This is a genomic window from Pseudomonas sp. Q1-7 (assembly GCF_028010285.1).
GTDB lineage: Bacteria > Pseudomonadota > Gammaproteobacteria > Pseudomonadales > Pseudomonadaceae > Metapseudomonas.
On record NZ_CP116304.1, the window covers coordinates 4447731 to 4502910 of the forward strand.

At 63.4% G+C, this 55180-nt stretch carries 57 protein-coding genes, 1 tRNA gene and 4 pseudogenes (2 of these 62 only partly in view); 25 read left to right on the forward strand and 37 right to left on the reverse strand.

Annotation, left to right across the window (positions count from 1 at the left end):
- A protein-coding gene (locus tag PJW05_RS20595) for an AI-2E family transporter (RefSeq protein WP_271408814.1) crosses the window boundary here: on the reverse strand, positions 1-605 show its 5' portion. It extends 463 nt beyond the left edge of the window; only the first 605 of its 1068 coding nucleotides appear in the window; it begins with the start codon at positions 603-605; its stop codon lies beyond the left edge, outside the window.
- Between the two features lie 36 nt (positions 606-641).
- On the reverse strand, positions 642-893 hold the full coding sequence (locus PJW05_RS20600) for a sulfurtransferase TusA family protein (RefSeq protein WP_271408815.1): 252 nt from the start codon (positions 891-893) through the stop codon (positions 642-644).
- A 155-nt stretch (positions 894-1048) separates the two neighbouring features.
- On the opposite strand from PJW05_RS20600, the gene PJW05_RS20605 reads away from it, so the two are divergent.
- Complete coding sequence (locus PJW05_RS20605; protein ID WP_271408816.1) at positions 1049-2482, forward strand: M48 family metalloprotease; 1434 nt, start codon at positions 1049-1051, stop codon at positions 2480-2482.
- 93 nt (positions 2483-2575) lie between these two features.
- Here the strand turns inward: PJW05_RS20605 and nadA are convergent, their stop codons facing one another.
- The 3 genes from nadA to PJW05_RS20620 form a co-directional block, all read right to left on the reverse strand.
- Entirely contained in the window at positions 2576-3634 is a 1059-nt protein-coding gene (nadA, locus tag PJW05_RS20610) for a quinolinate synthase NadA (protein WP_271408817.1), read from the reverse strand.
- Positions 3635-3851: 217 nt separating this feature from the next.
- On the reverse strand, positions 3852-5231 hold the full coding sequence (locus PJW05_RS20615; RefSeq protein WP_271408818.1) for an MFS transporter: 1380 nt from the start codon (positions 5229-5231) through the stop codon (positions 3852-3854).
- A 179-nt stretch (positions 5232-5410) separates the two neighbouring features.
- Complete coding sequence (locus tag PJW05_RS20620) at positions 5411-6370, reverse strand: LysR family transcriptional regulator (protein WP_271408819.1); 960 nt, start codon at positions 6368-6370, stop codon at positions 5411-5413.
- Between the two features lie 119 nt (positions 6371-6489).
- Between PJW05_RS20620 and PJW05_RS20625 the strand changes: the two genes are divergently transcribed.
- The 6 genes and pseudogenes from PJW05_RS20625 to PJW05_RS20650 all read left to right on the forward strand — a co-directional run bounded on the left by PJW05_RS20625 (position 6490) and on the right by PJW05_RS20650 (position 13261).
- On the forward strand, positions 6490-7671 hold the full coding sequence (locus PJW05_RS20625) for a fumarylacetoacetate hydrolase family protein (protein ID WP_271408820.1): 1182 nt from the start codon (positions 6490-6492) through the stop codon (positions 7669-7671).
- 45 nt (positions 7672-7716) lie between these two features.
- Positions 7717-9501, forward strand: coding sequence for an IlvD/Edd family dehydratase (locus tag PJW05_RS20630; RefSeq protein ID WP_271408821.1), 1785 nt, complete (start codon positions 7717-7719; stop codon positions 9499-9501).
- A gap of 185 nt (positions 9502-9686) precedes the next feature.
- Complete coding sequence (locus PJW05_RS20635; RefSeq protein WP_271408822.1) at positions 9687-11276, forward strand: aldehyde dehydrogenase (NADP(+)); 1590 nt, start codon at positions 9687-9689, stop codon at positions 11274-11276.
- Between the two features lie 70 nt (positions 11277-11346).
- A pseudogene (locus tag PJW05_RS20640) lies at positions 11347-11792 on the forward strand (hypothetical protein); the annotation flags it as partial.
- Positions 11781-11991: pseudogene (locus PJW05_RS20645) on the forward strand (hypothetical protein); the annotation flags it as partial. The pseudogenes PJW05_RS20640 and PJW05_RS20645, both read left to right, overlap by 12 nt.
- 364 nt (positions 11992-12355) lie before the next feature.
- The gene (locus PJW05_RS20650) at positions 12356-13261 is read left to right on the forward strand and encodes a fimbrial protein (protein ID WP_271408823.1); all 906 of its coding nucleotides are present in this window, start codon (positions 12356-12358) and stop codon (positions 13259-13261) included.
- 342 nt (positions 13262-13603) lie between these two features.
- Here the strand turns inward: PJW05_RS20650 and PJW05_RS20655 are convergent.
- The 16 genes and pseudogenes from PJW05_RS20655 to aspS all read right to left on the reverse strand — a co-directional run.
- A pseudogene (locus PJW05_RS20655) lies at positions 13604-13773 on the reverse strand (transposase); the annotation flags it as partial.
- A 265-nt stretch (positions 13774-14038) separates the two neighbouring features.
- Positions 14039-14114, reverse strand: a tRNA-Lys gene (locus PJW05_RS20660).
- 57 nt (positions 14115-14171) lie between these two features.
- Entirely contained in the window at positions 14172-14846 is a 675-nt protein-coding gene (gene queC / locus PJW05_RS20665; protein WP_271408824.1) for a 7-cyano-7-deazaguanine synthase QueC, read from the reverse strand.
- A gap of 64 nt (positions 14847-14910) precedes the next feature.
- Positions 14911-15558: a 7-carboxy-7-deazaguanine synthase QueE gene (gene queE, locus PJW05_RS20670; protein WP_271408825.1), complete on the reverse strand. Its 648-nt coding sequence runs from the start codon at positions 15556-15558 to the stop codon at positions 14911-14913.
- Positions 15559-15684: 126 nt separating this feature from the next.
- The gene (gene ybgF / locus PJW05_RS20675; protein WP_271408826.1) at positions 15685-16512 is read right to left on the reverse strand and encodes a tol-pal system protein YbgF; all 828 of its coding nucleotides are present in this window, start codon (positions 16510-16512) and stop codon (positions 15685-15687) included.
- Between the two features lie 6 nt (positions 16513-16518).
- On the reverse strand, positions 16519-17016 hold the full coding sequence (pal, locus tag PJW05_RS20680; protein ID WP_271408827.1) for a peptidoglycan-associated lipoprotein Pal: 498 nt from the start codon (positions 17014-17016) through the stop codon (positions 16519-16521).
- A 58-nt stretch (positions 17017-17074) separates the two neighbouring features.
- Positions 17075-18379 (reverse strand): Tol-Pal system beta propeller repeat protein TolB, encoded by a 1305-nt coding sequence (gene tolB, locus PJW05_RS20685; protein ID WP_271408828.1) that lies wholly within the window; start codon positions 18377-18379, stop codon positions 17075-17077.
- Entirely contained in the window at positions 18376-19386 is a 1011-nt protein-coding gene (gene tolA, locus PJW05_RS20690; protein WP_271408829.1) for a cell envelope integrity protein TolA, read from the reverse strand. Before tolA ends, tolB begins: the two co-directional genes overlap by 4 nt.
- Positions 19386-19844 carry a protein TolR gene (gene tolR / locus PJW05_RS20695; protein ID WP_271408830.1) on the reverse strand — a complete coding sequence of 153 codons (459 nt, stop codon included), beginning with the start codon at positions 19842-19844 and terminating at the stop codon, positions 19386-19388. The genes tolA and tolR overlap by 1 nt, the downstream gene beginning before the upstream one ends.
- A 34-nt stretch (positions 19845-19878) precedes the next feature.
- Positions 19879-20574, reverse strand: coding sequence for a protein TolQ (tolQ, locus tag PJW05_RS20700; RefSeq protein WP_190831225.1), 696 nt, complete (start codon positions 20572-20574; stop codon positions 19879-19881).
- 2 nt (positions 20575-20576) lie between these two features.
- Positions 20577-21023 carry a tol-pal system-associated acyl-CoA thioesterase gene (gene ybgC, locus PJW05_RS20705; RefSeq protein ID WP_271408831.1) on the reverse strand — a complete coding sequence of 149 codons (447 nt, stop codon included), beginning with the start codon at positions 21021-21023 and terminating at the stop codon, positions 20577-20579.
- Between the two features lie 93 nt (positions 21024-21116).
- Positions 21117-22169: a Holliday junction branch migration DNA helicase RuvB gene (gene ruvB / locus PJW05_RS20710; RefSeq protein ID WP_271408832.1), complete on the reverse strand. Its 1053-nt coding sequence runs from the start codon at positions 22167-22169 to the stop codon at positions 21117-21119.
- 6 nt (positions 22170-22175) lie between these two features.
- Entirely contained in the window at positions 22176-22781 is a 606-nt protein-coding gene (ruvA, locus tag PJW05_RS20715; RefSeq protein ID WP_271408833.1) for a Holliday junction branch migration protein RuvA, read from the reverse strand.
- A 21-nt stretch (positions 22782-22802) separates the two neighbouring features.
- On the reverse strand, positions 22803-23327 hold the full coding sequence (gene ruvC / locus PJW05_RS20720) for a crossover junction endodeoxyribonuclease RuvC (RefSeq protein WP_271408834.1): 525 nt from the start codon (positions 23325-23327) through the stop codon (positions 22803-22805).
- A 135-nt stretch (positions 23328-23462) separates the two neighbouring features.
- Positions 23463-24212: a YebC/PmpR family DNA-binding transcriptional regulator gene (locus tag PJW05_RS20725; RefSeq protein ID WP_271408835.1), complete on the reverse strand. Its 750-nt coding sequence runs from the start codon at positions 24210-24212 to the stop codon at positions 23463-23465.
- A 61-nt stretch (positions 24213-24273) separates the two neighbouring features.
- On the reverse strand, positions 24274-26049 hold the full coding sequence (aspS, locus tag PJW05_RS20730; protein WP_271408836.1) for an aspartate--tRNA ligase: 1776 nt from the start codon (positions 26047-26049) through the stop codon (positions 24274-24276).
- A 269-nt stretch (positions 26050-26318) separates the two neighbouring features.
- On the opposite strand from aspS, the gene PJW05_RS20735 reads away from it, so the two are divergent.
- The 5 genes and pseudogenes from PJW05_RS20735 to PJW05_RS20750 all read left to right on the forward strand — a co-directional run bounded on the left by PJW05_RS20735 (position 26319) and on the right by PJW05_RS20750 (position 29860).
- Positions 26319-27137, forward strand: coding sequence for an SDR family NAD(P)-dependent oxidoreductase (locus tag PJW05_RS20735; protein WP_271408837.1), 819 nt, complete (start codon positions 26319-26321; stop codon positions 27135-27137).
- A gap of 136 nt (positions 27138-27273) precedes the next feature.
- Positions 27274-27744 (forward strand): Dps family protein, encoded by a 471-nt coding sequence (locus PJW05_RS20740; protein WP_028627590.1) that lies wholly within the window; start codon positions 27274-27276, stop codon positions 27742-27744.
- 294 nt (positions 27745-28038) lie between these two features.
- Entirely contained in the window at positions 28039-29106 is a 1068-nt protein-coding gene (locus tag PJW05_RS20745) for a GGDEF domain-containing protein (protein ID WP_271408838.1), read from the forward strand.
- Positions 29107-29206: 100 nt separating this feature from the next.
- Positions 29207-29533, forward strand: a pseudogene (locus PJW05_RS26640) (cold shock domain-containing protein membrane protein); the annotation flags it as partial.
- A gap of 102 nt (positions 29534-29635) precedes the next feature.
- A complete protein-coding gene (locus tag PJW05_RS20750) occupies positions 29636-29860 on the forward strand; it encodes a cold shock domain-containing protein (protein WP_271412277.1) in 225 nt (74 codons plus the stop codon).
- Positions 29861-29908: 48 nt separating this feature from the next.
- On the opposite strand, the gene PJW05_RS20755 is transcribed toward PJW05_RS20750, so the two are convergent.
- Together PJW05_RS20755 and PJW05_RS20760 are read right to left on the reverse strand one after the other, a co-directional pair.
- Positions 29909-30115, reverse strand: a complete 207-nt coding sequence (locus PJW05_RS20755) for a SlyX family protein (RefSeq protein ID WP_271408839.1) — start codon at positions 30113-30115, stop codon at positions 29909-29911.
- A gap of 3 nt (positions 30116-30118) precedes the next feature.
- Positions 30119-30544 carry an HIT family protein gene (locus PJW05_RS20760; protein ID WP_271408840.1) on the reverse strand — a complete coding sequence of 142 codons (426 nt, stop codon included), beginning with the start codon at positions 30542-30544 and terminating at the stop codon, positions 30119-30121.
- A 703-nt stretch (positions 30545-31247) separates the two neighbouring features.
- Between PJW05_RS20760 and PJW05_RS20765 the strand changes: the two genes are divergently transcribed.
- On the forward strand, positions 31248-32603 hold the full coding sequence (locus PJW05_RS20765; RefSeq protein ID WP_271408841.1) for an OprD family porin: 1356 nt from the start codon (positions 31248-31250) through the stop codon (positions 32601-32603).
- Between the two features lie 112 nt (positions 32604-32715).
- On the opposite strand, the gene PJW05_RS20770 is transcribed toward PJW05_RS20765, so the two are convergent.
- A complete protein-coding gene (locus PJW05_RS20770; RefSeq protein WP_271412278.1) occupies positions 32716-33129 on the reverse strand; it encodes a PaaI family thioesterase in 414 nt (137 codons plus the stop codon).
- Positions 33130-33243: 114 nt separating this feature from the next.
- Here PJW05_RS20770 and PJW05_RS20775 point away from each other — a divergent pair, with 114 nt between their 5' ends.
- Positions 33244-34959, forward strand: a complete 1716-nt coding sequence (locus PJW05_RS20775) for a proline--tRNA ligase (protein ID WP_271408842.1) — start codon at positions 33244-33246, stop codon at positions 34957-34959.
- A gap of 8 nt (positions 34960-34967) precedes the next feature.
- A complete protein-coding gene (locus PJW05_RS20780; RefSeq protein ID WP_271408843.1) occupies positions 34968-35924 on the forward strand; it encodes a hypothetical protein in 957 nt (318 codons plus the stop codon).
- A 31-nt stretch (positions 35925-35955) separates the two neighbouring features.
- Here PJW05_RS20780 and PJW05_RS20785 read toward each other — a convergent pair whose 3' ends face one another.
- Together PJW05_RS20785 and PJW05_RS20790 are read right to left on the reverse strand one after the other, a co-directional pair.
- The gene (locus tag PJW05_RS20785) at positions 35956-36231 is read right to left on the reverse strand and encodes an acylphosphatase (RefSeq protein WP_271408844.1); all 276 of its coding nucleotides are present in this window, start codon (positions 36229-36231) and stop codon (positions 35956-35958) included.
- Between the two features lie 4 nt (positions 36232-36235).
- Positions 36236-36715, reverse strand: a complete 480-nt coding sequence (locus PJW05_RS20790) for a TlpA disulfide reductase family protein (RefSeq protein WP_271408845.1) — start codon at positions 36713-36715, stop codon at positions 36236-36238.
- A 30-nt stretch (positions 36716-36745) separates the two neighbouring features.
- Here PJW05_RS20790 and PJW05_RS20795 point away from each other — a divergent pair, with 30 nt between their 5' ends.
- Together PJW05_RS20795 and PJW05_RS20800 are read left to right on the forward strand one after the other, a co-directional pair.
- Positions 36746-38152: a PilZ domain-containing protein gene (locus PJW05_RS20795; RefSeq protein WP_271408846.1), complete on the forward strand. Its 1407-nt coding sequence runs from the start codon at positions 36746-36748 to the stop codon at positions 38150-38152.
- A gap of 121 nt (positions 38153-38273) precedes the next feature.
- Positions 38274-38663, forward strand: coding sequence for a hypothetical protein (locus PJW05_RS20800; protein WP_271408847.1), 390 nt, complete (start codon positions 38274-38276; stop codon positions 38661-38663).
- A gap of 4 nt (positions 38664-38667) precedes the next feature.
- Here PJW05_RS20800 and PJW05_RS20805 read toward each other — a convergent pair whose 3' ends face one another.
- A complete protein-coding gene (locus tag PJW05_RS20805; RefSeq protein ID WP_271408848.1) occupies positions 38668-38856 on the reverse strand; it encodes a hypothetical protein in 189 nt (62 codons plus the stop codon).
- A 138-nt stretch (positions 38857-38994) separates the two neighbouring features.
- Positions 38995-40215 (reverse strand): virulence factor BrkB family protein, encoded by a 1221-nt coding sequence (locus tag PJW05_RS20810; protein ID WP_271408849.1) that lies wholly within the window; start codon positions 40213-40215, stop codon positions 38995-38997.
- Between the two features lie 124 nt (positions 40216-40339).
- Between PJW05_RS20810 and arsC the strand changes: the two genes are divergently transcribed.
- From arsC to PJW05_RS20830, 4 genes are all read left to right on the forward strand, one after another.
- Positions 40340-40693: an arsenate reductase (glutaredoxin) gene (arsC, locus tag PJW05_RS20815; RefSeq protein ID WP_271408850.1), complete on the forward strand. Its 354-nt coding sequence runs from the start codon at positions 40340-40342 to the stop codon at positions 40691-40693.
- Positions 40690-41295 (forward strand): NAD(P)H:quinone oxidoreductase, encoded by a 606-nt coding sequence (gene wrbA / locus PJW05_RS20820; RefSeq protein ID WP_271408851.1) that lies wholly within the window; start codon positions 40690-40692, stop codon positions 41293-41295. Before arsC ends, wrbA begins: the two co-directional genes overlap by 4 nt.
- Positions 41288-41695 carry a DUF2069 domain-containing protein gene (locus PJW05_RS20825; protein WP_271408852.1) on the forward strand — a complete coding sequence of 136 codons (408 nt, stop codon included), beginning with the start codon at positions 41288-41290 and terminating at the stop codon, positions 41693-41695. Before wrbA ends, PJW05_RS20825 begins: the two co-directional genes overlap by 8 nt.
- Positions 41696-41803: 108 nt before the next feature.
- Positions 41804-43025 (forward strand): IS3 family transposase gene (locus tag PJW05_RS20830; RefSeq protein ID WP_271408853.1). Its coding sequence is split into 2 segments (ribosomal slippage): positions 41804-42159 and positions 42158-43025, totalling 1224 coding nucleotides; the frame shifts between segments, so codons are not numbered across the junction.
- Between the two features lie 63 nt (positions 43026-43088).
- On the opposite strand, the gene hda is transcribed toward PJW05_RS20830, so the two are convergent.
- The 4 genes from hda to PJW05_RS20850 are packed head-to-tail and all read right to left on the reverse strand — an operon-like array spanning position 43089 to position 46510.
- Positions 43089-43793 carry a DnaA regulatory inactivator Hda gene (hda, locus tag PJW05_RS20835; RefSeq protein ID WP_028627573.1) on the reverse strand — a complete coding sequence of 235 codons (705 nt, stop codon included), beginning with the start codon at positions 43791-43793 and terminating at the stop codon, positions 43089-43091.
- Positions 43790-44884, reverse strand: coding sequence for an AI-2E family transporter (locus tag PJW05_RS20840; RefSeq protein WP_271408854.1), 1095 nt, complete (start codon positions 44882-44884; stop codon positions 43790-43792). Before PJW05_RS20840 ends, hda begins: the two co-directional genes overlap by 4 nt.
- Position 44885: 1 nt before the next feature.
- On the reverse strand, positions 44886-45434 hold the full coding sequence (locus PJW05_RS20845; protein WP_271408855.1) for a CDP-alcohol phosphatidyltransferase family protein: 549 nt from the start codon (positions 45432-45434) through the stop codon (positions 44886-44888).
- A gap of 38 nt (positions 45435-45472) precedes the next feature.
- On the reverse strand, positions 45473-46510 hold the full coding sequence (locus PJW05_RS20850; protein WP_271408856.1) for a DUF2066 domain-containing protein: 1038 nt from the start codon (positions 46508-46510) through the stop codon (positions 45473-45475).
- Positions 46511-46739: 229 nt separating this feature from the next.
- Here PJW05_RS20850 and purM point away from each other — a divergent pair, with 229 nt between their 5' ends.
- From purM to PJW05_RS20870, 4 genes are all read left to right on the forward strand, one after another.
- Positions 46740-47798, forward strand: a complete 1059-nt coding sequence (purM, locus tag PJW05_RS20855) for a phosphoribosylformylglycinamidine cyclo-ligase (protein ID WP_271408857.1) — start codon at positions 46740-46742, stop codon at positions 47796-47798.
- Positions 47798-48448 carry a phosphoribosylglycinamide formyltransferase gene (gene purN / locus PJW05_RS20860; protein ID WP_271408858.1) on the forward strand — a complete coding sequence of 217 codons (651 nt, stop codon included), beginning with the start codon at positions 47798-47800 and terminating at the stop codon, positions 48446-48448. Before purM ends, purN begins: the two co-directional genes overlap by 1 nt.
- Positions 48449-48459: 11 nt before the next feature.
- Entirely contained in the window at positions 48460-49176 is a 717-nt protein-coding gene (locus PJW05_RS20865; protein WP_271408859.1) for a DUF3108 domain-containing protein, read from the forward strand.
- A 136-nt stretch (positions 49177-49312) separates the two neighbouring features.
- A complete protein-coding gene (locus PJW05_RS20870) occupies positions 49313-49588 on the forward strand; it encodes a Rho-binding antiterminator (RefSeq protein ID WP_271408860.1) in 276 nt (91 codons plus the stop codon).
- Between the two features lie 69 nt (positions 49589-49657).
- Here the strand turns inward: PJW05_RS20870 and PJW05_RS20875 are convergent, their stop codons facing one another.
- From PJW05_RS20875 to cysM, 5 genes are all read right to left on the reverse strand, one after another.
- On the reverse strand, positions 49658-50197 hold the full coding sequence (locus PJW05_RS20875; RefSeq protein ID WP_271408861.1) for a DUF2058 domain-containing protein: 540 nt from the start codon (positions 50195-50197) through the stop codon (positions 49658-49660).
- Between the two features lie 47 nt (positions 50198-50244).
- Positions 50245-51075, reverse strand: coding sequence for a nucleoside triphosphate pyrophosphohydrolase (gene mazG, locus PJW05_RS20880; RefSeq protein ID WP_271408862.1), 831 nt, complete (start codon positions 51073-51075; stop codon positions 50245-50247).
- An 83-nt stretch (positions 51076-51158) separates the two neighbouring features.
- A complete protein-coding gene (relA, locus tag PJW05_RS20885) occupies positions 51159-53405 on the reverse strand; it encodes a GTP diphosphokinase (protein WP_271408863.1) in 2247 nt (748 codons plus the stop codon).
- A gap of 83 nt (positions 53406-53488) precedes the next feature.
- Entirely contained in the window at positions 53489-54841 is a 1353-nt protein-coding gene (gene rlmD / locus PJW05_RS20890; protein WP_271408864.1) for a 23S rRNA (uracil(1939)-C(5))-methyltransferase RlmD, read from the reverse strand.
- On the reverse strand, positions 54828-55180 hold the end of the coding sequence (cysM, locus tag PJW05_RS20895) for a cysteine synthase CysM (RefSeq protein WP_271408865.1). Its footprint extends 559 nt past the window's final position; the window shows 353 of its 912 coding nt (coding positions 560-912); its start codon lies off the right edge, out of view; its stop codon occupies positions 54828-54830. Before cysM ends, rlmD begins: the two co-directional genes overlap by 14 nt.

Here is a 55180-nt window from a genome sequence, read left to right on the forward strand (position 1 = left end):
CAGACCTGGGTCATCAGCCCTCGTTCGCTGGGCAGGTAGCCGCTGAACCAGCGCCCGATCAGTTCCCGGTCCTTGAGGAAGAAGAACACCAGGATGGGCACCAGAACCAGGTAGATCAGGATGTTGACCAGCAGCGGCAGGCTGGAGAGGGAGAAGGTCAGCGCCCACTGGCCGAACTTGGCGACTTCGCTGCGCGTCACATCGATGGCCTTGAGCACCTGTTCGTCGGTCACCAGGTGTGGATAGCGCTCAGGGAGCAGCAACAGCAGCGATTGCCACTCGCCGAGCATGCCCGGCAGCTCCTGGAACAGGGTGCTGAGCTGCTGCCAGAACAGCGGCATCAACACACCCAGGATCAGCGCCAAGGCACCGATAAACAGGGTAAAGACAATCCAGACCGCCAGGGATTTCGGTAAGCGCAGGCGCTCCAGCAGATTGACCAGCCCCTGCATGAGAAACGCCAGCACCATCCCGGCGAGCACGGGCGCGAGCATGTTGCCGAGGGTGAGGACGGCGGCGAAGCCGAGAATCAGGACCACTGCCAGTACCACGGCCTCCTCGTCGGAGAAGTAGCGCTGGACCCAATCGCGAAGCACCTTGAACATCGGAAATCCTTGGATGGCTCGCCCTGCGGGCGCGGGTCAGGCCTTGCGCAGCCAGTAGCGGAATACGCCGTCTTCGACTTCTTCGTGCAGCAACTGGTGCCCGGCCAACTGCGCGAAGGCGCGGAAATCCCGTTGGGAGCCGGCATCGGTGGCGATCACCTTGAGCACCGCGCCACTGGGCAGGCGATTGAGTTCGAGCTTGGCCTTGAGCAGCGGCAAAGGGCAGTTCAGCCCACTGGCATCCAGCTCGGCGTCGAAAGCATGGGTTCGACTGGCGGTGTCAGTCATGGTGAATCTCCGGGGAAGGCGCCTGGCGGATCGCCCGGAAGGTCGCGGGCGGAAATACTTGAGCGGGCGGTTAGGATACCCAAGGCAGAGCGCTGCTGGCCAGCCGGCGGCGCAGAAGGCTACAGTTAGGCCTTTGCCGCCAACGAGCCCAGTGCATGAATCTTCTGCGCCCCACTCTGCTGACGCTTGCCTGCTTTCTCGCTTCGCCCGTCATCGCCAACGACCTGCCGTCGCTGGGGGACTCCAGTTCGTCCATCATCTCCCCGGAACAGGAACACCAGCTCGGCCGTGCCTGGCTGAGCCTGCTGCGCGGCCAGGTGCGGCAACTCAATGACCCGCAGCTCAAGGACTATGTGGAAACCAGCGTCTATCGCCTGGCCGAAACCAGCCAGTTGCAGGACCGCCGCCTCGAGTTCGTGCTGCTCAACAGTCCACAGCTGAACGCCTTCGCGGCGCCCGGCGGAATCATCGGTGTCAACGGCGGCCTGTTCCTCTATGCCCCCACCGAGGCTGAATACGCTTCGGTGCTGGCCCACGAACTGGCGCACTTGTCGCAGCGCCACTTCGCCCGTGGCGTCGAGGCTCAGCAGCGCATGCAGATCCCGGTGATGGCGGCGATGCTGGCGGGCATCGTGGCCGCCGCCGCGGGTGCCGGTGACGCCGGGATGGCCGCGATCATGGGCTCCCAGGCCGCAGCCATCCAGGAACAGCGCCGCTTTTCCCGGCAGAACGAACAGGAAGCCGACCGTATCGGCCTGCAGAACCTGGAGAAAGCCGGCTACGATCCGCGCGCCATGCCACGCATGTTCGAGCGCCTGATGCGTCAGTACCGCTTTGACGCCAAACCGCCGGAATTCCTCCTCACCCACCCGGTGACCGAAAACCGCATCGCCGACACCCGCAACCGCGCCGAGCAGTTGCCTCCCGGCGGCATCGAAAACAGCCTGCGCTACCAACTGATGCGCGCCCGCGTGCAACTGATGTTCGAGGACACCCCGGGCGTTGCCACCAAGCGTTTCCGCGCCATGCTCGACGAAGACCCGAAGCTGGATGCCGCCCGTTACGGGCTGGCCATCGCCATGATCAAAGGCGGCCAGTTGAACCAGGCACGGGAGAACCTGGCCCCCCTGCTGGCCAAGGCCCCCAACGACATGACCTACAACCTCGCCCAAGTGGACCTGGATATCACCGCCAATCGCCTGGCCGATGCCCAGCAACGCGTCGACCGCCTGCTCGGCCAATACCCCAACAGCTATCCACTGAAGCAGATGCGAAGCGACCTGCTGCTCAAGCAGAACAAGCCCAAAGAAGCGGAGAAGGTGCTCGATCAGTTGCTCAAGAGTCGCCCCAATGACCCGGACGTCTGGTACCAGGTGGCCGAAGTACGCGGCCTGGCCGGCAACACCATCGGTCTGCACCAGGCCCGTGCCGAGTTCTTCGCCCTGGTCGGCGATTTCGACCAGGCCATCGAGCAACTGGATTTCGCCAAGCGCCGCGCCAGCAGCAACTTCCCACTGGCCGCGCGCATCGACGCACGCCAGCAGGAGCTGATCCAGCAGCAGCAGATGGTCAAGCAGATGATGCGCTGAGGCTACGGAAGCACGCCTTGACCTGCCGGGGCGAATTCATTCGCCAGGCAGCCCCGCGAAAGCCCGGACCTGTCCGGGCTTTTCATGGCCCGATCAGGCGTTGCCGGCCTGTTTCAAGCGCGCGGCCTGGGTGAAGTCCAACATGCGCTTGAGCGGCTTGATGGCCTTCGGAATCAGCGCAGGGTCTACGAATATCTCGTTGGTCCCCTCACGCAGGCACTGCAGTGTGCGCTCCAGCGTGTTCATGGCCATCCACGGGCAGTGGGCGCAGCTGCGGCAAGCCGCGCCGTTACCGGCGGTGGGCGCCTCGATGAACTGCTTGTCCGGGCACAGCTGCTGCATCTTGTAGAAGATGCCCCGGTCGGTGGCAACGATGAAGGTCTTGTTCGGCAACGTCTGCGCGGCCTTGATCAGTTGGCTGGTTGAGCCGACGGCATCGGCCAGCTCGATCACGGCCTCGGGGGACTCCGGATGGACCAGCACAGCGGCCTCAGGGTACAGGGCCTTCATGTCCTGGAGCTGCTTGGCCTTGAACTCCTCATGGACGATGCAGGCACCGTCCCAAAGCAGCATGTCGGCACCGGTTTCGCGCTGGATGTAGCGGCCCAGGTGCTGGTCCGGCGCCCAGATGATCGTCTCGCCGTTGTCCATCAGGCTCTCGACGATTTCCAGGGCGCAACTGGAGGTGACCACCCAGTCGGCACGGGCTTTCACCGCAGCGGAAGTATTGGCGTAGACGACGACAGTGCGCTCGGGGTGTTGGTCGCAGAAGGCGGAGAACTCGTCCACCGGGCAGCCCAGGTCCAGGGAGCAGGTGGCTTCGAGGGTGGGCATCAGCACGCGCTTTTCCGGGTTGAGGATCTTCGCGGTCTCACCCATGAAGCGCACGCCGGCAACGACGACGGTCTTGGCCGGGTGCTGGTTGCCGAAACGGGCCATTTCCAGGGAGTCGGAAACGCAGCCGCCGGTTTCCTCGGCCAGGGCCTGGATCACCGGGTCGCAATAGTAGTGGGCGACCAGTACGGCATCGCGGGCCTTCAGTTCGGCGGCGATGGCGGCACGGTAGTGCGCCTCCTCCTCGGCCGTCAGCGGCTTGGGCTGCTTGGCGGCAAGATGGGCCTGGACCAGAAAGCGTTCGGATAGCTGTGTCATGAGAGCTGAACCTGCGAGCGCGATGGCGCGGAATCGATTATACACCCGCCCCCGGAGCCAACGCGCCAAGGGGGGCGGCGGATAATAACGCAGATTTGCCGGGCCAGGGACTGCCCCCGCGACCGCCGTCCGTCCGCGCCTGGGGAACCCCCTCAAAAGCGAAGTCCGCCCTCATCAGGCGGACTCCTCGGTTGGACACCGGGTGGAAAGCTCAGACTCAGCTTATCGCCAGCTCCGACTGTGCATCGGAGGCGGACCTGGAACTCGCCGGCCGGCCGAGCATGGCAGCGGGGATCGCCAGGATCAGGCCGCCGCTGATGAACAGGCACAAGGCGAGGACATAGGTGCCGTTGTTGATGTCGCCGGTGAGCGTCTCGGCCATGGCGGTGATCATCGAGCCGGTGAAACCGGAAAGGTTGCCGAAGGCGTTGATCATGCCGATGCCGGCTGCCGCCGCAACGCCCGAGAGCACGCTGCCGGGCAGGGTCCAGTAGATCGGCATCAGGCTGAGCACACCGGAGGCGGCCAGGGTCAGGAACAGTACCGACAACACCGGACTGTGGGCGAACATGGCACTGAGGATCAGCCCGATACCGCCAACGAAGGCAGGGATCGCCGCGTGCAGCCGTCGTTCGCCGGTTCGGTTCGAATGCCGCGCATTGAGCAGCATCGCCACCAGCGCCGTGCCATAGGGGATGGCCGTCAGCAGACCGATATGCAAGGGGCTGATGATGCCGGCGCTCTTGATGATCGATGGCATCCAGAACGCCAGGCCGTAGAAGCCGGTGTTGAAGGTCAGCAGGATCAGCACCAGCAACCAGACTCTCGGGTTGAAAAACACTTCGCCCAATCGCGACGCCTTGCCCTCACCGTCGTGCCGCAGGTTGGCCTTGAGCACGGCCTTCTCTTCGGGGGACAGCCACTTGGCCGAATCGATGCCATCGCACAGGCAGGTGAACACCACTACGGCCATGACAATGGATGGCAGACCTTCGATCAGCAGCATCCATTGCCAGCCGGACAGGCCATGCACGCCATGCATGGCGGTCATCAGCCACCCGGAGAGCAGGCCACCCAAGGTCAGGCTGATGGGCAGGGCGACCAGGAAACCGGACATCACCCGGCTTTGCCGGTAAGTCGGGAACCAGTAGTTGAGGTAGAGGATGACGCCGGGGAAGAAGCCAGCCTCGCAGACGCCCAGCAGGAAGCGCAGCACGTAGAACATGGTACTGGCCTCGACTTGGAAGAACTGGGCCAGAGGCGCCGTGAAAGCCACCGCCATGGACACCATCGCCCAGGTGATCATGATTCGGGTGATCCAGAAACGCGCGCCATAGCGGTGCAGCAGAAGGTTGCTGGGGACTTCGAAGATGAAGTACCCCCAGAAGAATACGCTGGCGCCCAGGGCATAGACGGTATTGCTGAACTGCAAATCGCCAAGCATGTCGAGCTTGGCGAAGCCGATGTTGACTCGGTCCAGATAGGCCGCGATGTAGCAAAGCAGCAGAATAGGCAGGGTACGCAGCACGACCTTGCGATAGAGCCGGTCCTCGCTGGCGAGGTCTTGGGTCTGCGTCTGTTCTGGAACTCGTTGCATGGTGCTAACCCCTAGGCATGTGACATGCCTGATTGTTGTTATTTACAGGGTCGCCAATGGCGCCGGCCCGGCAGTGGGCCCGCTCGGCCGGGCAAGCCGGTCGAAGGCGATGGCGGCTAATCTAGGGGAGCTATCGATTCAATCCCAATGGCTTTTTTGGATTAATCGATAACGTGGGGTTATTGGAAAACCTCGCTTACACCTTTCACTTCCTGGGCATTGGCCAGCAGAATCTCGGCGAACTCCTGCGCCGATCCCACCAAGGCTTCGCCCTTGCGGGTCAGGATGCCGTAGTCCTGCGGTGCGAGGTGCAGCGGTGTGTCCAGGGTTTTCAACGCGCCACTTTTAAGGTGCGGCTCGACCATCACGCTGGGCAACATGCCGATCATCGGGCCGCTCTGCAGGACCTGGATGAAGGTCTGCATGGAGATGGTCTCAATGGTGTTTCGCGGTTCAGCCACCCGTGCCTTGGCAAACGCGTCCTCCATGCGTCTGCGGATCGGCGTGCCCTTGGGATAGATAATCCAGGGCCAATCCACCAGTTCCTGCAGGGGCATGCTCCCCGCCTTGCACAGCGGATGCTGGCTGTTGACCACAATGGAGAAGGGTTCCGGCGCCAGGGGCTGGAAGTCGTAGCGTTGCGCCTGCCCCTGTTCGGTGAGGCGCCCGATGGCCAGGTCCAGGGTGTGCTCCTCAAGCATCGCCATGAGATGGTCGCTGGTCTGTTCCACCACCTCGATCGCCAACAGCGGCCAGCGCTGCTTGATCTGCACGATGGCCCGGGGCAGCACCACCGCGGTGGCGGCGAAGATCGCCCCGACCTTGAGGTGACCATGGCCACCGGCGCTGAGGTTGTTGATCTGCTCGACGAAACCGCGGGCGCCGTTCAGCACCAGTTGGGCGTAGCGCAACACCTGCTCGCCCAGCGCCGTGGGCTGCATGCTGCGCGGTTGCCGCTCGAAGACTGCGAAGCCCAACAGGCTCTCGATTTCCTTGAGCATCTTGCTCAGGGCCGGCTGGCTGAGATTCATCTGCTGAGCAGCCAGATGCATGTTGCGAGTGCGGCCCAGGGTATCGATGAGCAGCAGATGCCTGAACCTGAGCCAACTGCAGAAGGTAGTGAAGGAAAGGTCCGACATCTGTGCTCTCCAGCGGGAATCCGATAACCCCTGGTTATCGAATATTGAGAATATTCCATTGGAGTTTATCCGGTGCCGGCCCTAGCGTGCAGGTCTCGCGCATCAGGAAGTCTGCATCCATGTCGATTCACCTCACCCCCGAAAACACCCTCCCCGCCGATGGCCTCTCCGCCACCCTGATCGGTCGCGCCTGGGTTCCCGGCCCGGTGCCGGGTCCCTCGCCCATCGTCCTGCGCAGCGACGGAGTCTTCGACCTGTCCGCGCGCTTCGCCACCCTCAGCGAACTGCTGGAGCTGGACTCGCCGCTGCAGGCCCTGCGCGAGACGCCCGGCGTCTTCCTGACCAGCGTGGAGGAGCTGCTGGCCAACAGCGGTCCCGATGCCTCCCCGGAAAAACCGAGCCTGCTCGCACCGCTGGACCTGCAGGTGATCAAGGCCGCCGGCGTGACCTTCGCGGCCAGCATGCTGGAACGGGTTATCGAGGAGAAGGCCGCCGGTGATGCAGCCCGGGCCGAAGGCATACGATCCCAGGTGCGGGAGGTGATAGGCGACAACCTGCGCGCCGTCCGACCGGGCTCGGAACAGGCGCAACGGCTCAAGGCGCTGCTCATCGAGCGCGGCATGTGGTCGCAATACCTCGAAGTGGGCATAGGCCCGGACGCAGAAATCTTCACCAAGGCCCCCGTTCTCTCCGCCGTGGGCAGCGCCAGCCAGATCGGTATCCATCCACGCTCGCAATGGAACAACCCGGAACCCGAGGTGGTTCTCGCGGTCAACAGCCGCGGCCGAGTCCAGGGCGCTACCCTGGGCAACGACGTCAATCTGCGCGACTTCGAGGGCCGCAGCGCGCTGCTTCTGAGCAAGGCCAAGGACAACAACGCCTCCTGCGCCATCGGCCCATTCATCCGCCTGTTCGACGAGAGTTTCGACCTGGACGCGGTGCGTCGCTGCGTGGTTGATCTGGAAGTGCTGGGCACCGACGGCTACCGGCTGCAAGGTTCCAGTTCGATGGAGCAGATCAGCCGAGATCCTCTGGAATTGGTGACACAGGCCCTGAACCCCAATCACCAGTATCCTGACGGCTTCGTGCTGTTCCTCGGTACGCTGTTCGCCCCCACTGAGGATCGCGATCATCCCGGCGCCGGATTCACCCATAAGCCTGGCGACCGAGTCAGCATCAGCAGCCCGTTATTGGGAGGACTGCACAACGAAGTGACCTACAGCGACGCCGCGCGCCCCTGGACCTTCGGCCTCGGCGCCCTGCTGCGCAACCTGACCGCGCGTGGCCTGCTGCCCCGCTGACCCAATGCCGTGCCGGTCGCCCACCAGAACAAGAGATCGACGCCCATGACATCTACCCCACAACGCCGCCTGCGCAGCCAGCAATGGTTCGACGACCCGGCCCACGCCGACATGACCGCGCTCTACGTGGAGCGCTACATGAACTACGGACTGACCCGTGACGAACTGCAGTCCGGCCGCCCGATCATCGGAATCGCCCAGACGGGCAGCGACCTGGCACCTTGCAATCGCCACCACTTGGAGCTGGCCCAACGCGTCAAGGCCGGCATCCGTGACGCCGGCGGTATTCCCATGGAATTCCCGGTGCACCCCATCGCCGAGCAGAGCCGCCGGCCCACTGCGGCCCTCGACCGTAACCTGGCCTACCTGGGACTGGTGGAAATCCTTCACGGCTACCCCCTGGATGGCGTGGTGCTGACCACCGGCTGCGACAAGACCACCCCGGCGTGCCTGATGGCCGCAGCCACCACCGACCTGCCCGCCATCGTGCTGTCCGGCGGCCCCATGCTCGACGGCCACCACAAGGGAGAACTGATCGGCTCGGGCACCGTGCTCTGGCATGCCCGCAAGCTGTTGGCGGCCGGCGAGATCGACTACGAAGGCTTCATGGAAATGACCACCGCGGCCTCACCCTCGGTGGGCCACTGCAACACCATGGGAACGGCCCTGTCGATGAACGCCCTGGCCGAGGCCCTGGGTATGTCCCTGCCCGGCTGCGCCAGCATCCCGGCGCCCTATCGCGAACGTGGGCAGATGGCCTACGCCACCGGCAAGCGCATCTGCGAACTGGTACGCCAGGACGTGCGGCCGTCGCAGATCATGACCCGTGAAGCGTTCGAGAACGCCATAGCCGTGGCCTCGGCGCTTGGTGCCTCGAGCAACTGCCCCCCACACCTGATCGCCATCGCCCGGCACATGGGCGTCGAACTGACCCTCGACGACTGGCAACGCATCGGCGTCGACGTGCCGCTGCTGGTCAACTGCATGCCGGCGGGCAAGTACCTGGGTGAAGGCTTCCACCGCGCGGGCGGCGTGCCGGCCGTTATGCACGAACTGCAGAAGGCCGGCCGCCTGCACGAGGGCTGTGCCACCGTCAGCGGCAGGAACATCGGCGAGATCGTGCGAGACGCGACCACCAGCAACCGCGATGTCATCCTGCCCTACGAGTCGCCCCTCAAGCATGGCGCAGGCTTCATCGTACTGGGCGGCAACTTCTTCGACAGCGCGATCATGAAGATGTCGGTGGTGGGCGAGGCGTTCCGCAAGACCTACCTGTCCACTCCGGGGGCAGAAAACCGTTTCGAAGCCCGCGCCATCGTCTTCGAGGGACCGGAGGACTACCACGCACGCATCGACGATCCGAGTCTGGACATCGACGAGCACTGCATTTTGGTGATCCGTGGCGCCGGCACCGTGGGCTATCCGGGCAGCGCCGAGGTGGTCAACATGGATCCGCCGGCGAGCCTGATCAAGCGCGGCGTAGACTCACTGCCCTGCATGGGCGATGGCCGCCAGAGCGGTACCTCGGCCAGTCCTTCGATTCTCAACATGTCGCCGGAAGCGGCGGTGGGCGGCGGTCTGGCCCTGCTGCAGACCAATGACCGGCTGCATATCGATCTCAATGGCCGTCGGGTCGAACTGTTGGTCGACGAAGCGGAACTGGAGCGCCGGCGCCAAGCCTGCAAGCCCAGCATGCCTGCTTCCCAGACACCCTGGCAGGAGATCTACCGACAGATGGTGGGCCAGTTGTCCACCGGTGGCTGCCTGGAGCCAGCGACCCTGTACATGAAGGTCATCGCCCGTAACGGAGAGCCAAGGCACTCCCACTGAGGAGGGCCAGGCTCCCGTCCTCGGGGGGGCTTCCCGCCTTGCGCCGCCCCCATGCCCGCGCCCTCACGAGGGGTCGGGCACCGTCCAATCCCCCTCGTCCGGCCGCCCCGCACCGGCTGCCTGGCTCCGGCCCACAAGGCCGGGGCCTCCCCACCGCCCCACTTGCCCCCAGACAGGAGAACCTCATGCTGAACCTGATTGGCCACAACTATATCGGCGGAGAACGACGCGCCGCCGGCGATACCCGACTCCAAAGCCTTGACGCGAGCACCGGCCAGGCGCTGCCCTACACCTTCATCCAGGCCACCCCGGAAGAAGTCGACGCCGCCGCCACGGCGGCAGCGGCCGCCTATCCGTCCTTTCGTGCCCTGGCAGCCGTTCGCCGCGCCGGGTTTCTTGAAGCAATCGCCGACGAACTGGACGCCCTGGGCGACGACTTCATCGCCCTGGTGAGCCGCGAAACCGCCCTGCCGACGCCCCGAATCCAGGGTGAACGCAGTCGCACCAGCACTCAGATGCGCCTGTTCGCCCGGGTACTGCGTCGCGGCGACTTCTACGGGGCGCGCATCGACCGAGCCCTACCCGACCGTCAACCCCTGCCTCGCCCGGACCTGCGCCAGTACCGAATCGGGGTCGGCCCGGTCGCGGTGTTCGGTGCCAGCAACTTTCCCCTGGCCTTCTCCACTGCCGGGGGCGATACCGCCTCAGCGCTGGCTGCAGGCTGCCCAGTGGTGTTCAAAGCGCACAGCGGTCATATGGCAACTGCCGAGTGCGTTGCCGACGCAATCATCCGCGCGGCGGAGAACACCGGTATGCCGAAGGGGGTGTTCAACATGATTTTCGGCTCTGGCGTGGGCGAGGCGCTGGTCCGGCACCCCGCCATCCAGGCCGTTGGCTTCACCGGCTCGCTCAAGGGTGGCCGCGCGCTGTGCGACCTCGCGGCCGCGCGCGCCCAGCCGATTCCAGTGTTCGCCGAAATGTCCAGCGTCAATCCGGTGGTGATTCTGCCGGGGGCTCTGCAGGCGCGCGGCGCGACCGTGGCCAGGGAACTGGCCGCCTCCGTCGTACTCGGCTGCGGTCAGTTCTGCACCAATCCCGGCCTGGTGCTGGGCATCCGCTCAGCGGCGTTCAGTGATTTCGTGGCCCAACTGGGCGACTGCATCGCCACCCAGCCGCCCCAGACCATGCTCAATGCTGGCACGCTACGCAGCTACGCCGAGGGTGTAGGCCGGCTGCACGCCCATCCCCGAGTCACCCACCTGGCCGGTGGCGAGCAAAGCGGCCTGCAGGGCGTGCCACAACTGTTCAAGGCCGATGTCGAAATGCTGCTACAAGGCGACCCGCTGCTGCAGGAAGAAGTATTCGGGCCGACCACCCTGGTGGTGGAGGTCGCCGACCGCGATGAACTGACGCGTGCACTACGGACTATGCACGGCCAGTTGACCGCCACCCTGATTGCCGAACGCGACGACCTGCTCTCCTACCGCGAGTTGATCGGCCTGCTGGAGGAGAAGGCCGGGCGCGTGCTGCTCAACGGCTATCCCACCGGCGTGGAGGTCTGTGACGCCATGGTCCACGGCGGGCCCTATCCGGCGACGTCCGATGCCCGAGGCACCTCCGTGGGCAGCCTGGCGATCGATCGTTTCCTGCGCCCGGTTTGTTATCAGAACTACCCGGACGAACTCCTGCCCGAAGCGCTGCAGGACGCCAACCCACTGGGCATCCAGCGCCTGGTGGACGGCACCTGCAGCCGCGAGCCAGTGGGCCAGGCTTAACCCGCGCCGACCGCTGCCGCACCGGAAATGGTGCGGCATCTCATTCAGGATCCTGCCGTTTCGGACACCTATGTCCAGTCCCACCCCGCTCTACCAGATCGAAGAGAGCCCAGACCTCTACGTCGAAGCCTGCATGTACGACGAGCAGTGCAACTTGGTCTTTCTCTCGGCCTGGGGCCGCGATACCGTGGACGGCCGGCGCCCACCTGTCTTCCCCAACCAGGATCTCCTGGAAAAACACACCACCCGGCAGTTCCGCGGCACGCTGTTTGGCAGCCTGCTGAACCTCTGGCTGTTCGATTGACGCGCCTCGGCGCCCGACCGAGGCTATCACTTCGCTTTCGCACTCCTGCAGCCCGATAAGGATCCACACCAACGGCTCTGGCCGCTGGTGAAGAAGACCTGTCCGCTCGCCCTCCTGCAGCACTGGCGCGAGCCGGCGATAGAGGTACTCACCCAGCACAGATGATGACCGCCCTTCCCGGGGCGATCGGCAACGTCTGCGCCTGGCGAATCGGGCAGAAGCACCCAGTGCGTGGGGTGTTCTTCAGCTACGCCGGCAGCTCGCAGATCACCTGCCTGCAGCTGATGGCCAAGAAGAGCGCCACGGCTCAGAGCACATCGGGAGACGTTCCTGAGTCAGGTCTCGACTCGTTAATCCAGGATGGGGACTCGATGAGCGACGGCTTTGGTACGACAGTTTGTTATGGCATGAAGTACAGGCCACCCACGGGTGGCCTGTATTTTATTTCTCGTCGAGAGGAGTGACCCAGCTCAAACCAACCAGAACCGACGAAGAATGTATCTGGATATTTGTCAGCGTAGGCGAGGGAGCCAATCTAATGCTAGGAATTTTCCTACAAAAGAATATAAGGAACCGGAAAAATATAGGACGTGGCCTATACACATCAATGCATGCCCTTGATTAACATTCAAATCAATTAGTCACTAGAACCGCCCTTCAGGCACTCAGCCAGCCCAACAGGCAGGAAGAGCAGAAAGGGCGGTGACAGCCAAGCGAAAACAGCGTTCTCATATATTACCCAGGCACTTTTCCATATCCACTTCGTCGCCATTACATGAAGATCAAGAACACACTCTACCAGACCTTAGCCCTTGTCCTGATTCTCTTCATTCCCTGTAGCGCCAGCATGGCAAAATCCATTTCCGCCTTCGGCGGTCGTGACATAGTCGTACCGTCGACATTACCGACAGGAGCGATTGTAGCGCGCTACAACTTCACTCCAATGCAGGCGTGCGACAAGCCCACCTGCAAGATTGACCATGTCAAGTTGAGTAACAAGGGCAGTATTTGGAGTTCGGTAAGCGGTCCCGATCTGGAGACTACCGTTCCCGGCCTGTCAGTACGCATGCTGATCGATGGAGTAGCGCTAACCTCAAGCTTTAAAGGGACCTTCTCACAGACCGCGGAAGTTCAAGTATTCCGAAACAATTTACCGCTCTCGGAGGGTCGCTTTTCGGATGGAGTATTCAATAGTTACTTTTACCTTGCACCACCCTTTGGTGACGCCACATTTGTCGACCTATCAGGAAAAGTTACCACAGTCAGCGGAACATGCTGGAGTTCGAATCAAACTGTAAAACTCTCCCCTACCACGTCTGCCCAATTGCCGGGTGTCGGTATGACCACAGGCGCCACTCCATTCAATCTTGTCATAAATGACTGTCCACAAGGCTTCAACCGCATTGGATATTCGATCCAACCAGTGGGTGGAATCATGGTTGGAGGATCTGGGACCCTCCCACTATTAGCTGGCTCCAGCGCAACAGGTCTAGCGATCCGTATCGTCGATGCGTCCGGCATACCGCTAAATCCGGGAGTTTCGCTGCCGGTAAACGAATACAACAAGAACACCGGCGGATCGTACAAGATCCCGATGAGCGCATCGTATATACAAACGAGCGAAAAGGTAACGCCCGGCTCCGTTCAAGCAGCCATGGTAGTTTTTCTTGACTATCAATAAACATAGAGTCAAGTAGCCTCGCCCCATCATGACCAGGGAAACTCCGAACACGTCAGCGGTGGGCAGCCGATTGGCGGCCGAATTGCTTTTTAGCCCGGTCTTCGCCGACAAACTTCACCAGAAACCCGGCTTTTGACCCTAATGCTGTTCACATACGAAGTAACTGGACTCGATCAGTCCCCTCATTCCTTTGGGAGAGGGTTAGGGAGAGGGAGAGGGGGAAACGACTGTTTCGCAGGGATTTCGCCCCTCTCCCCAGGCCCTCTCCCATAAATGGGAGAGGGGAGCGAGTCACGCGCGCTTAAGTGAACAGCATTAGGCTTTTGACCGGTTTTTTGCGTTTTACCGGCGCACCTCTCCCGCTTCGCCAGCAACTCTCGGCGGGCCATCCACACGTTCGACAGCACGAACAAGGTGACCAGTTGCGCGGTGTTCTTTGCTAGGCCCCGGAAGCGCACTTTGGCGTAGCCGAACTGCCGTTTGATCACCCGGAATGGATGCTCGACCTTGGACCAGTTTTGCAGCAGGTGGATGCGCAGCATGGCTTCCAGCGGACACCTGTCTATCAACGACACCAAGGCCTTGGTGCATACCGTCGCCAGCGCTTCGCACGCCTGCAGGGCAATTTCAGGGGCTTAGAAACAGAAAAGCCCACCTAGATAGGTGGGCTTTTCCATATTGACATCACTTCAATGCGGCCTAATTGTCGGCCTGGACTGCTGCAAGGCTAGAAAGGTGCACCCTTTCCTAGACCTACGCAACGCGCCCCTTAGAAAATGGTGGGTCGTGTAGGATTCGAACCTACGACCAATTGGTTAAAAGCCAACTGCTCTACCGACTGAGCTAACGACCCAACGCGAGGCGCATGATACTGATTTTATTCAGGAATTCAACACCCCTCGAAAAAAATTTACTGATAGCGTGTCGGGTCCTTCACACCCGCCGCAGTGAAGCCGGCCGCGCGCAGTCTGCAGCTGTCGCACTTGCCGCAGGCACGACCGTCGTCGTCAGCCTGGTAGCAAGACACCGTGAGACTGTAATCCACGCCTTGGTGGATGCCTGCCTGGACGATTTCGGCCTTGGTCAGGTTCTGCAACGGCGCCTGAATGCGGAAGCCCTCCCCCTCGACACCGGCCTTGGTGGCCAAGTTGGCCATACGCTCGAATGCCTCGACGAACTCAGGACGACAATCCGGATAGCCGGAATAATCCACGGCGTTGACGCCGATGAAGATATCGCGCGCGCCAAGCACTTCGGCCCAGCCCAGGGCCAACGACAGGAAGACCGTGTTGCGCGCGGGCACGTAGGTTACCGGAATGCCTTCGGTCGGACTTTCCGGTACGTCGATGGAGCTGTCGGTCAGGGCGGAACCGCCGATACCATTCAGGTTGAGACCGATCACTTTGTGTTCCACCACGCCCAGTTGCCGGGCGATACGTTCGGCCGCATTCAGTTCGGCACGGTGCCGCTGGCCATAGTCGAAGCTCATGCTGTAGCAGGCGTAGCCTTCGGCCCGCGCCAGGGCGACTACGGTGGCCGAATCCAGGCCACCGGACAACAGGATGACCGCTTTCTTCTCGCTCATGGGATGTCCCTCGAAATCGGCCCGCCTCCGCTCGGAGGCAGGCGGTGTGCGCAAACGCGCCAGATCAGTGGCCCGGCTCGTCGTTCCAGAGAATCTTGTGCAGTTGCAACTGCAGGCGCACGGGCAGGTTGTCGGCCACTATCCAGTCCGCCAGGTCACGGGCGCTCACCTGCTTGTGACTGGGGGAGAACAGCACCTCACCGGCGCGTTGCTCCAGGCGGTACTCGATCAGCTTGGACACCGCCCAGTCATAGTCCTCGCGGGAACAGATGACGAACTTCACCTGATCGTTCGCCGTCAGGTGGGCAATGTTCTCATAGCGGTTGCGACTGACTTCGGCGGAGCCCGGCGTCTTGAGGTCGACCACCTTGCTCACCCTCGGGTCCACGGCGGCGACATCGAGGGCGCCGCTGGTTTCCATGGACACCTCATAGCCGGCATCGCAGAGCCGCTCGAGCAATGGGATGCAGTTGGGCTGGGCCAGTGGCTCACCGCCGGTGACGCAGACATAACGCGGCTTGTAGGCAGCGACGCGTTCGAGGATGGCGTCGAGCGACATGATCTCGCCACCGCTGAAGGCATAGGCGGTATCACAGTACTGACAGCGCAGGGGACAGCCGGTCAGGCGCACGAAGACCGTCGGCAGGCCGGCGGTACGTGTTTCCCCCTGCAACGAGTAGAAAATCTCGGTAATTCGCAGGGTTTGATGCATATCAGCCACGGGCGTGACGGCGAAACAGGCCATCCGCCTCCGTTGCGGGAATGAAGGTTGGAGGCCGGCGATTCTAACGAAAAAACCCGCGACTGGCGCGGGTTTTCGTAATCCGAAGAGCGGGTATCAGGGTAGGCGCTGCAGGTCGCGCTGAGCCAACTGGGCGGCCGAGCTGCCCGGATACTGGGTGATGACCTGCTGGAGGATGGTCTTCGCCTTGGCCGTATTACCCAGGCGCTGCTCGACATCGGCGAGCTTGTACAGGGAGTCCGGCACCTTGGCGTGCTGCGGATAGGCCTGGCCAACGCGGGCGAAGGCCTGGCTGGCGCCTTGCAGGTCACCCTTGGCGAGGTTCACTTCACCCAACCAGTACTGGGCATTGCCGGCGTACTGACTGTTGGGGTATTTGCGCAGGAAGGCAGTGAAGGCCTGACTGGCCTTGTCGAAGTCCTTCGCCTTGATCAGGTCGAAGGCTGCATCGTAGTAGAGCTTTTCCTTCGCGGGGTCGGCCGGTTCGCTGCTGGCGGCGGGTTGCTGCTGCGCAGGAGCGGTCGTGGTACCGCTGGCCGCAGGCGTGCCCGCGGCGGGAGAATTCTGGGTGGCGGGTGCGCCAGCGGCGGCACCACCGGAAAGACGGCGATCGAGGTCCTGGTAACGTTCCAGGCTTTCCTGCTTCAGGCGCTGGATTTCGTACTGCTGCTCCTCGAGCATGCCGCGCAGGCGGGCGATCTCTTCCTGCATCTGCTGGAGCTGCATGAACAGCTCGCCCTGCGCGGAGACGGAGGCTGTGGGAGCCCCCGTCCCTGCGTAGGCAGCACCAGTCGTGCCGAAACCGGCAGGCGGATAACTGCCGCCGTAGCCGGCGTTGTTATCCACTACGGGAACCTCGGCCAGCGCCGCGAACGGCAGGCTGGAGAGGACCAGGAAACTCAGAACACGACTGGACTTGCGCATGGCAAATTACTTGCGCAGTTCTACACGGCGGTTTTGCGCCCAGGACTGCTCGTCGTTGCCAGTGGCAACCGGACGCTCTTCGCCGTAGGAAACCAGTTCCAGCTGGGCCGGGGAAACGCCCTGCAGAACCAGGTAGCGCTGAACGGCCTTGGAACGACGCTCGCCCAGAGCCATGTTGTACTCGCGGGTACCGCGCTCGTCGGTGTGGCCTTCCAGGACAACACGGTTGCCGTTGGATTTCAGGTCCTTGGCGTGTACGTCCAGAGCGCGCATGGCTTCCGGCTTCAGGTCGGAGCTGTCGTACTCGAAGTAGAAGGTGGTGATAGCGCGCAGAGCGGCTTCTTCGCTCATGCTGCCGTCTACGCCACTGCCACCGGCGTTGTAGCCAGCGTTCGGGTCGACAGCGCCTTCGCCAGTGCCTTCGCCACCTTTGGACGAGCAACCAACAGCTACGGCCATGGCCAGAGCAAGAGCAGCAAATTTGCCGAATTTCAGCATTTCCATCATGTAACTCCTAATGAACCCCAGGTGTGTTTAGCAAAGATATTTTTTAGTGACCGCTTCAGTTCAGGTACGGCGACCAGGACGGTTCGCGAATGTCACCCTGAACTGTGGGAATCGGGACTCGTACGCGCCCGTTTGTAGACACGAGCATCAGTACGCCGCCCCCCTGCTGGCGAGTTGCGTAGATTAGCATGGTGCCATTGGGCGCAACAGTGGGCGAATCGTCCAGCGTGGTGCCGGAAAGGATGCGCGGAGCGCTGCCCGTACGGGTCAGATCCTGGGCGGCCACCTTGAAGTTGGTGAAGCCGTCCTGGCGGTGAATCATCACCAGCATTTTCTCGTCAGCCGAAAGCTTCGGGTTGGCGTTGTAGTTACCGGTGAAGGTCACGCGCTGCGGTTCGCCGCCATTGATGCTGGCTTTGTAGATTTGCGGTTTTCCAGCGCGATCCGAGGTGAAATAGAGAGTCTGGCCATCCGCGCCCCAGAAGGGCTCCGTGTCGATCGACATATTGTTGGTCACACGACGCAGTTGGCGACTGCCCAGGTCCATCACGTAGATCTCCGGGTTGCCGTCCTTGGACAGCACGAACGCCAGGCGATTGCCCTCCGGCGACCAGGCCGGAGCACCGTTCAGGCCTTCGAAGTTGGTGATTTGCTCACGGCGGCCGGTGTCGATGTGCTGGATGAAAATGCGCGGCCGCTTCTGCTCGAAGGACACATAGGCGATGCGGCGGCCGTCCGGCGCGTAGCGCGGCGACAGGATCGGCTCGCGCGACTGCAGCAGGGTCACCGCGCGCTGGCCGTCATAGTCGGAGCGCTGCAGGGTGTAGCGGGTATTGTTCACCGAGAAGCGTTCGGCGGTCACATAGAGCATGCGGGTGGAGAACGCACCCTTGATACCCGTGAGCTTTTCGAAGGACTGGTCGGCGATGTAGTGCGCCATGTCGCGCAGCTGATCGGTGGAACCACTGACGTTGCCGGCCATGACCTGCTGTTCAGTGGTGACGTTGAACAGGGCGAACTGCACCTGCAGGCGCCCACCGGCCGGAACGATGCTGCCGACCAGCACGTACTGGGCGCCCAGTGCCTTCCAGTCGCGGTAGATCACTTCGCTGGCCTGGGTAGGCAGGCTGATCATGTTCTGGCGTGGGATCGGCTCGAAATAACCGGAGTTGCGCAGGTCGTTGCCAATGACGTCGGACATGTCGGTGGGCAGCACGGTGCCGCCCTGCCAGCCGAAGGGCACCACGGCGATCGGGGTCGCCCGGTCGGTACCACTGGTAATCACCAGCGGGTCGGCGGCCTGGACGGAGCCGACCAGCATGGCCACGCCGATCAGGACGATACGAATCAGGGTTTTCACAGACCTAAATCCTCCGGTTTGAAGATGACGCGCCGCTGCCTGTACATCCGGTCAAAGGTAGCGCGATCCAGTTGTTGCATTTCAGGGATACGCCCGACGCTGCGGACCGCGCTGACGGCCGAGCTGTCGAAGGGCGCATCGCCGCTGGAGCGGGTGACGCTGGCGTTGGTGATGGTGCCGTCCGGCAGCATCTCGATCAGTACCTCTACGCTCATGCCGTTACGCGCCGACGGCGGGCGACGCCACTGCTCGCTGACCAGCTTGATGATCAAGTCATCGAGGCTGCCGGCAACCTGGTCGCCCACTTCGTCGGCCAGCGCCTGTTGACGCCCCACGTCCTCGGACAGCAGTTCGGCCAGTGCGGCGGCCTTCTTGTCTTCGGCAGCCTTGCGCTTGGCTTCCTCGGCCGCCTTCTTCTTCGCAGCATCGGCGGCGGCTTTCTTCTTGGCGTCCTCCGCAGCCTTCTTCTTGGCGGCTTCGGCCGCGGCCTTTTTCTTCGCGTCCTCGGCCGCTTTCTTCTTCGCCGCTTCAGCAGCCTTTTTCTTGGCTTCCTCTTCGGCTTTCTTCTTGGCGATATCGGCCTGCTTCTTCTCTTCGGCCTTCTTCGCCTCCTCGGCTTTCTTGGCTTCGGCGGCTTTCTTGACCTCCGCGGCCTTCTGCTCGGCTTCGGCCTTTCGAGCCTCTTCGGCTTTCTTTTGTTCCGCCGCCTTGGCCGCCGCTGCCTTCTGTTCCTCGGCCTTTTTCTGCTCCAGTTGCTCGGTCTCGAACTGCGGGGCAGTCGTTTTCTTGGCCTCCCCTGCGATCTTCTGGTTGGTCTGGGTCGTGGCCTGGCTCTGGGACTTGAGCTGATACAGGGTGGCCTGCACGATGGGCCGGGCTGGCGGCAGTTCCGGGGTAAAGGCGAAGCTGACGAACAGCATGCCGAACATCAGGGCGTGCAGGGTTACAGCCCAGATGGTCGGCCAAAAATAGCTTTCCGAGGAGGAGCGTTCGCTCTGCTGCTGCATCAGGGCGCCTCGGTAATCAGCCCGACGTTGGCCACGCCGGCCTTCTGCAGGCCGCCCATCACGGCCATCACGGCGCCGTAGTCGACCGCCTTGTCACCGCGGACGAAGACCTGCACGGTTTTACCCTGGCGGCTGTTCTCGGCCATGATGCCGGAGGCTGCCTGGACCAGGCTTTCCAGGGAAACCGAGGTCTCGCTGTTCTCGCCCTGGTCGGTGTCGACCTCTTCGCCCATGTTCCAGTAGTAGGACTTGTCGGCCTTGATCGAGATGGTCAGCACGCGGGCGTTGTTGTCCTGCGGCAGGGCCTCGCTGGAAACCTTCGGCAGGTCGACCTTGACACCCTGGTTGAGCATGGGCGCGGTGACCATGAAGATCACCAGCAGCACGAGCATGACGTCGATGTAGGGCACGACGTTCATCTCGGCGACCGGTTTGCGTTTGTGGCGGATTCTGGCCATGGCTTGAAACCTTTCCTCTCGGGATCCCGGCGAATTACTCGTCGCTGGTGTGCACCTTGCGGTGCAGGATGGCCTGGAACTCGTCGGCGAAGGTGTAGTAGCGGCCCACCAGGGTCTCACCGCGAGCGGCGAAACGGTTGTAGGCGATAACCGCCGGAATCGCGGCGAACAGGCCGATTGCAGTGGCGATCAGGGCTTCAGCGATACCGGGCGCCACGGTGGCCAGGGTCGCCTGCTGCACCTGGGCCAGGCCACGGAAGGAGTTCATGATGCCCCACACGGTGCCGAACAGACCGATGTACGGGCTGGTGGAGCCCACGGTGGCCAGGAACGGCAGGCTTTGCTCGAGCTTCTCTTCCTCGCGGGAGATGGCGACGCGCATGGCGCGGGCCACGCCTTCCATCACGGCATCCGGGTCGACGCCGGCCTGCTGGCGGAGGCGCGAGAACTCCTTGAAGCCGGCGCGGAAGATCTGCTCCACGCCGCAGTCCGGGTCCGGGTTACTGCCGGCCTGGCGATACAGCTTGGACAGGTCGATGCCGGACCAGAAGCGCTCTTCGAAGGTTTCCAGGGACTTCTTGGCGGCGCGCAGCATGTTGCTGCGCTGGAAAATCATGATCCAGGAGGTGACCGAGGCGGCCACCAGGGTCAGCATGACCAACTGCACCACAATGCTGGCGTTGCTGATCAGGCTCCACATGGAGGTATGGTCGACGACGTTGGCTTCCACGCTTAATCTCCTGCTGGGAAAAGACCCGGGTCGGCGGCGAAGGCTTCACGCAGCGCTTCGGGGATCGCCCGGGGTTTCAAACTGTCGGCACGTACACAGGCAATCAGGAACTGCCCTTCGCATAGCAATGCGTCATCGGCGGCCCGCCTGACCTGTTGACGAAAACGCAGGCTGGCACGGTTCAACTCCATTACCTCGGCACTGACGTTCAGTTCGTCGTCCAGCTTCGCCGGCGCCAGGTAGCGCGCTTCAGCCGAATGCACGACGAACAGCAGGTTCTCCCCGGCCAGCTCGGACTGGGCAAAGCCCAGACTGCGCAGACGCTCGGTTCGAGCCCGCTCCATGAACTTGAGGTAATTGACGTAGTAGACGATGCCGCCGGCATCGGTGTCCTCGTAATAGACGCGACAACGATGCTGGAAAAGCTGGGCCCCATTTTGCGCGCGCATACTCTAGTGGTTACTCCTGAGGTTGCCAATCCGGCCAGGCAACTGTTTTTTCATGGCTCTCGTCCCGGCCGAGCGCTTCGACCACGAAAGCCGCTATTCGTCACCCGTGCCGAACAGATCGGCGGTCGGATTGTCCGCCATGCGCTTGGGCAGGTTGAGGCCGAAATGTAAGTAGGCGTGACGGGTCACCACTCTCCCCCTCGGGGTCCGCATGATGTAGCCCTGCTGAATCAGGTAGGGCTCGAGGACGTCCTCGATGGTGTGGCGCTCTTCGCTGATGGCCGCCGCCAGGTTGTCGATGCCCACCGGGCCGCCATCGAACTTGTCGATCATGGTCAGCAGCAGACGCCGGTCCTGATGATCGAAGCCACGCTCATCCACATCGAGCAGGTTCAGCGCCTGATCGGCGATACCGCGGGTGATCTGCCCCTGGCCACGCACTTCGGCGAAGTCACGGACTCGACGCAGCAGGCGGTTGGCGATACGCGGGGTGCCACGGGCGCGACGGGCGATCTCGAAGGCGCCCTCGGGCTCGATGTGCAGGCCGAGGATGCCGGCGGATCGGGCAACGATGGTGGACAGGTCCTGGGTGTTGTAGAACTCCAGGCGCTGGACGATGCCGAAGCGGTCGCGCAGCGGGTTGGTCAGCATCCCGGCGCGGGTGGTGGCACCCACCAGGGTGAAGGGTGGCAGGTCGAGCTTGATAGAGCGCGCCGCCGGCCCCTCGCCGATCATGATGTCGAGCTGAAAATCTTCCATCGCCGGGTAGAGCACTTCTTCCACGATGGGCGAGAGTCGATGGATTTCGTCGACGAAAAGCACGTCACCGGCTTCCAGGTTGGTGAGCAACGCCGCCAGGTCGCCTGGGCGTTCCAGCACCGGACCGGATGTGCTCTTGATGGAGACGCCCATTTCGCTGGCGATGATATTCGCCAGGGTGGTCTTGCCCAGGCCCGGCGGGCCGAAGATCAGCGTATGGTCGAGGGCCTCGCTGCGCCCCTTGGCAGCCTGCATGAACAGTTCCATCTGCTCGCGCACCACCGGCTGCCCGATGTAGTCGGCAAGTCTCAGCGGGCGAATGGCTCGGTCCAGCTGCTCGTCGCGGTCGCGGCTGCTGGCGGTGATCAGGCGGTCGGCTTCGATCATGCGGTCTTACACCATTCCTTTCAGGGCGCGGCGGATCATTTCTTCGCTGGACAGCCCATCTTCCTTGATGGCGGACACCGCCCGGCTGGCCTCCTGGGGTTTGAAGCCGAGGGCGATCAACGCGCTCAAGGCGTCGCTTTCCGCACTGGAGACTGCCACGCCAACCCGGGGTTCGACCACCAGGGTGGCGATGGCCGGCATGGTTTCCCATGCCTTGAAGCGATCCTTGAGCTCGACCAGCAGGCGCTCTGCGGTCTTCTTGCCGACGCCCGGTATCTTCACCAGGGTGGAGGTGTCCTGGGCCTGCACGCAGCGCACCAGCTCATCGACTTCCAGACCGGACATCAACGCGAGGGCCAGCTTCGGCCCCACGCCGTTGAGGCGGATCAGCTCGCGGAACAGCTCGCGCTCGCGTTTCTCGAAGAAGCCATAGAGCAGGTGGGCATCTTCCCTCACGACCAGGTGGGTGTGCAGTGTCACCGGCTCGCCCACCGAAGGCAGGCGATAGAGGGTCGTCATCGGTACCTCGAGCTCATAGCCCACGCCGTTGACGTCGAGTATCAGGTGCGGCGGTTGCTTTTCCGCCAGGTTGCCGCGCAGGCGTCCAATCACGAAGTGCGTCCTTTGAACAGGTTACAAACGAAGACGGCCGCCCCGCCGCTTGGCGGTGGCCAGGCCATGGGGAATCAGGCTCTGTCGGTGATGCGCATGACACAGGGCGATGGCCAGGGCGTCGGAGGCATCGATCTGCGGCTTCTGCACCAGCTTGAGCAGGTGCATGACCATCATCTGAACCTGCTGCTTGTCGGCACCGCCGGTTCCGGCGATGGCCTGCTTGACCTGGCTGGCGGTGTACTCGGCAATCTCCAGGCCCGCCTCGGCGGCCGCGACTATGGCCGCGCCGCGGGCTTGCCCCAGCTTGAGCGCGGAGTCGGCATTACGGGCCATGAACACCCGCTCGATTCCCATGGTCACGGGCCCGTAGGTACGGATCACTTCGCCCACGCCACGAAAGACGATCTGCAGGCGTTCGTGCAACTCGCCGGCACCGGTGCGGATGCAGCCCGACGCGACGTACTCGCAGCCGCGCCCGGTATCGCGCACGACGCCATAGCCGGTAATCCGCGAACCGGGATCGATACCAAGAATCAGGGTCATGCCGCCGCAAGCTCCACGGACCGACCAAGGCCGGCACACTGTCTATTTATCCAGCCGCGAGTATACGGAGCGGCCCGCCAACAAAAAAGCCGGAAGCGCGCGGGGCGACTTCCGGCTTCGGGATCACGCCAGCACTCAGCCGAGCTGCTCCATGATCTCGTCGGCGATTTCCGCGTTGTGGTAGACGTTCTGGACGTCATCCAGGTCTTCCAGCATGTCGATCAGCTTCATCACCTTCTGCGCGGTTTCCAGGTCGGCGATGGGCGCGGTGATCGACGGGATCATCGCCACCTCGGCCTCGTCGCCCTTGAAGCCGGCGGCGGTCAGGGCCTCGTTCACCGAGAGGAAGTCAGCGAAGGTGGTGTACACCTCGACGGAGCCGTCTTCCTCGGCCACGACGTCATCGGCACCGGCCTCCAGCGCCGCTTCCATCAGGGCCTCTTCATTCACGCCCGGGGCGTAGCTGATCTGGCCCTTGCGGTCGAACATGTAAGCCACCGAACCATCGGTGCCCAGGTTGCCTCCGCATTTGCTGAAGGCATGACGCACTTCGGCAGCGGTGCGATTGCGGTTGTCGGTCATGGCTTCGACGATGATGGCCACGCCGCTCGGTGCATAACCCTCGTAGCTCAGCTCGACCATGTTGTCGGCGTCGTTGGATCCGGCGCCACGGGCAATCGCGCGATCGATGGTGTCGCGGGTCATGTTCGCGGTCAGCGCCTTGTCCACGGCCAGGCGAAGACGCGGGTTGTCCGCCGGGCTCGGGCCGCCGTGCTTGGCGGCGACGGTCAGCTCACGGATGAGCTTGGTGAAAATCTTGCCGCGCTTGGCATCCTGGCGTTCTTTGCGGTGTTTGATATTGGCCCATTTGGAATGACCAGCCATAACTCACTCCGTACGTTCTCAGCGGGCGGCGCCATCCGACGCCGCCGCGGGTTGGTTCTACTTACTCGGCCTTGACCTGTTCGCGCAGGCGAATGTTCAGCTCGCGCAGAGCCTTGGCATCCACGGCGCCGGGAGCCTGGGTCATGACACAGGCCGCGCTCTGGGTTTTCGGGAACGCGATCACTTCGCGGATCGACGTGGCGCCGGTCATCAGCATCACCAGGCGATCCAGGCCAAAGGCCAGGCCACCGTGAGGCGGAGCACCGTACTTCAGGGCGTCGAGGAGGAAGCCGAATTTCTCTACCTGCTCTTCCTCGCTGATGCCGAGGACGCGGAACACCGCCTGCTGCATGCCCTTGTCGTGGATACGGATGGAGCCGCCGCCCAGCTCGGTGCCGTTCAGCACCATGTCGTAGGCGCGGGACAGGGCGGCGGCCGGGTTGGCCTCCAGCTCTTCCGGGCTGCACTTGGGCGAGGTGAAGGGGTGATGCAGCGAAGTCAGGCTGCCATCGTCGTTCTCTTCGAACATCGGGAAATCCACCACCCACATCGGCGCCCACTCACAAGTGAGCAGATTGAGGTCGTGGCCGACCTTGATACGCAGGGCCCCCAGCGCGTCGCAGACGATCTTGGCCTTGTCGGCGCCGAAGAACACGATGTCGCCATCCACCGCCCCCACGCGGTCGAGGATCACATTGAGATTCTCTTCGGGGATGAACTTGACGATGGGCGACTGTAGGCCCTCAACGCCCTTGGCACGCTCGTTGACCTTGATGTAGGCCAGGCCCTTGGCGCCATAGATGCCGACGTACTTGGTGTAGTCGTCGATCTGGCTGCGCGGCATGCTGGCGGCACCCGGTACGCGCAGAGCGGCAACACGGCCTTTCGGATCATTGGCCGGACCAGAGAACACCTTGAATTCCACGCCCTTCAACTGATCGGCGACATCCACCAGCTCCAGCGGGATGCGCAGGTCCGGCTTGTCGGAGCCGTAGCGGCGCATGGCCTCTTCGAACGGCATGTGCGGGAATTCGCCGAACTCGAGGTCCAGCACTTCCTTGAACAGCTTGCGCACCATGTTCTCGGTGATGCCGATGATGTCGTGCTCATCGAGGAAACTGGTCTCGATGTCGATCTGGGTGAACTCCGGCTGCCGATCGGCGCGCAGGTCCTCGTCGCGGAAGCACTTGGCGATCTGGTAGTAGCGATCGAAGCCAGCCACCATCAGCAACTGCTTGAATAGCTGGGGAGACTGCGGCAGGGCGAAGAAGTTGCCGGGATGGGTGCGGCTGGGCACCAGGTAGTCACGGGCGCCTTCCGGGGTCGCGCGCGTCAGGATCGGGGTTTCGACGTCGAGGAAGCCGTTCTCGTCCAAGTAGCGGCGGATGCTGCTGGTGATGCTGGAACGCAGCTTCAGCTTGGCGGCCATTTCCGGACGGCGCAGGTCGATGAAGCGGTAGCGCAGGCGGGTTTCTTCGCCCACGTCGGAATATTCGTCCAGCGGGAAGGGCGGGGTCTCGGCCTGGTTCAGCACTTCCAGCTCGTAACCCAGGACTTCGATGGCGCCGGAAGCCATGTTTGCGTTGACCGCACCCGCCGGACGCTTGCGCACCTTACCGACAATCTTCACCACGTACTCGCTGCGGACGCGGTCGGCGCGGGCGAAGGTGTCTTCGCGATCCGGGTCGAACACCACCTGGGCCAAGCCTTCGCGGTCACGGATATCGAGGAAAATGACCCCACCGTGGTCGCGGCGGCGGTGTACCCAACCGCAGAGGGTGACTTCCTGGCCGTCCAGGCTCTCGTTCAGTTGGCCGCAATAGTGGCTGCGCATCATGGTCGTGTTTCGCTTCTCTTGAGTCGTGAATTCGTCCGCCTGCCTGGGGCCGCGGAGCATTCGGCGGAGGTGCAACCCCGTGCCGGACAGGCCGGGGTTCGCGGCAAAGAGCGGGATTATATAGCGTAAATCGCCACTGCGCAGCCGCCCGCCCCGTGGCCCAGCGCGCCTAACCAGGAGCACACTGGCTTGCTGGGCCACGGGGCACTGTCTAAGCTCGCCTGCACCCGCCCGACGGACGGACACGCAGCAACCGGGAAGGAGTGAAGATGCAATCGTTTGCAGGGAAGGTCGCCATCATCACGGGTGCGGGTTCCGGCATTGGCCGCGCACTGGCCAACCAATTGGCGGCCAAGGGCTGCCATCTGGCCCTTGCCGATATCGATGCCGAGAGCCTCGAAGCCACCGCCACCCCGCTGCGCCAGGACGGCCTGCGGCTCTCCACCCATCCGCTGGACGTCTCGAACCGTGACGCCATGCACGCCTTCGCCGACAGCGTCCTGAACCACCACGGGCATGCCCACCTGGTGATCAACAATGCCGGCGTAGCGGTTTCCCAGACCATTGCCGAGCTGCGATACGACGACTTCGAGTGGCTCATGGGCATCAACTTCTGGGGAGTCGTCCACGGAACCAAGGCCTTCCTGCCCCACCTCCTGACTCATGGGGAAGGACATATCGTCAACGTATCGAGCATTTTCGGCATCGTCAGCATGCCCACCCAAGGCGCCTACAACGCCAGCAAGTTCGCGGTGCGCGGCTTTACCGAAGCGCTACGCCAGGAACTCTGCGACACCGCCATCAAGGTCAGTTGCGTCCATCCGGGCGGAATCCGCACCAACATTGCCCGCTCGGCGCGCTTCTACCAGGGCATCGACGGCAAGACCGATGCCACCCGGGCAGCCGCGCGCTTCGACCGGCTGGCCCGTACCTCCGCCGAGCAGGCCGCACGGATCATCATCAAGGGCATCCAGGCCGACCGACCACGCATCATGGTTGGCGCCGACGCCCGCCTGCTCGATCATTTGCAACGCCTGTTACCCGCCAGCTATCCGCGCCTGCTGGGCAAGCTGCTGAGGAAAGGCTGAACCCCACACAAGCCAATGATTTTCATACATTGCCTTGATTGACAGAAAGCAGGGCGGACCGACCATCGCCCCGTGTTAGGCTCTGCCCACCACGGGCCCGGCTTCCGGGCTGTAAGCCATCGAGAGGAAAACTGACATGGAAATCAACATCGGAATCGCCGAACAGGATCGCGCAGCCATTGCAGAAGGACTGTCCCGTTTGCTGGCCGACACCTACACCCTCTACCTCAAGACCCACAATTTCCATTGGAACGTCACCGGCCCGATGTTCAACACCCTGCACCTGATGTTCGAAGGCCAGTACAACGAACTGTCCCTGGCGGTGGACGCCATCGCCGAGCGCATTCGCGCCCTCGGCTTCCCGGCGCCCGGCACCTACGCCGCCTATGCCCGCCTCTCCTCCATCAAGGAAGAAGAAGGGGTACCGGCAGCCGAGGACATGATCAAGCAGCTGGTACAAGGCCAGGAAGCAGTGGTGCGCACGGCACGCGGGATTTTCCCGCTGCTCGACAAGGTCAGCGACGAACCCACCGCCGACCTGCTGACCCAGCGGATGCAGGTCCACGAAAAAACCGCGTGGATGCTCCGCAGCCTGCTCGCCGCCTGACCACCTGACACCGCAAAAAGGCCCGGGAAACCGTAATGCTGTTCACTTAAGCGCGCGCATGACTCGCTCCCCTCTCCCATTCATGGGAGAGGGGCTGGGGGAGAGGGGCGAACTCCCTGCGAAACAGTTGTTTTCCCCTCTCCCTAACCCTCTCCCCAAAGGGGCGAGGGGACTGATCGAGTCCCGTTACTTCGTTATGTGAACAGCATTACCGGGAAACCGGGCCTTTCGCTATGCGTGACAGCCTGCCTGTTCTATGCTCTGGCCATTCGATATCTCGCCACAGTGAAGTGCATGAGCCAGCCTTCGAAGTATCCGTCGCTGCTTGAGCTTTTCCCCGAAGAAACCCGTGAGGCGGCCGACCTGCTGAAGCAGGCCGTTCCTCATATGGTGCGCCATGCCATTCCGCCGAACCCGATTCACTATGCCCTCTGGTACACCTACAGCAAGGGCATGGAGCCGGACCTCAATCGCCGCCTGGACAAGATCACCCACGACTTCGATGTCTTCCCCCCGGATTCGGCCATCAAGCTGTTCCGCGAGTACATCATCCGCGGCGAACTGGAAGAGGCGCGCCACGGCCAGCAACAGGTCATCGACCTGGTGGACGACATCGAAGGCGACGTCAGCCGCAGCGTGGATGGTAGCCAGGCTTACCAGAACAGCCTGACCGTGGGCCTGGCCGCTCTGCACGAACCCATCATCGACGACCTGCCCAGCGTGCTGAACCATCTCCAGGAAAGCACCCAGCTTATGCAGGAGCAGCAGGAACAGTTCCTCTATCGCCTGCGTGCTGCGCAAGCGGAAATCCAGCATCTGCGCAACCAGCTGGAACGTGCGCAACTGGCCGCCACCCTGGACGGCCTGACCCAGGTGTTCAACCGCCAAGCGTTCACCCGGTTGCTGGAGCAATACCTGAAAAGCGATCAGGAAGGCCTGGCGCTGGTCATGCTGGATATCGACCATTTCAAACAGTTCAATGACCAGTTCGGTCACCCGCTGGGAGATCGCGTGCTCCAGCATGTGGGTCAACTGCTGCGGGAACTGCTGCCGCCGCGCGCCATGGCCGGCCGCTATGGCGGCGAGGAGTTCTGCGTGCTGCTACGCGGGTGCCAGGACCTGGAAGCGGCCCGCACGTTCGCCGAACAATTGCGCGGCAAGATGCAGGCGCTGCGGGTCAAGGTCCGCCGTACGGATCAGGTGCTGGACACCATCACCGCCAGTTTCGGCCTGGCCCTGGCGGAGCCCGGCGACTCCCTCGAAAGCCTTATCACCCGGGCCGACGACGCCCTCTATCAGGCCAAACGTAACGGCCGTAATCAGGTGCACCCACCGACCGCCGAAGCGGCGCTAAGCGCTTGATTTGAGAAGCCCTCCCCTTTGCGGTTAAATACAGCCCGTGCTGCGGGGCGCTCCATAGACCCCTCGGCATAGGCCGGCGTCCATGCCTTTTTCATCCCGCATGCCCCGGCTCTTCCATAGAGATTCCGTTTCCAAGGTGAATCCATTGAACATACTGAAAATCGTCCATCTGTTGACGGGCGCGGCCGCATTGCTGCTGTCCTTCATTCCCAGCCTGCGCACCGACGCTCTGCCGTATCTGCAACAACCCGACGCGCTGTACCTGGCCTTCTGCGGCCTGCTCAACCTGCTGCTCGCTCCAGTGGTTCCAGCCTGGACCAAGGGTTTGCACTATCAATTGCAGAACCTGGTATCCGCCCTGCTGGTTCTGGCTGTTGTCCTGCAGACCCTGATCCTCCTGGCCCCCCTTCCAGTGATCGGCGAGAGCCCGGCTATCCTTGCCAGCCTCCTGGTGGTGATCGCCGGCATTGCGCTGCACCTGGCCATCAACCTGCGCAAGGTCACTCAATCGGCGCCCCTGCCCCAGGACATGTCCAACCGGGAAACCGGCACGGTGAAGTGGTTCAACACCTCCAAGGGGTTCGGCTTCATCTCGCGCGATTCCGGGGATGACATCTTTGTGCACTTCCGCGCCATTCGCGGCGAAGGACACCGTGTACTGATCGAAGGCCAACGCGTGGAATTCTCGGTCATCCAACGCGACAAGGGCCTGCAGGCCGAAGATGTGATTGCCGCCCTGCCCGGCCGACGCTGAGCCAGACCATGAAAAATCCCGCCAATCGGCGGGATTCTTCATTCAGGGTCAGTAATGGGGCGGAGGAGCCTCGTCCTCGCTCGGCCCGAACTGGCTGAGCAGTTCTTCCTGGCGCTTGGCCAGCGCCGCAACCTGGAGCTGCAGCCGGCCCACCAGCCGCTGCTGTTCGACCAGCACATCGTTGAGTGTCTGGATGGTGTCATCCTGGAAGGCCAGGCGGCTCTCCAGGTCAGCAATGCGCATTTCCAGACTCATGGCTCATACCTCCGTAAAACTGAAATCATCGGCGAGCACCAGACGCAGCTTGGCACGAATGGCGGCCACCTGCTCGGCCGCGTAGGGCACAGCGGGGTGACGCCCCCAAACGGGCGCCGGCCAAGCCGAATCGTCATGGCGACGGACGATGACATGCATGTGCAGCTGGCTGACCAAGTTGCCCAAGGTGGCGATATTCATCTTGTCGGCGCCAAAGGTGTCCTTGAGGGTCTCCGCCAGGAAGGTGGTTTCCTGCCAAAGTTCCCGCTGCTCATCGGCCCCGAGCTGGAACAGCTCGCTGACCTCCTCGCGACGCGGGACCAGGATGAACCAAGGGTATTGGGCGTCGTTCATCAGCAACAGCCGGCACAGGGGAAAATCTCCGATGGGCAGGGTGTCCTGCTGAAGTCTTGGGTCCAGGGCGAACATACCGGCCTCTCCTGTTCGGCTATGGGAATTTCGAGATTAACACCCCGCCTCGACCAGGCGAACGCGGGGCGCGCAGCATAGCCAAGGCGCGCAGCGAGCGGAACTCGATGCTGACGCCCACACCATATAAAGGAAGACCCGACAGCTCGCGCACCAGGATCGAGCACGCTTGGCATTTCGTTACTTCCGGCAACACCAGGGTTACTCCGGACCAGCAACCACGGGGACTGGAACCCACCCACACCCGCCCGGGAAAGCCTGTCAATAGCCATATAGCGAGCAGAGCGCCTCATTTCAGGGCAGTGGCTTCACACTCCAACCATACCTGGATCAGGCATTGGAGGAGCTGAAACAACCGCACTGCAGGGACGAGGTAGATTTTCTCCCTGCTCGATACGAATTGCGCACGCTTTTTGCTTGACTGGTGCCAGGTCACAAGCGGGTTCCGGCTCCCCCCAATGGACGCCTACTCGCGCAGTGCCTCGGAACATAGGGGATGAAGGGATGCAAGGCCGAACCTATAGATATGCGACACAGTTCTTTTCGATTTGCGACAGCACTGTGAAGAAATCGTAAGGACCAAGCTTCAACTATCGCCAATATTGTCGCCGTGCTATAAGTTAGCGCCGACACAAAAAGAAAGAACCGCCTTCACCTAAATAAGAAAGCGGCGAGAATCTTCAAAACCAAAGGAGCAATCACAATGCAAGTGATGAAGTGGAGCGCACTGGCTCTGGCCGTGACCGCCGGTAGCATGCAGTTGGCATTCGCCAGCGCCCAGGAAGAGTCCAAGGGCTTCGTAGAAGACAGCAGCCTGAAGCTGCTGAACAAGAACTACGCCTTCTACCGTGACTTCCGCAATAATGGCGCGAACAGCCGCCTCGGCAGCGCCACCGACCAAAACTACCGCAACGAGTGGGCTCACGGCATCAGCGCGATGTACGAGTCCGGCTTCACCCAAGGCACCGTCGGTTTTGGTGTTGACGCCCACGGCATGCTGGGCCTGAAACTCAACAGCGGCAACGGCACCAATGGTACTGGCCTGCTGCCGACCGGTTCCGACGGCCGCTCCGAGGACGACTACTCCTACGCTGGTGGCGCTGTCAAAGCGCAAATCTCCAACACCCAGCTGAAGTACGGCAACCTGTTCCCCACCGCTCCGGTATTCGCCACCGGTACCGCCCGCCTGTTCCCGGGCTCCGCTGAAGGCTTCCAACTGCTGAGCAGCGAAATCGAAGGCCTGAACGTAGACGCTGGTCACTTCACCTCGATTCGTGACGGCAGTGCCTCCACCAATCGCCATGGCGAGATCACCACTACCTACCTGGGCGCCCAAGCCAACAGCGCCGACTACGTAGGTGGCTCCTACTCCTTCACCGACAATGTCAGCGCCAGCCTGTACGGCGCCGAACTGGAAGACGTCTGGCGCCAGTACTACGGCAACCTGAACTGGAACATTCCGTTCGCCGATACCCAAGCCGTGAACCTGGACTTCAACGTCTACCGCACCACCGACAAGGGCGACTCCAACGCGGGCGAAATCGACACCACCGCCTGGTCTGCCGCTGCAGCCTACTCTGTTGGCGCGCACAAGTTCACCCTGGCCTACCAGAAGGTGAGCGGTGACGAGCCCTTCGACTACATCTCGATGGACGGCCAGAACTCGGGCGACTCCATCTACCTGGCCAACTCGGTCCAGTACTCCGACTTCAACGGCCCGAACGAGAAGTCCATGCAGGCTCGCTACGACCTGAACATGGCCGAGTACGGCGTACCTGGCCTGAGCTTCATGGTTCGCTACATCACCGGTGATGATATCGACGGCAGCAAGAGCGACAACCCGTTCGTAGCCGCCAACATCGGTGACGGCGGCAAGGAATGGGAACGCGACATCGAAGTCAAGTACGTGGTTCAAGAAGGCCCTGCCAAGGACCTGTCCGTTCGCGTTCGTCACGCAAGCTGGCGCTCCAATACCGACGCAGCCTTCTTCACCTCCGGCAACTCCACTGCCCTGGACGAAGTTCGCGTAATCACCGAGTACCCGCTGGATATCCTTTAATATCCCTTGCGTACTGCTACGTGACAAAGGAAACCCGGCTCAAGCCGGGTTTCTTTTTATTCGGAATTTGACTTCGAAGTCGATTAAAATTTAATCAAATCCTATTCGAATTTTAATCGCCTCGTGGCAAGGCATAAGTCCCGGTCACATGTGCAACGAGGTCATCTTCTTCGCCTGCCGAATAGAGTGAAACTTCACACACCGCTTGACGCCGACCAAGTTTAAGTATCCGTGCCTCAGCAAGTAGGTCCACCGGCTTGGGGCGGGTCAGGAAGTTGATATTCAAGTTGGACGTCACTGCCATTTCGACCTTGCCCAAGCGCCCCAGCACCACCGCATACATCGCCGCATCCGCCAGCGCCATGATGGTCGGACCGGACAAGGTACCGCCTGGACGCACCAATTTTGGCTGGAACGGCACCCGCGCTAATGCCCCCTGCTCGTCCATCCGCTCGATTCTCAGATCGATGTCATCCGCCATCGGCACGCCTGCTCGAATCAGCGCCTCGACCTGTTCCGCCGTCAGACTCACTACGTCGCCCTCCGCCCTCTGACAGGACCGCAATCCTGTACGCCACTTGATCAGGGCCGTACAATGCCGAGCCATTCAAACCCATCGCAACCGACAAAACGGCCAAACATGCGTACCAGTCAGTACCTGCTGTCTACCCTCAAGGAAACCCCCACCGATGCCGTGGTGATCAGCCACCAGTTGCTGCTGCGCGCTGGCATGATCCGCAAGCTCGCCTCCGGCCTCTACACCTGGCTACCAATGGGTCTGCGGGTTTTGCGCAAGGTCGAGACCGTGGTCCGCGAAGAGATGAACGCAGCCGGTGCGCTGGAAGTGCTGATGCCCGCCGTCCAGCCCGCAGAACTCTGGCAGGAGTCCGGTCGCTGGCAGCAGTACGGCCCCGAACTGCTTCGCCTCAAGGACCGTCATGAACGCGATTTCTGCGTAGGTCCGACCCATGAGGAAGTAATCACCGACCTCGCGCGCAATGAGCTGAACAGCTACAAGCAGCTACCGCTCAATTTCTACCAGATCCAGACCAAATTCCGTGACGAGATCCGCCCGCGCTTCGGCCTGATGCGTGGCCGTGAGTTCGTGATGAAGGACGCCTACTCCTTCCATATGAGCCAGGAATCCCTGCAGGAAACCTACGACCGCATGCACCAGGCGTACTGCAACGTGTTCAGCCGCCTGGGCCTGGATTTCCGCCCCGTGCTGGCCGACACCGGCTCCATCGGCGGCACCGGCTCCCACGAATTCCATGTGCTGGCCGAATCCGGTGAAGACGACATCGCCTTCAGCGACAGCTCCGACTACGCCGCCAACGTCGAGAAAGCCGAAGCCCTGCCCCGTGAAACCGAGCGGCCGGCGCCGGATCAGGAACTGAAGCTGGTCGACACCCCCAATACCAAGACCATCGCCGACCTCGTGGAGAACTTCGGCCTGCCGATCGAGAAGACCATCAAGACCTTGGTGGTACACGGTGCCGAGGAAGGCAAGCTGGTGGCACTGATCGTCCGTGGCGACCACGAACTCAACGAGATCAAGGCTGCCAATCTGCCGCAGGTCGCCAACCCGCTGGTGTTCGCCAGCGAAGCCGAGCTGCGCCAGGCCATTGGTGCCGGCGCGGGCTCCCTCGGCCCGCTGAACCTGCCGCTGCCCTGCGTGGTGGACCGTTCCGTGGCCCTGATGAGTGATTTCGCCATCGGCGCCAATATCGACGACAAGCACTACTTCGGCGTGAACTGGGAGCGCGACCTGCCGTTGCCGGAAGTCGCCGACCTGCGCAACGTGGTCGCCGGCGACCCGAGCCCGGACGGCAAAGGTACTCTGGTCATCAAGCGCGGCATCGAGGTCGGCCACATCTTCCAGCTCGGCACCAAATACAGCGAAGCCATGAAGCTGAATGTACTGAGCGAGCAAGGCAAGCCGGTTACCCTGATCATGGGCTGCTACGGCATCGGCGTATCGCGCGTGGTGGCTGCGGCCATCGAGCAGAACTACGACGAGCGCGGCATCCTCTGGCCGGCGGCCCTGGCCCCCTTCCAGGTCGCCCTGGTACCGCTCAAGTACGAGACCCCGGCCGTCAAGGAAGCCACCGACAAGCTCTACGCCGAACTGCGTGCCGCAGGCGTCGACGTGCTGCTGGACGACCGTGACAAGAAGACCAGCCCCGGCGTCAAATTCGCCGACATGGAGCTGATCGGCATCCCGCACCGCATCGTGGTGAGTGAGCGTGGACTGGCCGAAGGCAACCTGGAATACAAGAACCGCCGCGAAGCCGACAGCCAGAATGTGCCGGTCGCCGAGGTCCTGTCCTTCATCTCCGCCCGCGTGAATCGCTGATCGAGAAAATGTCCAAGCGTAGTTCCCCTTACCTCGTCGGCGCCGCCCTGTGCGGCGCCCTTTTCGTCAGCGGCTGTGCCAACCATTTGCCACAGCGCAGCGAGCACGAGGAGCGTGTCGAGCGCAAGTTGCTCAGTCACAGCCTGCAGATCGACGTGGGCGCCCCCCAGGTATTGGAACTGCCGCAACGTCGCGTTCGCATCAACGAGCAGAAGACCTTCGAAGTCACCGAGTTCGAGGTCAGCCGTCACTACGACCGCTACACCCCCTACCAGCCCTGGCGGGAACTCTACGAGATTCCGCTCGGGGCAGTGGCTGTGGTCGCTGGTGTCGGTGCCAATGTGCTCAACGTCGTGCTGCTTGGCAGCCTGCCGGACACCGCCACCAAGGACTGGATCAGCTATGGCTTCGCCGGCCTCAACCCGGCGATGAACGTCGAGTCCAACGGTCGTTCCGAGCAAAACCTGGCGAGCATCGACGAAAAGCAGTTGGACAGGCGGATGGAATACTCCAGCCTGCCCTGGGCGGAGCGCCCGGTGCTGGTCAAGCTGGGCAACCATAGCCATGAGCTGCTCACCGACCGCAACGGCGTCCTGCGTCTTAACCTGCTGGATGGTCCCTTCGCCGACCAGGACATCAGCCGAATCGGCATGCTCCAACTGAGCGTCGAAGACCCCATGGACAACACCGCTGCCAACGCCACCCTGGGCATCAGCCGCGCCCTGCGTGGCAAGCTGGCGGAAGCCCATGCCTTGATCTTCGAGGACCTCGAAGACGACGAAGTCCCGCAGTGGGTGCATCGCGTCAAGCGCCTGTCGGAACTGGGCCTCGAAGAGGAAGCCAGTGAACTGGAACAGAGCCTGATCGAGCTGACCCGCAACGACCCGGAGCTGCAGCAGGAATTCCTCCAGTCGTTGATGACCACTGCCGGCCGACTTGCCGCGGACCCCGGCGACTCGGATTGACGCACCGGGAGCGCCAGACGCGCTCTCGGCCTCAGCGCCGCACGATGAAGCCGGTAATTCCCTGTAGCGGCTGCTCCTGAAGCTCCACGCCGGTTACCTGCGCATCGGCGGGCCCCTGCTCCAGCCAAGCTGCCAGCTCGCGTGCGGGAGCCTCTTCCCCCTCCACCAGCACCTCGACCCGGCCATCCGCCAGGTTGCGCACCCAGCCATCCAGCTCCAGGCGATCGGCCTGCTCCTGGGTGGCCTGGCGGTAATACACGCCCTGAACCTTGCCGCTCACGTAGCCATGCAGACAGATCCGCGCCATCGCCCTAGCCTCCCTTGCGCAATTCTTCGAGGCGAGCGGTCAGGCCCGCAGCGCTCTGTTCGCCCAGCAGACGCTCACGCAATTTGCCCTGAGCATCGATGATGTAGGTGACAGGCAATGCTTCGCTGCGTGGCAGGTCGTAGCGTTTGGAGGGGTCCTCGGCCAGTACGGTGAAACGAATTCCCATTTTGTCGATCGCCTGACCGAGTTCATCCCCCTGCAGGCCGTCGAAATTGACACCCAACACCTTCACGCCCTTGTCCCGCTGCTGCTCGGCGAGCGCGTTGAGCTCGGGAATCTCAGTGCGGCACGGCGCGCACCATTCGGCCCAGTAATTGATGACCAGCCACTGGCCTTCGAGGCGCTCAACCGCTACCTTCTGTCCATGCTGATCGACACCTACGTCGTCCGAGCAGCTGGCCAGGAGCAGGCTGGCGCCCAGCAGTGCGAATGCCCCTATAACAGCTTGGAGTCGCGATCCCATGCATTCGGTCCTCGTGTACGCGGGGTTGATATGACGCTGGATGCCTTGCGCCTGGAAGTGCCGGACATCCAGGAAGAGAACGGCACTCCGTTGGCAAGCGTGCCGACGCTGCTCACGGAAGCGCGCCGACTCCCTCAGGATAGTGCCTTGCAGCAGGTCCTTGGGCTTTTGTTCAGGCTCAACCGTAGCGCCCTGACCTTACTCGAAAGGCAACGCGTGCTGCAAAGCTTCGGCGAAGAGTTCCGGCACTATGCCCAGGCCTATCAGGACCGAACGCTTCCACCCACACTCTTCGTCAAGCTCTGCGACGAACTCGCTTGCGGTTTCAAACGCCTGTTGCTGCAGATCCTCCAGGGCCACCAGCCTTCGCGCCCCCACCTGGCCTGGTGCCTGTACATGGCCCAGCATTTCCTCGCCCAGACCCAACTGCGCCACTACCAGCTCTATCAGGAACCGAGCCCGCGCCTGTGGCGCGATAGTCACCTGCTGTACTGGATAGGCGAACACCAGAACTGCCTGGACGAGCCCGTCGCCGCAGCCTTCCGCCCCACGCCGGCCAATACGTTGCGCGGCCTCTACCAGCAGATGTTGCTGCTGGCACTGAGCAATCCCTTCCACCTGAGCGAAGGCGAATGCCCGCTCCTGTTCGGCGCCCTGGCGCCGCTGGCCGGACTCGCGCGTCTGCTGCCCTGGGACGAGGAGGACGAGAACGGCAGTCCGACCGTCGACCTGACCGAATCCCAACCCTGCCTGCCCCTGGATCAGCAACCCGATGGCGCCAATTCCTACCTGCGTCGCTTCGAACTGGGTGCCCTGCTGATCGCCGTGCACGAACCCGCGCCCCTGCGCAGCGAGAACGAACGCCAGCTCCTGGAAAAGGTTCGCCAGCACTGGCTGGGGCGACAGCAACGTCGCCACCCGCGCACAGAGCAGTCCGGAAGCTGCCAACTGGTCGTGGGTCTGACCGCCATCCATGCCGAACTGTTGGCACAGCATCCCGGGCGTTGCGACGCGCAACTTCTCGATGCCAGCCCCGGCGGCGCCCGCCTGCTCTGCCATGGCGACCTGGGCAATAAGTTGCCGGTGGGGCAACTGGTACTGGTGCAGACCCAGAGCACCCCGCTGCTCGCCCTGGTGCGCTGGCGCTACCAGAACAGCGAAGGCCTGCACCTGGGCCTGCGCTACCTCAAAGGGCTGCCGCGTCCGGTCTGGCTGCGCCGCGCCCCCAGCGCCCAGACGCACGCCGGCGTCCTGCAGAGCACGCCGGAGCCCGGCAATGGCTGGCATCACGGCCTCTGGCTGCCCTGCCAGCAGTTCGTCGAAGGGGAAAGCCTCTGGCTGCAGCTGGCACAGGTGCATAACCAGGCCATCGTACTGCTGCCGGAACCCAACCTGCATTCATCGCTGGTGGCGCGCTACCCCCTGCAACTTGCCTGAGTGGTCAAACTGCGAGGCGAGTCACGCCAGACGGCGGCCAAGGCGCACAGTTCGCAGGGGATTGGCTGCTTATAATTCCGGCCCATCGGTACAAGCGTACCTTTACGAGCTTGGATGCCCCATGCAACAGCACGACAGCCTGATCGGCCCGGTTCCTGCCTGTATCATCGAAGTCGCCCGCTCCACAGTCACGCCCTTCGAAGGCCGGGTGGCGGATTTCAATGTGGCGGCCTGGTTGCACCTGCCGGGCATGACCGAGCTGCCGGTTTCCCTGCTGGTGAACTACATGGATGGCGGGCAACCGCGCGAGGTCGCGGTGGATCACGGCCGACTAAATCCCAAGGGCAAGATCCTGCTGGCCGGCATCGCCCGCCTGCCCTTCAAGCAGAAGATCGAACTGATGCAGGTGCGCTTGCGCTGTGCCGTCCCGATCAAGGGATTGTTGGTTGACGAGCTCTTCGTGCAGGCAGTGGAACTGGCCGAACCGGCCAAGCGCCAGGTACGCGCCTGAGCCTTCAGCCGGGCAATGCCCGGTTGCTCTCCGGGGGCGGAGCCATTCCCTCCCGATCCTCATGCATGCTTACCGGCGCCAGGGATTGCGGCCAATGCCGGAACTTCAGTCCGGTCACCCGATTCAGCCCCTCCAGCGCCCGTTGCGGCACGCGCTCATGCAGGTGGATCAGTTTGTCTCTCGTACTACCCATTGCGTTCGCCCCCTGGCCATCGGCTCGACGGCCTTTTCCCTGCAGTGCCATAAACATGCCAACCGCACCAGCCCGCCATCGCACAGGTCGCCGCCGGGGCGGGCAGACACCGGCACTGCCGCCAGCTGACAAATTTCGTCAGTCGTTTCCCGGCTTGAGCCACTGCGCCAGGCTGCCGCCGAACAAGGCCTGCTGCTCTTCCTGAAGCAACTCCAGGGCCTTGCGCAAGGGCGGATACCACTCCTCTTCCAGATGCTCGGGCAACTGTCCCAGACTGGGCAGCGGCCAGGGCATATGTGCGAGCAACTGGTAGAAACTGTAGCCGCTCAGATCGCGGCAGAGCACCCAGGAACCTCCGCTGGCGCGGCAGACCAGGTGCTGGCTTTCCAGCAGCTCCAGCATTTCCAGCCACTCGTCCTCCGGCAGGTGCCAGCCGGCCCGCTGAACGTCCAGGTGCCGCACCGGCATGCCACGCATCTGGCGGTCGTGGAACACCCGCAGGATCCCCAGCAGCACCAGCAGGCGAGGCAACGCGCGACGGCGCCAGTGCCAGGGAGTGGAGAGGTTGCACACCAGTTCGGCGCCGAACAGCACGATGATCCAGGACAGGTAGATCCACAGCAGGAACAGCGGCACCGTGGCGAAGGCCCCATAGATCAGTTGGTAGCCAGGAAAGAAGCTGACATAAAGCCCGAACAACGCCTTGGCCGCTTCGAACAGCAACGCCGTGAAAACACCGCCCGCCAGGGCATGGCGCACCGGCACCCGGGCGTTGGGCACCGCCGCGTAGATCAGGGTGAAGGCGGCGATGCTGGACAGCAACGGCATGAAACCGAGCAGGGTCTTGGCGCCGATCAGGGCATCCGGCCCCGAGATCAGCGACAGCGAGGTGATGTAGGTACTCACTGCGAATCCCGCGCCCAGCAGCAGCGGGCCAAGGCTGAGGATCGCCCAGTAAAGCAGGAAACTGGATATCCCCCGGCGCGGCTGGCGCACTCGCCAGATGGTGTTGAAGGCTTTCTCGATGGTTACCAGCATCATGAACGCCGTCACCACCAGCAACCCGACACCGACCCAGGTCAGATGCCGCGCCTGCACGGTGAATTCGCGCAGGTACTCCTGCAGGGTTTCCCCCGAGGAGGGTACGAAATTGCGGAAGATGAAGCTCTGGATCTGCTCGCCCGTGCCCTGGAAGGCCGGGATGGCCGAAAGCATGGTGAAGGTCACCGTCATCATCGGCACCACCGCGAACAGGCTGGTGTAGGTCAGGGCGGCGGCGCTGTTGGTGCCACGATCGGCAATGAACCGCTGCAGCAGGAAGCGCCAGAATTCGACGACGTCGGTGAGGCGTTGGCGCATTCCATCTCCTTGATTCGATTCGATCCGGCCCGACTCAGCAGACCGCAGGCGCGGTGTACGGTTCAGGCCGGCACCACGACGCGGTTAGAATAGCCGCCTCGACCAAGCCCATGCGACCCCCGACATGACTGAATTGACCCTCTACCACAACCCGCGCTGCTCCAAGTCCCGCGGAGCCCTGGAACTCCTGGTAGCCCGTGGCCTGGCCCCCACCGTCGTGCGCTACCTGGAAACCCCGCCCAGCGCCGCCGAGCTGCGCGACCTACTGGCCAAGCTCGGCCTGAGCGCCCGCCAGTTGCTGCGCACCGGCGAAGACGAGTACAAGGCGCTGAACCTGGATGACGCCGCCCTCTCCGAAGAGCAACTGATCGCCGCCATGGTCACCCATCCCAAGCTGATCGAGCGGCCCATCCTGGTGGCCGGTAACAAGGCGGTGGTCGGCCGGCCGCCGGAGAAGGTGCTGGAGATCCTTCCTTGAGCGCGCCTTATATCCTGGTTCTCTACTACAGCCGCCACGGCGCCACCGCCGAAATGGCTCGGCAGATCGCTCGCGGCGTCGAGCTGACCGGCATGGAAGCACGCCTGCGTACCGTCCCGGCGGTCTCCGCCGAGTGCGAATCGGTGGCTCCGGACATCCCCGCCGACGGTGCCCTCTACGCCACCCTGGACGACTTGCGCCACTGCTCCGGCCTGGCCCTGGGCAGCCCCACCCGCTTCGGCAACATGGCCGCTCCGCTGAAGTATTTCCTCGACGGCACCAGCAGTCTCTGGCTCACCGGTGAACTGGTGGGCAAGCCGGCGGCCGTGTTCACCTCCACCGCCAGCCTCCATGGCGGCCAGGAGACCACCCTGCTGTCCATGCTGCTGCCCTTGATGCACCACGGCATGCTGGTCACCGGCTTGCCCTACAGCGAACCCGCACTCCTGGAAACCCGTGGCGGCGGTACACCTTACGGTGCCAGCCACCATGCGGGGGCTGACGGCAAGCGCCCGCTGGATGAACACGAGATCGCCCTCTGCCGCGCCCTGGGCCAACGCCTGGCGCAGACCGCCCAACGCCTGGAGACATTGCGTGGCTAGAAAACCCAAGAAACTCCCCGAACTCGCCTGGCTGGCCCCGCGCATGTCCGCCAGCCGTGCGATCAGCCTGGCGAGCTTCCTCGCCCTGGCCGCACTGCTGGCGGTGAACACCCTGTACTTCGCCGACCTTCACGGCGCGCGCACCTGGGTCGTGCTGACCATCCAACTGGTGCCCCTGGCGCTGCTCGCGCCCGGCATGATCATGGGCAATGCCCGCGCCCACGCCTGGGCCTGCTTCGTGGTGAACCTCTATTTCATCCAGGGCGTGCTCGCCGCCATCGACCCGGCGCGCAGCCTGTTCGGCTGGCTGGAGGCCGGGCTCAGCCTGCTGCTGTTCTGCGCCGCGCTGCTCTATACCCGCTGGCGCTTCCAGTACAATCGCAAGCTCGCCGGGGAGTGATTCCCGCTCCGATACGAAAAAGCCCGGCGTTCCAGCCGGGCTTTTCGCTTCCACCTGTCCCGTCCTGAATAAGGTTTACACCTTGGCCTTTGTTTTCAGGAGCGTCCCATGGCGCAAGGTGTACGACGTAGCCAGCGCGATTACACGCTGGCTTTTAAATTGGCGGTCGTCGACCAGGTCGAAAAGGGCGAAATGAGTTACAAGGAGGCTCAGGCCCGTTATGGCATCCAGGGTCGGTCGACGGTGTTGGTGTGGTTACGCAAGCACGGTCGGCAGGATTGGAGCCAGGGGGCGTCCATCCGTACCGCAAGGAGCCTTTCCGTGTCCGAGCCCGATCGACCCTTGACCCCCGAGCAACGCATCAAGGAACTGGAGCAGCAGCTGGAGCTAGCCAACCAGAAGGCCCAGTTCTTTGAGGCCGTGGTGGATGTGCTGAAGAACGACTACGGCGTTTCCATCGTAAAAAGCGTACCGGCAAGTCCTCACGCAAAGGCAAGTCCAAGGGCTGAGCGTTAGCAGGGCTTGCCAGTTCATGGGCATCAGTCGCCAGGCCTATTACCAGCGCAACCGGACGGCGGATCGCCGCGGCCATCAGGATCGACAGGTCGCCCAGTTCGTGCGGCACCTGCGGATGCGTCAGCCGCGCCTGGGCACACGGAAACTGCATTTCGTGCTTCAGCGTCAGGCCGACCCGAGGCTGCGGGTCGGGCGGGATCGCCTGTTTCGCGTGCTGGCCGAGCACCGGCTGCTGATCTTGCCCAAGCGGGCGTATCACAAGACCACTCAAAGCTTTCACCGCTTCTATCGCCACCCCAATCTGCTCAAGCCCGGCCCGCAGCAAGTGCAGCCCGACGCGCCGGAACGGGTCTGGGTCGCCGACATCACCTACCTGCCCAGCCAAAGCGGCCCGTTGTACCTGAGCCTGGTCACCGATGCCTACTCGCGCAAGATCGTGGGGCACCATGTCCATGAAGGGCTGCATGCCGAGTCGGTTGCCCGGGCTTTTAGCCTGGCCTTGCAGCGGCGCCGGACGCGCCAGCCCCTGGTGCATCACTCGGACCGTGGCATCCAGTACTGCTCGGCGCATTACCAACGCCTGCATGCCCAGCACGGCATTACCTGCTCGATGACCGATGGCTATGACTGCTACCAGAACGCCCTGGCCGAGCGGGTCAACGGCATCCTGAAGAACGAACTGCTGACCCAGACTCCAGCGAACCTGGTACAAGCCCGCCGGATGGTGCGCGAGGCCGTGGACATCTATAACCGGGAACGCCCTCACCAAGCCCTGAAATACAAAACGCCCGATGCGGTGCATCGGGCGTTTTGAGGTCTGGATCCTGGCCTGATAGGTGTAAACCTATTTCAGGACTAGACAACCACTTCGGGTCGACTACCAGCCGAAGATTTCCTTGAGGAAGGGAATGGTCAGCTTGCGCTGGGCCTGCAGCGAGGCCTGGTCGAGGATGTCCAGCAGGTCGAAGAGCAGATTCATGCTGCGCGGACCACGGGTAAGGATGAAACGCCCGACCTCATCGGTCAGGTGCAGGCCACGGCGCGAGGCACGCAACTGCAGGGCACGCAGTTTGTCCTCGTCGGACAGGGCGTGGAGCTGGAACACCAGGGCCAGGGTGAGGCGCGACTTCAGGTCCGGCAGTTTAATGCCCAACTCGCGCGGCGATTTGCTGGCCGACAGCAACAGCTTTCGGCCAGCATCACGCAGGCGGTTGAACAGGTGGAACAATCCCTCTTCCCACTCCGGGCGTCCGGCCAGCGCGTGCAAGTCGTCCAGGCACACCAGCTCGCACTGTTCCAGATTGTCGAAGACTTCCGGACCGTAGTGCACCAGTTCGTCCATTGGCAGGTAGATCGCCTGCTCGTCGCGCTGCTCGAAGCGCAGGCAGGCGGCCTGCAGCAGGTGACTGCGCCCGGCACCCTCGCCTCCCCAGAGATAGATCAGGCTCTCGGTCCAGCCGGCGTCGGGCTCGCACAGGCGCTCGACATAGCCGAGAGCCGCAGCGTTGGCGCCGGGATAGAAGTTGGCGAAGGTGGCGTCGTCACGCAGACGCACACTCAGGGGAAGCTGGATCGGTGTCATGCCGTACTGGGAGGGTCGTCGGGACCGCTACTCGACTGTCCGTAAAGGTCGGAAAGTTTATAGAAATCATGCGCATGGCGCAGCAAAACCATGATCACCGCCGCCACGGGCAAAGCCAGCAGCACGCCGGTGAAGCCAAACAGCTGGCCGCCGGCAAGTATCGCAAAGATCACCGCCACTGGATGCAGCCCGATGCGATCGCCCACCAGCAGCGGCGTCAGCAACATGCCTTCGAGCAATTGGCCCACGCCGAAAACCGCGGCCACGCCGATCAGCGGATAGAGTTCGAAGCCGCCGAACTGGAACAGGGTGGCGATCAGCGCGGCGCCGAATCCCACCACGAAGCCCATGTAGGGCACGATGCTGGCAAGGCCCGCCAGCAGGCCGATCAACAGCCCCAGATCCAGGCCCACCAGCATCAGGCCAGCCGCGTAGATCAGGCCCAGCGCCAGCATCACCAGCAGTTGGCCCCGAACGAAGGCCCCCAGCACCTCGTGGCACTCCCCCACCAGCCCGACAATGTAGGACTCGCGAGTGCGCGGCAGCAGGCCGCGCAGCTTGGTCATCATCAGGTCCCAGTCCCGCAACAGGTAGAAGCCCACCACCGGGATCAGCAGCAGGTTGCCCAACCAACCCAGCAACGCCAGCCCGGAGGCGGTAACACTGGCCAGCAAGGTGCCAGCGATGTCGCCAGTCTGGCCGAGATGACCGCTGAGCACCGCCTTGAGTCGGTCGAAGCGCCAGAAATCCCCGGGTAGTCCCAACTGGCCTTGAGCCCAGGGCAACGCGGACTGTTGCAGCCAGTCGAGCATCTGCGGCGCAACCTCGTAGAGACGCAACAACTGGCGGCCGAGCATGGGCAGCAGCACCAGCAGCAGGGCCAGCAGGATCAGCCCGAACAGGCCGAAAACCAGCACCACCCCCCAGGTGCGGGACAGACCCGAGCGTTCCAGGCGGTCCACCAGCGGGTCGCCCAGGTAGGCCAGCAACATACCCACCAGGAAGGGCGAAAGCACGGGAAGCAGCTGGTACAGCAGCCAGCCCAGAAGCAACAAGCCACCCAGCCAGAGCCAGCGGCGCGAGTCGGTCATGTCAGGCCCTCATCCTTGCGTAGCGAAATTTCCGTCCCCATTCCCAGATGTACTGGGCCCCACTGCCCAGTGTCACCACCAGCACCAACCCGCCCAGCGGCCCGCGCAGCCCAGCCATTATCGGCATCAGACTGAGCTCCAGCAGCAGGCTCAGCACCAACAGCATCTGCAACAGCGTGGTCAGCTTGCCCAACAGGTTCGGCAAGAACGCCGCGGGTCCGACCAGTACCCGGAACAGGCCGGCCCCCAGCAGGATCAGCAGGTCCCGCAGGCACACAACCAACGTCAGCCAGAGCGGCAGCACCTGGGTGAGGGTCAGGCAGATGAAGCTGGTCACCAGCAGCAGCTTGTCCGCCAGCGGATCGAACAGGGAACCGAAGCGGCTGGTCCAGCCGAAGCGCCGAGCCAGGAAACCATCCAGGGCATCGGAGCAACCCGCCACGGCGAACAGCACCAGCGCCTGGGCATGCCGGTCGGACAGCAGCAGCCCGGCAATCGGCAGGACGAGTGCCAGGCGCAGCAGGGTCAACAGGTTGGGCAACTGGTGCATGACGTTCCCGGAGCGGGTAGGCCAGCAGTTTACGCCCGCTACCAGTGGAAGCGCAGCAGGTTGTTGCGCGGCACCACCTGGGGCGCCGGCGCAGCCTGCGGGTCGGCGACGGGAGCCGGCGCGGCCGGGGCTTCCGGCGGGGACTCCTGCAGACCGGCCAGGGCCAACTGGGCGCGCAACTGTTCGGGGCTGGCGTTGACCTGGTACTCCAGGCGGTCGCCATCGACCTTCAGCAGGCGCGCGCCGAAGGGTTCCAGCAGGCGTGACAGCTCGGCATAGCGGGCCAGATCGGCGCCCCGCACCTCCAGCGCCAGGCTTTGGCCGGCACCGGGCGCGACCACGAAGCGCGGCGCCAGGCGCTGGCTCACGGCCGACATCACCGCGTCAGCCAGCGCGGCGTTGTCGGCCCCTTCGGCGGTGCCCTGCTCGCGGCCGTCCCCCAGCCACAGACGCCACTGGGCCTGCCACTTGCCGTCGGCCTCGCTGGCATCCACCGCCAGCAGGGCATCCGCGTCATAGCGCTCGGACGCCTGGGTCAGTGCGCCGGGCTGGGCGGAAGTGAGTTGTTCGGGAGTCGCCAGCAGCTGTTCGTTGAGGTCCGCCAGCGGCAGGCGCAGCGGCAAGCCCCGATTCTGCGCGGCCTGGCGCAGCGGCGTGGCGGCATCCTGGCCGTCCCCCACCAGGCTGGCGCTGGCAGCACTGCGGTTCAGCCACCAGGCCAGGATGGCCGGGCGATTGGCGCTCCACAGCGGAATGCCGGCCTGGCGCAGGGTGCGTTCGGTGGTTATGGGGTCGAAATCCACCACCAGGGTCTGGCCTTCGTAGCCATATTGGCTGATCAGTTGCTGCGGGTCCTGGCGCACGGCCGCGAGGGACGGGTGCTGGGCGGCTTTGGGGTCGCCGGACAGGCGCAGCACCAGGGTGTCCAGGGCGCGCACCAGGGCCTGGTTACGCTCATCCGGTTGCTGCGAGGTGACAGGTTCACGCACCTGGTAGAGGTTACTGACCGTCTCGGCATGGGCCGACAGGCCGAGCAGTGTGAGGCAGAGCAGGAAAGCTTGAGCGATCAGGCGCATGACGAACTCTCTGGAGGCGAACAGGTGCAGCATAGGCCGCAATCGAAGGGCTATACCTTAATCAGCCGTCCGACCCGCGGCAACGCGGTCCGTTCCCGGGACTTTTCTTGCGGGGCCGACCGCTGCCGATGGCCGCTACCGGGCAAGCCTGATAAAATCGCGCGCCTTCGCAAACCGGCAGCCAGACTTGCCGGTCGATCCTCGAATTTCCCCCTATAGGCCTGGATTTATGAGCAAGCAACCCTCCCTGAGCTACAAGGACGCCGGTGTAGACATCGACGCTGGTGAAGCCCTGGTCGAACGCATCAAAGGCGTGGCCAAGCGCACCGCGCGCCCGGAAGTGATGGGCGGACTGGGCGGCTTCGGCGCCCTCTGCGAGATCCCGGCCGGCTACAAGCAGCCAGTGCTGGTTTCCGGCACCGACGGCGTCGGCACCAAGCTGCGCCTGGCGCTGAACCTGAACAAGCACGACAGCATCGGCCAGGATCTGGTCGCCATGTGCGTGAACGACCTGGTGGTCTGCGGCGCCGAGCCGCTGTTCTTCCTCGACTACTACGCCACCGGCAAGCTCAACGTCGATGTGGCCGCCACCGTGGTCACCGGCATCGGCGCCGGTTGTGAACTGGCCGGCTGCTCCCTGGTGGGTGGCGAAACCGCCGAAATGCCCGGCATGTACGAAGGCGAGGACTACGACCTGGCCGGCTTCTGCGTCGGCGTGGTGGAAAAGGCCGAGATCATCGACGGCTCCAAGGTCCGCACCGGCGACACCCTGATCGCCCTGCCCTCCTCCGGCCCGCACTCCAACGGCTACTCGCTGATCCGCAAGATCATCGAAGTCAGTGGCGCCGACATCGAGCAGGTGCAGCTCGACGGCAAGCCCCTGGCCGACCTGCTGATGGCGCCGACCCGCATCTACGTCAAGCCGTTGCTGCAACTGATCAAGGAAACCGGCGCGGTGAAGGCCATGGCCCACATCACCGGCGGCGGCCTGCTGGACAACATCCCGCGCGTGCTGCCGGAAAACGCCCAAGCGGTGATCGATGTCGCCAGCTGGCAGCGCCCGGCGGTCTTCGACTGGCTGCAGGAGCACGGCAACGTCGACGAGACCGAAATGCACCGCGTACTCAATTGCGGCGTCGGCATGGTCATCTGCATTGCACCGGAGCAGGCCGAAGCCGCGCTCAAGGTCCTGCGCGCCGCCGGCGAGCAGCCCTGGATCATCGGTGAAATCGCCGTGGCCGCCGAAGATGCCCCGCGCGTCGTGCTGAACAACCTGAAAAGCCACTGATGGCCGCACGCTGTGATGTGGTGGTGCTGATCTCCGGCTCCGGCAGCAACCTGCAGGCGCTGATCGACAGCATCACCGGCGACGACCATCCGGCCCGCATCCGCGCGGTGATTTCCAACCGCGCCGATGCCTTCGGCCTGGAGCGCGCGAAGAAGGCCGGCATCGACACCCGGGTGCTCGACCACAAGGCCTATGCCGACCGCGAAGCCTTCGACGCCGCGCTGATCGAAACCATCGATGCCTACGCCCCACAACTGGTGGTGCTGGCGGGTTTCATGCGGATTCTCACGCCCGGTTTCGTGCGCCACTATCAGGGGCGCCTGCTGAACATTCACCCGTCGCTGTTGCCCAAGTACAAGGGCCTGCATACCCACCAGCGCGCGCTGGAGGCCGGCGATGCCGAGCATGGCTGCAGCGTGCACTTCGTCACCGAGGAACTCGATGGCGGCCCTCTGGTGGTGCAGGCCCTGATCCCGGTAGAGTCGGACGACACGCCGGATAGCCTGGCCCAGCGGGTTCACGTGCAGGAACACCGGATTTATCCGCTGGCCATGCGCTGGTTTGCCGAAGGCAGGCTGCGCCTGGGCCCTGACGGCGCCGAACTGGATGGACAAGCGTTGCCCCCTTGCGGGCAACAACTGCGTAACTAGGAGATTCGCCAATGCGTCGTGCCTTGTTGTTGCTCCTCGCTTTCTTCACCCTGCCGGCCGGGGCGGCCGAGCTGAAACCCTTCGAGGCCAGCTACACCGCCGACTGGAAGCAACTGCCCATCAGCGGCACCGCCGGCCGCAGCCTGAAGCAGCTCGACAATGGTCGTTGGGAACTGGACTTCGAAGCGTCCATGCTGGTGGCCAGCCTCAGCGAAGTGAGCACCTTCCGCGTCGAAAGCAACGCATTCCTGCCTCTCACCTACCGCTTCAACCGCAGCGGCCTGGGCAAGAGCAAGCAGGTGGAGTTCGATTTCGACTGGGCCCAGAAACAGATCATCGGCAATGACCGCGGCAACCAGGTGCGTTTCCCCTTGAACCGTGGCCTGCAGGACAAATCCACCTACCAACTGGTGCTCCAGCATGACGTCGCCGAGGGCAAGAAGAGCATGAGCTACCAGGTGGTCGACGGCGACGAGATCGAGACCTACGACTTCCGTGTGCTGGGCGAGGAGCGCGTGCGCACCAGGGCCGGCCTGGTGGACGCGATCAAGGTGGAACGCGTACGCGACCCCACCCAGAGCAGCCGCAAGACCGTGCTCTGGTTCGCCAAGAACTGGGACTACCTGCTGGTCCGCCTGCACCAGGTGGAGAAGGACGGCAAGGAGTACCAGATCATGCTCAAGGAGGGTACGGTGGACGGCAAGCCGGTCAAGGGCTTGCAGGAGTGACGCCTACCCCCAACGAAAACCGGGCCCCGCGCCCGGTTTTTTGTGCCTGCGGGAAACAGACCGATACTTGAAGAATCGCCAGGGCGCGCCGCCAGCGCCTATGCTGTTCATCCGGAATGCCGCAGAGGAATTCGCCATGTCCGAGGACTACTTGCCGCTCTCCTGCGACCTCTACGACTACATCGAGATCGCCTGCCTGCATCGCTACCAGTTGCATATCGAACTGGCCGGCGGCGCCCGCCTGGACGCCCGCGCCATGACCACCCTGACCACGCCGGACAAGGAGGAATTCCTCGTCGTGCAGAACGAGGGCGGTCAGGAACGCCTGCGCCTGGATCAGATCACGGCGATCACGCCGCTGACGGAGGGTGCGAGCTTCGGACGGGTGCTGCTGGGGAATCAGATCTGCTGAGGACCTGGCACGCCCGCCCTTCCGGCGCCCCGAATGCGCCATGAAAAACCGGGCTTTCGCCCGGTTTCTTCACCACATCAGGTCGTCCGGCACCTTGTAGGCCGCGTACGGATCGTCCTCGTCCGGCTCCTCAAGCTGGGTATTGAGCAGCACCACGCGGCGCGGATCGCGCTCCTGGATGCGCAGCGCGGCGTCACGCGGGATCACTTCATAACCGCCGCCATGGCGGACGATAGCCAGGGAACCTCGGCTCAGCTTGTCGCGCATCAGGGCGTTGACCGCGATGCGCTTGACCTTCTTCTCGTCGACGAAGTTGTAGTAATCGTCACTGGTCAGCTTGGGCAGGCGGGTGCCCTCGATCAGTTGCTTGATTTGCGCAGCCCTGGCCTTCTGGTCGGCCTTTTCCTGCTGCTGGCGGTTCAGTTCCTGATCGCGTGCGGCCTTCTCGGCCTGGGCCTGTTGGGCGGCCTGGCGCAGGGAATCATCCTTCTCGACCTGGTTTTTCTTTTCCAGGCGAGTCTGTTTCTGCTGTTGCTTGGTGGCCTGTTTGACCTGCTTTTCATTCACCAGCCCGGCTTTCAGCAGCTGGTCGCGGAGGGAAAGGCTCATGTCGGTGTTCAGTCTCTCGAGTTATCAGGCTGTTGAAAAACTACCTGCTAGCAGCCAAGGCCGAGTTTTTCCTGTTTCTTGGCTTCGCCCCAGAGGGCATCCAGTTCTTCCAGGGTGCAATCTTCAATGGGACGCCCGGCATCGCGCAATGCCTCTTCGATAAAACGGAAGCGCCGCTCGAACTTGCCATTGGCGCCGCGCAGGGCGGTTTCCGGATCGATCTTGAGGTGCCGGGCCAGGTTGACCACCACGAACAGCAGGTCGCCCACTTCGTCGGCGATCGCCTGGGGATCGTTCTCGCTCATGGCCTCCAGCACCTCGTCCAGTTCCTCGCGCAGCTTGTCAATCACCGGCAGCGCCTCGGGCCAGTCGAAGCCGACCTGGGCGGCGCGCTTCTGCAGCTTGGCGGCACGGGACAGCGCCGGCAATGCGCCGGGCACGTCGTCCAGCAAGGAGAGCTGCTCGGGCGCGGCGGCCTTCTCGGCGCGCTCTTCGGCCTTGATTTCCTCCCAGCGCTGCTTGATCGCGGCCTCTTCCAGGCGCGCCATGTCCGGTGCGCCATAGAGATCGCCGTCGGGGAACACGTGGGGATGGCGACGCACCAGCTTGCGGGTGATGGCATCCACCACGCCGGCGAAGTCGAAGCGCCCCTCCTCCCTGGCCAACTGGCTGTAATAGACCACTTGGAACAGCAGGTCGCCGAGCTCGCCCGGCAGGTGCTCGAAGTCGCCCCGCTCGATGGCGTCGGCCACTTCGTAGGCTTCCTCGATGGTGTGGGGAACGATGCTCGCGTAGTCCTGCTTCAGGTCCCAGGGGCAGCCGTACTGCGGATCGCGCAGCCGGGCCATGAGGTGCAGCAGGTCATTGAGTTGGTACATGACGAAATCCTGCGAAAGTCTTCCGTAGGTTGGCGCAGAGCGCAGCGAAGCCCAATGTCGGGCCTCGCGGGCTCGGCGCCCACCTACGCGGCCCGATTACGGCGCGCTTCGATGATGTTGGGCAATTGCGAAATTCTCGCCAGCAGCCGGCCCAGCGCATCCAGCCCGGGAATCTCGATGGTCAGCATCATTGCGGCGGTGTTGTCTTCTTTGTTGGAGCGGGTGTTGACCGCCAACACGTTGATGCGCTCGTTGAGCAGCACCTGGGAGACGTCGCGCAGCAGGCCGGAGCGGTCGTAGGCGCGGATGATGATGTCCACCGGGTAGGTCTGCACCGGCACCGGGCCCCAGCTCACCTGGATCATCCGCTCGGGTTCGCGGCCAGCCAGCTGCAGCGCCGAGGGGCAATCCTGGCGGTGAATGCTGACGCCACGACCGAGGGTGATGTAACCCACGATCGGGTCGCCCGGCAGCGGCTGGCAGCAGCCGGCCATCTGCGTGAGCAGGTTGCCCACACCCTCGATCTGCACGTCGCCGCGCTTGCCCGGCTTGTAGGTGGAGGCTTTGCGCGGGATCAGCTCCAACTGCTCGCTCTGGCCGCGTTCGGGCTCCACCAGCGCCTGGGCAGCGTTGACCACATGGGCCAGGCGCAGGTCGCCGGCCCCCAGGGCCGCGTGCATGTCTTCGGCCGTGCGCAGGTTGCATTTCTCGGCCAGCTTCTCGAAGTCCACCGGCGGCAGCGCCAGGCGCGACAGCTCGCGCTCGAGCATGGCCTTGCCGGCGGCGACGTTCTGGTCGCGGGCCTGCAACTTGAACCAGTGGACGATCTTGGCCCGTGCCCGGGAGGTGGTGATGTAGCCCAGATTGGGGTTGAGCCAGTCACGACTGGGCGCGCCCTGCTTGCCGGTGATGATCTCGACCTGCTCGCCGGTCTGCAGGCCGTAGTTCAGCGGCACGATGCGCCCATTGACCTTGGCGCCCCGGCAGTTGTGGCCGATCTCGGTGTGCACGCGGTAAGCGAAGTCCAGCGGCGTGGCACCCTTGGGCAGGTCGATGGCGTGACCATCGGGGGTGAAGACGTAGACCCGGTCGGGCTCGATATCCACTCGCAGTTGCTCGGCCAGGCCGCCGATATCGCCGAGTTCCTCGTGCCATTCGAGCACCTGGCGCAGCCAGGCGATCTTCTCTTCGTAGTGGTCGGAGCTCGACTTGACGTCCGTGCCCTTGTAGCGCCAGTGGGCGCAGACCCCGAGTTCGGCTTCCTCGTGCATGGCGTGGGTGCGAATCTGCACCTCCAGTACCTTGCCGTCCGGGCCGATCACCGCGGTGTGCAGGGAGCGGTAGCCGTTTTCCTTGGGGTTGGCGATGTAGTCGTCGAATTCCTTGGGGATGTGCCGCCAGAGCGTGTGCACGATGCCGAGGGCGGTGTAGCAGTCACGCACCTCCGGCACCAGCACGCGGACGGCGCGCACGTCATAGATCTGGCTGAACTGCAGGCCCTTGCGCTGCATCTTCCGCCAGATCGAGTAGATGTGCTTGGCGCGACCGCTGATGTCGGCCTTGATGCCGGTGGCGGCCAGTTCCTCGCGCAGTTGCTTCATCACGTCGGCGATGTACTGCTCGCGGTCGAGGCGACGCTCATGCAGCAGCTTGGCGATCTGCTTGTACTGATCCGGCTCCAGGTAGCGGAAGGACAGATCCTCCAGCTCCCACTTGATATGGCCGATGCCCAGGCGGTGGGCCAGCGGCGCGTAGATGTCGAACACCTCGCGGGCGACGCGGTGGCGCTTTTCCTCGTCGGCGTTCTTCACTTCGCGGATGGCGCAGGTACGTTCGGCCAGCTTGATCAGCGCCACGCGCACGTCATCGACCATGGCCACCAGCATCTTGCGCAGGTTCTCCACCTGCGCCTGGGCGCCCAGGACCATCGACTGACGTGGATTGAGGCTGGCGCTGATGGCGGCCATGCGCAGCACGCCTTCGATCAGCTTGGCCACCACCGGGCCGAAGCGCTGTTGCACGGCCTGCAACTGGATCTTGCCTTCGCGCACGCCGCGGTAGATCACGGCGGCCACCAGGGACTCCTGATCCAGCTTCAGGTCGGCGAGTATCTCGGCGATCTCCAGACCGGTCTGGAAACTGGAGTTACCTTCCGCCCAGCTGTTCTGTGCGGCGATGGCCTGCTGCTCGGCGTCGCGGGCGAACTCGCACGCGTCCATGAGTACCGCGCGGTCAAGCACCGGGTCGAGGCTGATGACATGGTCCAGCCATGCCTCGAGGTTGATGCTGCCGTCCGTATTGACCGGCTGTTGCGCTCTCACCTGTACCATCTTGCCTACCTTCCCTACGACGTGAACCCCTCACGTCGAATTGTCGCCAGCCTCTGTCGTGCCGGTCGGATTACGCGGGCTTCCTAGCCCACCTCGAATAACGCCATGGCCTCGACATGGGCCGTCTGAGGAAACATGTCGAGAATCCCGGCCTTCTTCAGCTGGTATCCCTGCCGGACCAGTTCGGCGCTGTCACGCGCCAGGGTCGCCGGGTTGCAGGATACATAGACCACTCTTCGCGCACCGGTGGCGGCGATCTGCCGAACGGCTTCGAAGGCGCCGTCACGCGGCGGATCGAGCAGCACGGCATCGAACCCCTGCCGGGCCCAGGGCGCGTCGGCCAGCGGGTTCGACAGGTCGGCCTGGAAGAAGTGCAGATTCTCCAGACCGTTGGCGGCGGCATTGCCGCGCGCCCGCTCCACCATGGACTCGACGCCTTCAACCGCCGCCACTTCGCGCACCTGGCGCGCCAGCGGCAGGGCGAAATTGCCGAGCCCGCAAAACAGATCCAGCACCCGGTCGCCCGGCTGCGGGTTCATCCAGTCTAGCGCCTGGGCCACCATCGCCTCGTTGACCGCCGCATTCACCTGGACGAAATCGCCGGGCCGGTATTCCAGGGTCAGGTTCCAGCGTTCCAGGCGATAGCCCAGGCGCGCGTCGGCCTGATCCGGATGGGGCTCGCCGTCGCCATGCAGCCAGAGTTGCGCCTGGTGCGCCGCGCAGAACTCACGCAAGCGTTGCAGGTCGCTGTCGCCCAGCGGCTGGGTATGACGCAGCAGAACGGCCGAAGCCGTGCCATGGAAAAGCTCCACATGCCCCAATGCCTGTTGCTTATCCAGGCTGCGCAACAAATCGGGCAAGGCGCGCATCAGCGGCTGCAAAGGTTGTACCAGTACCTGGCACTCGGCGATCCCGACGATCACCTGGCTGGAAGCCGCGCGGAATCCGACTTCCAGACGACGGACCTTCGCGTCCCAGCGCACGGCGATGCGCGCACGGCGCCGGTAACCGAATTCGGTCCCCACAAGTGGGGCCGCCCACTCATCCGGTTGCAGGTCGGCGAAACGCGCCAGTTGCTCGGCCAGGGTGCGCTGTTTGAGGGCGAGCTGCTCGGCGTGGGGCAAGTGCTGCAGCGTACAGCCGCCGCACTGGCCGGCGTGGGGGCATGGCGGCTCCAGGCGCAACGGACTGGCGTTCAGCACACGTTCGGTACGGGCTTCCACCACCTGGCTGCGGGCGGCAAGCACACGGGCTTCCACCTCTTCCTCGGGCAGGGCGCCAGCGACGAACCAGGTGCGCCCGTCGTGGAAGGCGATGCCGCGCCCGTCATGGGCCAGCCGCTCGATGGCGAGCCGCTGCTTCTTGCCCACCGGGACCTGCGGGGTCCGCGCCCCACCGCTGGGCTGGAAGCGCAGGCCGGAGTTACGCCGGGACATTGGGGTCTTCGTAAATACCGGTAGAGAGGTATCGATCGCCACGGTCGCAGATGATCGCCACCATCACCGCGTTCTCCACCTCGCGGGACAGACGCAGCATGGCCGCCACCGCGCCACCGGAGGACACGCCGCAGAAGATGCCTTCCTCGCGGGCCAGACGGCGCATGGTGTCTTCCGCTTCGCTCTGGGCCATGTCGACCACGCGATCGACACGCTCGGCCTGGTAGATCTTCGGCAGGTATTCCTGCGGCCAGCGGCGGATACCGGGAATGGCCGAACCTTCCTGGGGTTGCAGGCCGACGATCTGGATATCCGGGTTCTGCTCCTTGAGAAAGCGCG

What these genes read in the sequence shown, in the direction of transcription:
- nadA (WP_271408817.1), bottom strand. Translation starts at nt 3,634, where the DNA reads ATGACACAGCTATCCGAACGCTTTCTGGTCCAGGCCCATCTTGCCGCC.
- PJW05_RS20650 (WP_271408823.1), top strand. Translation starts at nt 12,356, where the DNA reads ATGAAGATCAAGAACACACTCTACCAGACCTTAGCCCTTGTCCTGATT.
- ybgC (WP_271408831.1), bottom strand. Translation starts at nt 21,023, where the DNA reads ATGCGCGCGCAAAATGGGGCCCAGCTTTTCCAGCATCGTTGTCGCGTC.
- PJW05_RS20765 (WP_271408841.1), top strand. Translation starts at nt 31,248, where the DNA reads ATGCAAGTGATGAAGTGGAGCGCACTGGCTCTGGCCGTGACCGCCGGT.
- ruvB (WP_271408832.1), bottom strand. Translation starts at nt 22,169, where the DNA reads ATGATCGAAGCCGACCGCCTGATCACCGCCAGCAGCCGCGACCGCGAC.
- PJW05_RS20800 (WP_271408847.1), top strand. Translation starts at nt 38,274, where the DNA reads ATGCAACAGCACGACAGCCTGATCGGCCCGGTTCCTGCCTGTATCATC.
- PJW05_RS20845 (WP_271408855.1), bottom strand. Translation starts at nt 45,434, where the DNA reads ATGCACCAGTTGCCCAACCTGTTGACCCTGCTGCGCCTGGCACTCGTC.
- queC (WP_271408824.1), bottom strand. Translation starts at nt 14,846, where the DNA reads ATGAGCGAGAAGAAAGCGGTCATCCTGTTGTCCGGTGGCCTGGATTCG.
- arsC (WP_271408850.1), top strand. Translation starts at nt 40,340, where the DNA reads ATGACTGAATTGACCCTCTACCACAACCCGCGCTGCTCCAAGTCCCGC.
- hda (WP_028627573.1), bottom strand. Translation starts at nt 43,793, where the DNA reads ATGACACCGATCCAGCTTCCCCTGAGTGTGCGTCTGCGTGACGACGCC.
- PJW05_RS20790 (WP_271408845.1), bottom strand. Translation starts at nt 36,715, where the DNA reads ATGGGATCGCGACTCCAAGCTGTTATAGGGGCATTCGCACTGCTGGGC.
- mazG (WP_271408862.1), bottom strand. Translation starts at nt 51,075, where the DNA reads ATGTACCAACTCAATGACCTGCTGCACCTCATGGCCCGGCTGCGCGAT.
- queE (WP_271408825.1), bottom strand. Translation starts at nt 15,558, where the DNA reads ATGCATCAAACCCTGCGAATTACCGAGATTTTCTACTCGTTGCAGGGG.
- PJW05_RS20615 (WP_271408818.1), bottom strand. Translation starts at nt 5,231, where the DNA reads ATGCAACGAGTTCCAGAACAGACGCAGACCCAAGACCTCGCCAGCGAG.
- PJW05_RS20865 (WP_271408859.1), top strand. Translation starts at nt 48,460, where the DNA reads ATGCGTCGTGCCTTGTTGTTGCTCCTCGCTTTCTTCACCCTGCCGGCC.
- PJW05_RS20850 (WP_271408856.1), bottom strand. Translation starts at nt 46,510, where the DNA reads ATGCGCCTGATCGCTCAAGCTTTCCTGCTCTGCCTCACACTGCTCGGC.
- ybgF (WP_271408826.1), bottom strand. Translation starts at nt 16,512, where the DNA reads ATGCGCAAGTCCAGTCGTGTTCTGAGTTTCCTGGTCCTCTCCAGCCTG.
- PJW05_RS20780 (WP_271408843.1), top strand. Translation starts at nt 34,968, where the DNA reads ATGTCCAAGCGTAGTTCCCCTTACCTCGTCGGCGCCGCCCTGTGCGGC.
- PJW05_RS20725 (WP_271408835.1), bottom strand. Translation starts at nt 24,212, where the DNA reads ATGGCTGGTCATTCCAAATGGGCCAATATCAAACACCGCAAAGAACGC.
- relA (WP_271408863.1), bottom strand. Translation starts at nt 53,405, where the DNA reads ATGGTACAGGTGAGAGCGCAACAGCCGGTCAATACGGACGGCAGCATC.
- PJW05_RS20875 (WP_271408861.1), bottom strand. Translation starts at nt 50,197, where the DNA reads ATGAGCCTTTCCCTCCGCGACCAGCTGCTGAAAGCCGGGCTGGTGAAT.
- PJW05_RS20760 (WP_271408840.1), bottom strand. Translation starts at nt 30,544, where the DNA reads ATGTTCGCCCTGGACCCAAGACTTCAGCAGGACACCCTGCCCATCGGA.
- PJW05_RS20785 (WP_271408844.1), bottom strand. Translation starts at nt 36,231, where the DNA reads ATGGCGCGGATCTGTCTGCATGGCTACGTGAGCGGCAAGGTTCAGGGC.
- PJW05_RS20755 (WP_271408839.1), bottom strand. Translation starts at nt 30,115, where the DNA reads ATGAGTCTGGAAATGCGCATTGCTGACCTGGAGAGCCGCCTGGCCTTC.
- PJW05_RS20735 (WP_271408837.1), top strand. Translation starts at nt 26,319, where the DNA reads ATGCAATCGTTTGCAGGGAAGGTCGCCATCATCACGGGTGCGGGTTCC.
- PJW05_RS20600 (WP_271408815.1), bottom strand. Translation starts at nt 893, where the DNA reads ATGACTGACACCGCCAGTCGAACCCATGCTTTCGACGCCGAGCTGGAT.
- PJW05_RS20620 (WP_271408819.1), bottom strand. Translation starts at nt 6,370, where the DNA reads ATGTCGGACCTTTCCTTCACTACCTTCTGCAGTTGGCTCAGGTTCAGG.
- ruvC (WP_271408834.1), bottom strand. Translation starts at nt 23,327, where the DNA reads ATGACCCTGATTCTTGGTATCGATCCCGGTTCGCGGATTACCGGCTAT.
- purN (WP_271408858.1), top strand. Translation starts at nt 47,798, where the DNA reads ATGGCCGCACGCTGTGATGTGGTGGTGCTGATCTCCGGCTCCGGCAGC.
- purM (WP_271408857.1), top strand. Translation starts at nt 46,740, where the DNA reads ATGAGCAAGCAACCCTCCCTGAGCTACAAGGACGCCGGTGTAGACATC.
- rlmD (WP_271408864.1), bottom strand. Translation starts at nt 54,841, where the DNA reads ATGTCCCGGCGTAACTCCGGCCTGCGCTTCCAGCCCAGCGGTGGGGCG.
- PJW05_RS20810 (WP_271408849.1), bottom strand. Translation starts at nt 40,215, where the DNA reads ATGCGCCAACGCCTCACCGACGTCGTCGAATTCTGGCGCTTCCTGCTG.
- PJW05_RS20635 (WP_271408822.1), top strand. Translation starts at nt 9,687, where the DNA reads ATGCTGAACCTGATTGGCCACAACTATATCGGCGGAGAACGACGCGCC.
- PJW05_RS20740 (WP_028627590.1), top strand. Translation starts at nt 27,274, where the DNA reads ATGGAAATCAACATCGGAATCGCCGAACAGGATCGCGCAGCCATTGCA.
- PJW05_RS20805 (WP_271408848.1), bottom strand. Translation starts at nt 38,856, where the DNA reads ATGGGTAGTACGAGAGACAAACTGATCCACCTGCATGAGCGCGTGCCG.
- PJW05_RS20745 (WP_271408838.1), top strand. Translation starts at nt 28,039, where the DNA reads ATGAGCCAGCCTTCGAAGTATCCGTCGCTGCTTGAGCTTTTCCCCGAA.
- PJW05_RS20750 (WP_271412277.1), top strand. Translation starts at nt 29,636, where the DNA reads ATGTCCAACCGGGAAACCGGCACGGTGAAGTGGTTCAACACCTCCAAG.
- aspS (WP_271408836.1), bottom strand. Translation starts at nt 26,049, where the DNA reads ATGATGCGCAGCCACTATTGCGGCCAACTGAACGAGAGCCTGGACGGC.
- PJW05_RS20840 (WP_271408854.1), bottom strand. Translation starts at nt 44,884, where the DNA reads ATGACCGACTCGCGCCGCTGGCTCTGGCTGGGTGGCTTGTTGCTTCTG.
- PJW05_RS20795 (WP_271408846.1), top strand. Translation starts at nt 36,746, where the DNA reads ATGACGCTGGATGCCTTGCGCCTGGAAGTGCCGGACATCCAGGAAGAG.
- tolA (WP_271408829.1), bottom strand. Translation starts at nt 19,386, where the DNA reads ATGCAGCAGCAGAGCGAACGCTCCTCCTCGGAAAGCTATTTTTGGCCG.
- PJW05_RS20625 (WP_271408820.1), top strand. Translation starts at nt 6,490, where the DNA reads ATGTCGATTCACCTCACCCCCGAAAACACCCTCCCCGCCGATGGCCTC.
- PJW05_RS20605 (WP_271408816.1), top strand. Translation starts at nt 1,049, where the DNA reads ATGAATCTTCTGCGCCCCACTCTGCTGACGCTTGCCTGCTTTCTCGCT.
- PJW05_RS20630 (WP_271408821.1), top strand. Translation starts at nt 7,717, where the DNA reads ATGACATCTACCCCACAACGCCGCCTGCGCAGCCAGCAATGGTTCGAC.
- PJW05_RS20870 (WP_271408860.1), top strand. Translation starts at nt 49,313, where the DNA reads ATGTCCGAGGACTACTTGCCGCTCTCCTGCGACCTCTACGACTACATC.
- tolR (WP_271408830.1), bottom strand. Translation starts at nt 19,844, where the DNA reads ATGGCCAGAATCCGCCACAAACGCAAACCGGTCGCCGAGATGAACGTC.
- PJW05_RS20775 (WP_271408842.1), top strand. Translation starts at nt 33,244, where the DNA reads ATGCGTACCAGTCAGTACCTGCTGTCTACCCTCAAGGAAACCCCCACC.
- pal (WP_271408827.1), bottom strand. Translation starts at nt 17,016, where the DNA reads ATGGAAATGCTGAAATTCGGCAAATTTGCTGCTCTTGCTCTGGCCATG.